We start from the raw sequence: 56,005 nt of genomic DNA, 5'->3' as shown, positions 1-56,005 counted from the left end.
CGGCCAGCCCGCGGATCCAGCGCACCTTCTCCTCGACCTGCTCGAGCGGCTCTCCCCAGGTCAGGTAGACGTCCGCGTGCTTCGCCGCGACCGGTCCCGCCGGCGCGGAGGACCCGCCGAAGTAGATCTCGGGCACCGGGTCGAGGCTGCCGCGGACCTCGGCGGCCTCGATGTCGTAGTGCTCGCCGGAGAAGTCGAAGGGCCCCTGGGTCCACGCACCCTTGACCACGGAGAGGAACTCGTCGGTACGGGCGTAGCGCTCGGCCTTTGAGAGGTGGTCACCGAACCGCTTCTGCTCCACCGGCTCACCGCCGGTGACCACGTTGAGCAGCAGCCTGCCACCGGAGATCCGCTGGAACGTCGCGGCCATCTGCGCGGACAGGGTCGGCGAGGTCACCCCGGGCCGGAACGCGACCAGGAACTTCAGGTTGCGGGTCTCGCGGATCAGGGCCGAGGTGACCAGCCAGGCGTCCTCGCACCACGTGCCGGTCGGGGTGAGCACCCCCTCGTAGCCCAGCTGGTCGGCGGTGCGCGCGACCGAGGCGAGGTATTCGATGTCGGGCTCGCGGAAGACGTTGGCGGTGCCGAGTCCGTCGACGGGGAGACCCACGCCCTGGGGAACGCTGTGGCCGCCGCCGACGAGGCTGCGGGCGTCTCCGGTCGTGGGCAGGAACCAGTGCAGCTTGATGCTCATGTGTGACCTCCGGTTGAAGTGGGCGCTCAGGCCGCGGGGACTGCTGCGCTGTTGAAGTCGTCGGAGAAGAAGTCCCCGACGTCGAACTTGCTGGGGAGCAGGCCTGCCTCGACGAAGGCGTCGGCCATCTCCTGCTCCGAGGCGATGACTGCGTCGTCGATGGGGGTGGGCTCCGCCGTACGACGGTCCACCGCCCGGCGGGTGACCGCCTGGGACAGGCCGGTCTCCTCCGCCCAGACCTTCGCCCACGCGTCGCGGTTCGTGTTGCTCCACACCTGCGCCTTCGCGATCCGCCCCAGGTAGTCCTCGAGCGCCTTGCTGGTCGCCTTGTCCTCCAGTGCGTCGGGGTTGGCAGCCTGGAACGCCAGCCCGTTGACCAGCCCGCCGCCGTCGACGAGGACCCGGGCGTCGGACTCCAGCTCGGCCTGCGAGGTGTAGGGGTCCCAGATCGCCCACGCGTCCACGTGCCGGTTGCTGAACGCGGCCAGTGCGTCGGCGGGCTGGAGCGCCTTGACCTCGATGTCGTCGTAGGCCAGTCCTGCCTTGTCGAGCTGGGCGAGGAGGTTGAAGTTGGCCGAGCTGCCCTCGGCCACGGCGACCTTCTTGCCCTTGAGATCCGCGATGCTCTTGATCGGGGAGTCCTTGCGGACCACGATCGCGTCCCCCTCGGCTCCCATCGTCGCTGCGTAGACCACCGAGATCTTGCTCTTGGCCGCCGCCGCGAACAGCGGCGGCGTGTTGCCCACGGCGCCGACGTCGATGGCGCCCGCGTTGAGCGCCTCCAGCAGCGGCGGGCCCGAGGTGAAGGACTTCCACTCGATCTCGTAGGGAAGGTCGTCGAGCGCGCCGGCTGCGGTGAGCAGCGCCTCGGAACCGCCCTTCTGGTCCCCCACTGTCAGGGTCACCTTGGCGAGATCGACGCTGCCGTCGTCCCGGACCGCCTCCTCGTTCGCGTTGCCCGAGCCGCAGCCGGCGAGCGCGAGCGTGGCGACCAGGGCCAGTGTCAGGGCCCCGGTGAAACGGCCGGTGCGGCCGCTGGTGGCGGGTGGGGTCGGGTTCCTCATGCTGCTCCGCTCGTGTCGAAGTGGTGGGCGACGTCGTGGTCCTCGCGGTGCCGCGGCTCGCGGGTGGCCGTGACGCCGAGCGCGCCGAGCACCTCCTCGCGCAGGGTCGCGATCAGGTGGTGCTCGGGCGTGCGGGCGGAGCGCGGGAGGGCGACCTGCCACTCGCGGGCGATGGTGCCGGAGTCGAGCACCAGCACCCGGTCGGCCAGCGCCAGCGCCTCGTCCACGTCGTGGGTGACCAGCAGGATCGCGGGCCGGTGGCGTTCCCACAGCGCGGTGACCAGGGTGTGCATCTCCATCCGGGTGAGGGCGTCGAGAGCGCTGAACGGCTCGTCGAGCAGCAGGAGGTCGGGCTCGCTGACCAGGGCGCGTGCCAGCGAGACCCGCTGCGCCTGCCCGCCGGAGAGCTGGCCCGGCCAGGCGTCGGCCTTCTCGGAGAGGCTGACCTCCGCGAGCGCATCGCGGACCCGGCCCGGCCGGTCCTGGCTGGTGACCGTGTTCAGCACGGCCAGCCCGACGTTCTCCTGCACCTTGCGCCAGGGCAGCAGCCGGGGCTCCTGGAAGGACACGGTCGCGCGCCCGGTGACCGACACCTCCTCACGCGGGCTCCGGTCGAGTCCCGCCAGGCTGCGCAGCAGCGTGGACTTGCCGGAGCCACTGCGGCCGAGGAGCGCGACGAACTCGCCGCGGCGCACGGTGAGGTCGACCCCGCGCAGCACAGTGGTGGTGCCGAAGGAGCGGTGGTGACCGCGGACCTCGGCGACGGTGTTGCCGGTCAGGAGCGCCATGCCAGCGCCTTCCTCTCGATGAGTCGGACAAGGGAGTCGGTGGCCAGGCCCAGCACGCTGTACACGGCCAGGCCCACCACGATCACGTCGGTCTGGAGGAACTCGCGGGCGTGGTTGATCATGTAGCCGAGGCCGGAGTCGGCACTGACCGTCTCCGCCACGATCAGGGAGAGCCAGGCGACTCCCAGGCTCTGCCGCAGCCCGACCAGGGCCTGCGGGAGCGCGCCGGGGATGACCACGTGGCGCAGCCGCTGGGCGTGGCTGAGGCCCATGGTCACGGCGGCCTCGACCATCTTGCGGTCGATGCTCCGGATGCCGGCGAACGTGTTCAGGTAGAGCGGGAACGCGACCCCCATGGCGATCAGCGCGATCTTCGGCGCCTCGCCGATCCCCATCCAGACGATGAACAGCGGGATCAGGCCGAAGTGCGGAAGGGTGCGCAGCATCTGCATCGGTGGGTCGACGGCGTCCTCCCCCATCCGGCTGAGCCCGGCGATCACCGCGAGCACCAGCCCGATGGCGGCCCCGATGGCGAACCCGGCCAGCACGCGTTGCACCGAGGTCGCCGTGGCGGCGCCGAGGGTCCCGTCGAGGGTGAGCTCGGCGGCTCGGGTGGCGATCTGTGCCGGGGAGGCGATCTTCTGCTCGGGGATGGTTCCTGCGCTGGAGAGGGCCTGCCAGGTCAGCAGGATCACGGCCGGGCTCACCCAGCGCCGCAGCCACGAGACCCGGTCGCGTCCCGGATGGGGCCGGGGCTTCGGGCGGGGACTCGGCCCCGAATCCGGCCCCGAATCCGGCCCGGACAGGATCTGCGCCCTCGAGAGTGCGGAGGCCGCGAGCTGCGGGGTGGGCACCGGGGAGGTCATGACCCGACCTTGCCAACTCAAGACATGTAAGTCAAGTTATTCACTAGACTTATTCGTAAAAGACATGTTCCTCGCTCTCCGGGGTTGCGGGCGTCATCGCTTCGCCTCCAGGCGGGCGAGCTCGGCCTGGGCAGCGTCCCGCGTCCGCTGAGCCTCCTCGAGCACGTCGCGCGCGTCCTGGCGCGCCTCCCCCGCCTCCTCCAGCTCGTCGTCGACCTGGTCGACGCCGTCCTCGAGCTCGGCGAGCTTGCGACGGAGCTCCTCGGCCTCGCCCTGCAGCTGCAGGCGACGGGCGTTCAGCGCCTCGACCGACTCGTCGATCTCGGCCAGCTCGTGCTCGGCTGCCCGCACCTGCTCCTCGGCCTCCTCGAGCGCCTCCTGCGCGGCGGCCAGCCTGACGCCGTCGTCGGGTACGACGCGCAGCGCCACCGGCGTCGCCGACCCCTCCTCCTCGTCGCCTCCCTCGAGCGGAACGGCCTCGACCTCGAGCCGGTCCGGCAGGGCGACCACCGAGTCCACGTCGAGATCGGAGACCCCCGTGGAGGTGAACGCGGTCAGCACCCGCCCGGTGCGCACCACCCGGGCCGCCTCCGGGTCGAGCATGGCCGCGTTCAGCATCCCCTCGACCTGATCGACCACCGGTGCGGTCAGTCGCACCCCGGCCTCGCGTGCGAGCGACCGCGCGGTCGAGGCGAGCGCGGTGGTCAGCTGGCGACGCTGCCGGGTCAGGGCACGCAGCTCGTCACCGTCGAGTGCCTGCGCCGCGGCCCGCAGGGAGTCGGCGAGCTCGAGCACGTGGCCGATCTGGGCGCTCTCCCGGCGTACGAGGAGGTTGATCGCCCAGGCCGCCACCGAGGGCTTGCGCAGCTTCTTGACCTGCGCGGCCAGCGCCTTGTCCCCGCACGCCTTCGCCTCGGCGTTGCGTGCCTCGGTGAACCGGTCCGGCGAGGCGGCGTAGAGCCGGTCGGCGACCTCGGCGAGGTCGGGCGGCTCGGGCGTGGTCATGGGCTGACGCTAGCGGCTCGCGCTGGGCCCTCGCGCGAGTTCCCGGACCGACAAACCTCTGAAGAGTGGTCTAGTCCGACAGAGACGATTTATCGGTCGAATAGCCACAAGTACGGCTGTCCGCAGCAAACTGTTCCCGCGGCGAGACCACCCGCCGCGCACCGCCTTTCAAGCAAACCGGGGGACGAGAATGCGACACCGCAACGAGCAGGAGCAGGACCGCCAGGCCGACGTGGCGAGCGCCGAGGGCAGCACCCTCATCCGGCGTACCCGCCCGGGCCTGCCGGCGCCGAGCGGACCGGGCAAGCACCGCGCCCCGGGAGCACCGCTGCCGCTGATCCCGTTCCAGAAGCGTCCCGCCAACGACGTGACTGCCGAGCCGACGGCCCCGGCCGCACCGGCGGCACCGGCCTCGTTCGCACCCACACCGGCCTCGTTCGCGCCGGCCCCGGTCGCCCCGGCCCCGATCATCCCGGCCCCGATCGCACCGACGCCGTCCGCACCGAGGCAGTTCGCACCGACCCCGGCGCCCCAGCAGGCGCCCGCCCAGGATTCGGGCCAGGATTCGGCCCGGGATTCGGCGCGGGCTTCGGCGCAGGCTTTCGGTAGCCACGTCGGCCAGCACGCCGCCGAGCGGCAGGAGACGCAGCCGGCGGTCCCGCAGTCGGGTCAGTGGAGGGCCAGCCACCTGCCGCGGACCCTGGCCGCGGTCGCACTGGGGTTCTCGGTGCTCGGCACTGCCGCGCTCGGCGTCCGGTACGCCCAGACCAGCACCCCCGACCACCTGGTCTCGCTGGTCGTCGGCCTGGCCGTGGTCGTGGTCCTGTGGGGCGTGCTGATCGCGAGCACCCCTCAGGCCGTCAGCCTCGACGGATCCGTGCTCACGATCCACAACCTCAGCGGGCTCGAGCGCTTCGACCTCGCCGACGCGCTCCAGGCGGTCGACGTCGTGGGCAACCCGCGCACGTCGTACTGGGCCGTCCTGCTCCACCGGGCGAACGGGACGACCCTGGTGCTACGGCACAACGACGTCGTCGCGACCGAGCTCGACCCGATCGTCCGGCACTACCGCATGGTCGCCGACCGTCGTTTCGCCGAGCGTCAGGCCCGGTTCAACCGCTAGCGGCGGCTCGGTCCCGCGGCCGCCGGGACTCCCCTGCTCCTCGGAGCGCACCACCACCACGCCGGCCAGGATGAACAGGCCGCCGACCAGCTGGACCGGCCGGGGCAGCTCCGAGAGCAGCAGCCAGGCGCACAGCACGGTGAACATGACCTCCGAGAGGCCCACGAACGAGGCGAGCTTGGCGCCGAGCAGCCGGTTCGCGACGATCCCGGTGAGGTACGGCGTCACCGTGGCCACGGCGGCCAGCTCCACCACCGAGGCCCACCAGGGCAGCGACCAGCCGGAGAACTGCGCGGGGGCGCTCCCGAAGGTCATCGGCAGCACCCCGGTCAGCCCGAGCACGGCGAAGGCGAGCGTCGCGACGACCATCCCGCCACCGGCCAGCACGATCGGCGGGAACGGCTGCGCGGCAGTGTGGCTCGACAGCAGGAAGTACGACGCCAGCCCCATCGCCGCGAACAGGCCCCAGGCCACCCCGACCGGGTGCACCCGGACGCCGCCGAACACGTCGAGCACCAGGGCGAGGCCCACCAGCGCCAGGACGATGCCCATCAGCGTGGCCTTCCCCGGCAGCCGCCGCGCCACCAGGCACTGCCAGGCCACGACCAGCACCAGGCCGAGGTACTCCAGCATCAGCGCCACCCCGACCGAGAGGTGCTGGACGGCGTAGAAGAACCCGACCTGCGGGACCGCGACCCCGGCCAGCCCGAACGCGACCAGCTGCTTCCAGCCGCGGCGCAGCAGGTGCCAGCGGCCGCCGAGCGCGTACAGCGTCGGCACCAGGAGCAGCAGCGCCGCACCGGCGATGCGCAGGAAGACCACCGAGCCGGGCGTCCAGCCGGTTTCGAGGAGCGACTTGGCGAAGGGGCCGGAGGTGGCGAAGGTGGCTGCGGAGACCAGCGCGATCACGATGCCGACCCCGGTACTGCGCGTGGACATGTGGGACCGCCTGTCAGGACCAAAACGTGGGGACACTCGTTACCGCTACTCTAGGGAGATGAGACGTCAGGAGTCAAAGTGACTTTTGCCCATGACACCGAGATCGCGCTCTCGGCCGCCGCGGCCCTGGTCAACACCGGTCCCGGGCGCGGGTCGGGCGAGGACACGCTCGGCAGCCCGGCGGACCTGATGCGGTTTCTCGAGGAGCAGGGCTGGTCCGGCGGTCGGGCCGGCGATCTCGCCGAGCTCGACGAGGTCCGCCGGCTGCGCCCACGGCTGCGCGGGCTGTGGGGGCTCGAGGAGTCGTCCCTGGTGCCCGCGGTCAACGAGATCCTCGACCAGGCGCAGGCGCTCCCCCAGCTCGTCGACCACGACGGCATCGGCTGGCACATCCACGCGGTGCCGCAGGACGCGCCGCTGGCCACGCGGATGCTGGTGGAGGCGGCGATGGCGTTCATCGACGTGATCCGCAGCGACGAACTCGACCGCCTGAAGACCTGCGCGGCCGACGACTGCGACGACCTCGTCGTGGACCTCTCGCGCAACCGGTCACGCCGGTTCTGCGAGTCGGGCTGCGGCAACCGCGAGAACGTCCGCGCCTACCGAGACCGTCAGCGAGCCGAGGGCGACTGACGCGGTGCGGCGGCCGGCGACCCGCGCCGGTGCCGGACGGCGTCGCGGGCGAACTCGACGCCGGAGGTGATCGTCAGCACCACGGCGATGGCCATCGCGACCGCGGCGGCCCACCAGAGCAGGTCTCCGGGGACCTCGAGCACGCCGGTCAGGTGTCCGAAGGGAGCCACGAACCCCGCCAGGGCGACCACCTGCATCACGGTCTTGACCTTGCCGCTCTGCTTGGCCGGCATCACCACGTCGCGGGCGATCGAGAGCCGGGCGAAGGTGACCGCCCACTCGCGGGTGAGCACGACCACCGTGATCGTCCACCACAGCCAGGCCGGCCCGAAGTCGTGGATCACGGCCAGGCCGATGAAGGCCATCCCGGTCATCGCCTTGTCGGCGATGGGGTCCGCGATCTTGCCGAAGTTGGTGATCAGGTTGTGCTTGCGGGCGATGTCCCCGTCGACCTTGTCGGTGATCATCGCGACCACGAACAGCACGAAGGCGACCCAGCGCCACAGCATGCTGTCGCCGCCGTCGTGCAGCAGCGCCCAGCCGAAGAAGGGCACCATCACGATGCGCAGGGTCGTCAGGGCGTTCGGGACGTTCCAGTTGCTCACCCGGGCCGGCTCGCTCATCACACCTCCTCAGCCATCGCGACGAGGTCGACCCCGTCGGAGGCGATGACTCGCGCCGCGATCATGTCACCGACCCGGACCCGGGGAGAGACGGACTCCAGGGTGGTGGACCCGTCGACCTCCGGCCCCTGGTGCGCGGCGCGGCCCTCGGCGACGAGCTCGCCGGTCTCCTCGTCGTGGTCCAGGGATTCCACGAGCACCACCACCTGCTCACCGATGCGCTCCTCGGCCCGCTGGGCGGTCAGCTCCTCGGCCAGCGCCGTGACGTGGGCGACCCGCTCGGCGATCTCGTCCTCGTCCAGCTTGCCCTCGAAGCCCTCCGCCTCGGTCCCGTCCTCGTCGGAGTAGCCGAAGATCCCGATCGCGTCGAGCCGGGCCTCGCTGAGGAAGTCGCACAGGACCTCGAGGTCGTGCTCGGTCTCGCCGGGGAACCCGACGATGAAGTTGGAGCGCGCTCCCGCCTCGGGCGCCTGCGCGCGGGCCTGCTCGAGGAGGCCGAGGAACTGCTCGGAGTCGCCGAAGCGGCGCATCCGCCGCAGCACCGGGTTGGAGGCGTGCTGGAAGGACAGGTCGAAGTAGGCGGCGACCCCGGGGGTGCTCGCGATCGCGGTCACCAGGCCCGGCCGGGTCTCGGCGGGCTGGAGGTAGGAGACCCGCACCCGCTCGACCCCGTCGAGCGCGGCCAGCTCGGGCAGCATCGTCTCGAGCAGCCGGAGGTCGCCGAGGTCCTTGCCGTACGACGTGGAGTTCTCGCTGACCAGGAACAGCTCGCGGGCGCCCTGCTCGGCCAGCCAGCGCCCCTCGGCGAGGACGTCGGAGGGACGCCGGGAGACGAACGAGCCGCGGAACATCGGGATGGCGCAGAACGTGCACCGCCGGTCGCAGCCCGAGGCGAGCTTCAGCGGGGCCATCGGGCCGGCGTCCAGGCGCCTGCGCTCGCCGTGACCGGGCTGGTACGCCGCGGCTCCGGCGCGCTCGGCCGGGGAGATCGGCAGCAGCTTGCGGCGGTCCTGCGGGGTGTGCGGGTGCTGGGTGTCCCCTGCGAGGATCGAGCGCAGCCGCCCGGCGATGTCGGGGTAGGCGTCGAAGCCCAGGACCGCGTCGGCCTCGGGCAGCGAGGTGGCCAGCTCGGCGCCGTACCGCTCGGCCAGGCAGCCCACCGCGACGACGGCCTTGGTGGTGGCCGCCTCCCCGTCGGCGCCCTTGAGGTCGGCGGCCGCGAGCAGCGTGTCCACCGAGTCCTTCTTGGCCGCCTCGACGAAGCCGCAGGTGTTCACCACCACCGTCTCGGCGTCCGCGGGGTCCTCGACGAGCAGGAAGCCCCCGGCCTCGAGACGTCCGGCGAGCTCCTCGGAGTCCACCTCGTTGCGGGCGCAGCCCAACGTCACCATCGCAACGGTGGTCGGGGGCAGGGATGGACTGGTCAGGGAGTCAGCAGATGCATTCATGGGCCGTTCGAGTATGACGGACAGGCCGCCACATCACGAAAAGCGCAGGCTGGGTCGCTCGGAGCGAACGTCCCGGCGCACCGGCTCAGCCGAACTCCTTGCTCGCAGCCGCTTGCGAGTCGCCGACGGCACCCTTCGGCTTGCCGAGGAAGGACACCTTCACGGCCTCCCCCACGCTTGCGGTCACGTCGAACGGAGCCAGTCCGATGACCTGCTGGCGCTGGCCGTCGGCGAGCTTGCCGGCCCACAGGATCCGTCCGTCACGGTCCCGGATCACCACCTGGGGGCTCTTGCCCTTGGCCGCGACCTCGAGGGTCGCCAGGGTCATCTTCGGAGCCTTCTCCGTCTCGGACGTGGCCAGGCCGGCCGCGTCCACGACGTTGGGCGCCGGGCTGACGAGCTCCTGCGGGGTGTCGTTGAAGACCCGGGCCATCCCCCAGATGCTGGCCAGGGCCAGCACGCTCGCGGCGAGCAGGCTCCACCGCGGTCCGGTGTAGGTGCTGCGTACGCCGCCGCCGATGCCGGTGGCCAGCTCCGCCTCGAAGACCTGCTTGGCCTCGATCTCGGGACGGGCGTAGTGCTCGTCGTAGAGGTCGAGCAGCTGCTGCGGGTCGAGACCGAAGATCCGCGCGAGCGTGCGCAGGTGGCCGCGGGCGTAGAAGTCCCCGCCGCAGGCCTCGAAGTCGTCGATCTCGATGCACTCCAGCACGTGCGGCCGGATCCTGGTGCGCTCGCTGAGGCCGTCGATGCTCAGCCGGGTGCGGTGGCGCGCGGCCGCGATGATCGGGCCGATCATCGCGTTCTCGGCCGGCCGCGGGGCGGCGGCTGCGGTGTAGTCGTCCACCTTCGCCACCACGACGGGGCTCTGCGCGGAGCGCTGGGAGGGGATGGCCGGCGGGTCCGGCAGCATCCGCACCGAGTCGAGGACCACCTCGACCCGGGCTGCGGGCCGGGGCTCGCGGGCGGGCGCGACCGGGGTGAACTCCTCCTGCTCCCGGTCGTCTTCCACGTCCTGGTGCTCGTCGGCTGCCGTGTGCGGTGCCTTGGCAGCGGGGTCGGCCACCTCGGCCGCAGCCGGCTCCGGCGTCGTGGTCTCGGGGTCGGCGGTCTGCACGTCGGTCGGGTCGGCGGCCACAGTCTCGGCATCCGCGGTCTCGGCGTCCACGGACCTGCTGGTTGCGTTCCTGTTCGCGGCGGCACTCTGGACCCGGGCGCGCAGGGTCGCGAAGCGGGCGCGTGCGGAACCGGCCCGCTCAGGGACGCTCTCTGCGTCGGCGACCTCCTCCTCGGCGGGCGCCTCCGGCTCGATCCGGGTGAGCACCATGACCGGCACCCGGCCGCTGGCCAGGGAGTCGAGGTCAGCGGCGAGGTCGCCGCTGAGCCCGTCGAAGTCCACCTTGGTGGTGCGCGCCAGCGGGAGCACGTAGGCCTGTGCCAGGTCGTTGCGCGGGGTGGCGGTCGCCTCGGTGCCGTCGACGTCGGCCGCAGGCTCCTCGGCCAGGGACTGCCGCAGCAGGGACTCCTCCGCGCTCAGAGTGCGCGGGTGCACCACGACCCGGCCGTCACGCAGCCAGGACTTGGGGGCCTGCACGTCCACGTGCTCGATGTCCTGCCAGCGCAGCCCGCTCCAGGTCTCCCCGCGGCGTACGCGGACGCCGAGCTCGTCGGCGACCATCAGCGGCGCGCGCCCGTCGCGGACGACGAAGAGCTGCAGCAGCGCCACTGCCGCCACCAGCAGGCACCACAGCCAGTCGGTCCAGGCGCTGGTCTGCAACGCACGCGAGAACCACGCGACGGTCATCACCGCGGCGGCCAGTGCCACCAGGGCGGCCAGCCTCGAATTGTGCCGAACCGAAACGCCCATCACTGCTCTCCCTGGAGGTTCGAGATCACGTCATCGAGGTCGTCCGGCTTGATCATCACGTCGCGTGCCTTGGATCCCTCGCTCGGACCGACGATCCCCCGGCTCTCCAGGATGTCCATCAGCCGGCCGGCCTTCGCGAACCCGACCCGCAGCTTGCGCTGCAGCATCGAGGTCGAGCCGAACTGGGTGGAGACCACCAGCTCGATCGCCTGCACCACCAGCTCCATGTCGTCGCCGATGTCGTCGTCGAGGTCGCGCTTGGCCGCGGCCGGTGCCGTCACGTCGTCGCGGTAGCTCGGCTGGAGCTGGTCCTTGCACTGCTTGACCACGAGCGCGATCTCGGCCTCGGTGACCCAGGACCCCTGGACGCGCACCGCCTTGGAGGTGCCCATCGGCAGGAACAGGCCGTCACCCTGCCCGACCAGCTTCTCCGCACCCGGCTGGTCGAGGATCACGCGGCTGTCGGCCAGCGAGCTGGTCGCGAACGCCAGGCGGGAGGGCACGTTGGCCTTGATCAGGCCGGTGACCACGTCCACGCTGGGGCGCTGGGTCGCGAGGATCAGGTGGATGCCGGCCGCTCGCGCGAGCTGGGTGATCCGGACGATCGAGTCCTCGACGTCACGCGGCGAGACCATCATCAGGTCGGCGAGCTCGTCGACGATCACGCACAGGTAGGGGTACGGCGCGAGCACCCGCTCGCTCCCGGCGGGGACCTCGACCTTCCCGGCGCGGACCGCCTTGTTGAAGTCGTCGACGTGACGGAAGCCGAAGTTCGCCAGGTCGTCGTAGCGCATGTCCATCTCGCGCACGACCCACTGCAGCGCCTCGGCCGCCTTCTTGGGGTTGGTGATGATCGGCGTGATCAGGTGCGGGATGCCCTCGTAGGCGTTCAGCTCGACCCGCTTGGGGTCGACCATGATCATCCGCACCTCGTCGGGCGTGGAGCGCATCAGCAGCGAGGTGATCATCGAGTTGATGAAGCTGGACTTTCCGGAGCCGGTGGCACCGGCGACCAGGAGGTGCGGCATCTTGGCCAGGTTGGCGACCACGAAGCCGCCCTCCACGTCCTTGCCGAGCCCGACCACCATCGGGTGGTGGTCGTTGCGCGCGACGTTGGAGCGGAGCACGTCGCCGAGGGAGACGACCTCCTTGTCGAGGTTCGGGATCTCGATGCCGACCGCGGACTTGCCCGGGATCGGGCTGAGGATCCGCACGTCGGCCGAGGCCACCGCGTAGGAGATGTTCTTCGCGATGCCGGTGATCTTCTCGACCTTCACCGCGGGACCGAGCTCGACGATGTAGCGGGTGACGGTCGGGCCCCGGGTGTAGCCGGTGACCTGGGCGTCGATGTCGAACTCCTCGAGCACCTGGGTCAGGCGCGAGACCACGGCGTCGGACGCCTTCGACCGGGCCTTGTGCACCGAGCCCGGCTTGAGCACCTCGCTGTCGGGCAGCGAGTAGGCGATGTCGCCGGAGAGCGAGAGCTGCTCGACCCGGGCAGGCAGGGGGCTGTGCGGCGGCGGCTCGAGGGTCTCCTTCGCGGCGGGGCCGGCGACCTCCTCCACCGGGCCGGTGAGGTCGAGGTCGATGTCCTCGTCCCTGCTCTGGTCGCTGACCGGCTCCTGCTTCTTGCGGCTGCGGCGGCCGAGCTCACGCTTCTCGATGCTCTGCGGGTCGAGCACGGGCGAGTCGTACGCCGGGTCGCCCATCTCGGGGTCGATCTCGTCGTCGACCCGCTTGCGGCGGCCCGCCTTGGACTCCGGCGCCAGGTCGGCCTCCTCCTGGGAGGGGTGGTGGCCCATGATCCGCTCGCTGAGCTCACGGAGCCGGGCGGGGACCTGGTAGACGGGGGTGGCCGTGACCACCAGCAGCCCGAACACAGCCAGCAGCACGAGCAGCGGGACCACCACGTAGGCGGTCTGCAGCAGGTCCATCAGCAGCTTCGAGACGACGAACCCGATGGCTCCGCCCGCCTGCTGCAGCGGCGCGGTGTCGCCGAGCTTGGGGGTCGGGGAACCGTTGGAGATGTGCACGATGCCCAGCAGGCCGAACAGCAGCGCGGTCCAGCCGATCGCCTGGCGGCCGGCGGGTCCGTTGGTCTCGGGGTCGCGCAGGTTGCGCCAGGCGACGAAGCACAGCAGCAGCGGCACGAACCACGCCAGCAGGCCGACCGAGCCGGCCACGACGGTCCGGGTGAACTCCCCGATCCCTCCGGGCAGCTGCCACCAGACCGAGGCGGCGACCACGAGTGCCACCCCGAGGAGGAACAGGCCGGCCCCGTCGCGGCGGTGCTCGGGCTCGAGCTCGCCGGCGGTGTGCCCGATCCGGCGTACGCCGCCTCCGACCGCGTGGGCGAGCGCCAGCCAGCCCGTCATCAGCACCCGCGCGATCGCCATGAAGATCCGGGCGATCGGTCCCGGCCCGTTGCGGACCGCACGCGGCGCGGGCCGCGCCCCCTTCTTGGAGGACGCGGTGGAGCGTGCTGCGGGCTTTCGCCCTGACTTGCTTCCCGTGGACCGGGTTCGCGAGGTCGAGCTCCCCTGCGCCGACTTGCGGGCTGGAGAGCTCTTGCTACGCGACGCCGGCGGGGAAGACGTACGGGTCGCCATGGTGCGAATCTACCCCGAACACCTCATCCGTCCCTTGCGTCACACGCCGCACAGCGACCGGTGTCACTCGAGCCGTCCCGCCCTCCACGGCGCCGACGGCGGTGTCTCAGCTCGCGGGGCTCTCGCCGAGCAGGGGCAGCCGGAGCCGGAAGGTGCTCCCGACGCCGAGCTCGGAGGAGACCTGGATCTCACCGCCGTGCATGTGCGCGACCCGGCGCGAGATCGCCAGCCCCAGGCCCGTGCCGGGGATGGACAACGCCTCGGGGTTGCTGGAGCGGTGGAAGGCCGAGAACAGGTGCACCTGGTCGGCCGCGGAGATGCCCAGCCCGGTGTCGGCGCAGCGCAGCCACGCGTGCCGGTCGTCGCGGCCCACGGCGAGGTCGACGCAGCCACCGGGGCGGCTGTACTTCACCGCGTTGCTGACCAGGTTGTCCACGACCTTGCCCAGGTCGTCGGGGTCGGCGGTGACCATCACCGGCTCGTCGGGGAGCTCGAGGCTCAGCGTGACGCGGCCGCGCTCGGCCTGGAGCGCCATCAGCTCGGCGCTCTCCTCCGCCAGGGTGCGCAGGTCCACCGGCACTCGGACGGTCTCGCGCTTGTCCTGGATCTGGGAGTAGTTCAGGAGGTTCTGCACCAGCCGGTCGAGCCGGTCGGCGTTGCGCGAGATGGCCTCCACGGACCCGATCCCGGTGTCCAGGTCGTCGAGGAGCTCGATGTGGCCCATGATCGAGGTCAGCGGGGTCTTCAGCTCGTGGGAGATCGTGGCGATCAGCTCGCCCTTGTAGCGGTCGAGCTCCTGCAGCTCCCCCACCAGGTGCCGCTCCCGGTCGTAGAGGCGCGCGTTGAGGACCACCCGGCCCAGGGCTCGGCCGACCTCCATCACCGCCTCCTGCTGCTCCTGGGTCCAGGTGCTCAGCATCAGGTCCCGGGTCAGCAGCACGTAGCCCAGCAGCTCGCGGCCCACGGCCACGGGCGCGAACATCAGGCTGTAGCCCTCGTTCTCCTCCACCAGGGCCCGGACCAGGCGACGCTGGTCGTCCTGCAGGCTCTCGTCGAGCTGGCAGGTGTCGCTGGACTCGATCACCACGGGCCGGCCCAGCTCCCAGGCGCGCTTGGCCAGGAGACTCTTGACCGCCACGAGCTCGCGGCTGGACTCGTGGTCGTCGGGCGGGTACGCCGCGGACTGCTCGACCTGGCCGAGGTCGCCGGAGGGGAAGCACCGGATCCACAGGCGCTCGGTCTGCAGGTGCTTGGCGATCGCCTGGGCGGCCTCGCGCAGGGAGAGGTCGAGCTCCGCGAGCTGGCCGGCCGAGGAGACCGCACGCAGCATGTCGCCCATCCGGACCTGGTCGCCGAGGCGCTCGCGCTGCTGGGCGTTGTACATCGCCAGCCCCGCCTGGACCACGAACATCTCGAGGAGCTCGCGCTCCTCGCGATTGGGGACCCTGTTGCCGGGAGGCAGGTCGACCGACATGTTGCCGAGCAGCTGCCCGGTCGCGGAGTAGAGCGGGGCGTAGAGGGCGTCGAGGGGGTGCCAGGCGTCGGCGCTGGCCCCGGGCTCGAAGTCGGGCACCCACGCGGACTCCTCGAGCGCGTCGGGCATCCGGTCGTGCGGGACGAAGCGGAGCACCCCCCACTCGTCGGCCTGGGCGAACTCGTTGAAGATCGAGGCCACCGGCGTACGCCGCCCGATGATCTGCTCGCGGACCTCCTCCGGACCGGCCACCGTGGTCATCACGAAGGTGTCGCCCTCGAGCCGGGCGATCGCCGCGATGCCGTAGCCGAGCACCTCTACGACCCCGCGCGCGATCTCGTCCAGCACTTCTGACAGGTCCGTCGAAGAGTTGACGCGCAGCATCAGCTCATAGAGTCGGCGGATCCCCTCTGCGCGAGGAGACTCTGTCAATTGCATCGGGCGGGCCCCCGTGGACACAGTTCAGGTGGGACCAGTTGTTTGGTCTCACGCGATTCTAGGGCGATTCGCCCGTTTCCGTCGGTGCTTTATCCCACATGGCGGGTCGGCCGCCCCCTGTCCGGACCCCGGATCGGCTTCTCCGTCCGAAAACCTGTCCCGGAAGGGGGCGTCGGGATCGCCGGCTACGCCTCCAGGACGACCGGGATGATCATCGGCCGGCGACGGAGCCTGCCGCCCACCCAGCGCCCCACGACCCGCCTGACGGTCTGCTGGAGCTGGTAGGCGTCGTTGACCCCCTCGGCCACCGCCTTGTCGAGCGCGGCGATGATCGGGTCCTTGATCTCGTCGAAGGTGGTGTCGTCCTCGGCGAAGCCGCGGGCGTGGATCTCGGGCCCGCTGATCACCTTGCCGGTCTGGGAGTCGATCACCACGATCACCGAGATGAAACCCTCCTCACCGAGGATCCGGCGGTCCTTCAGGGAGCTCTCGGTCAGGTTCCCCACGGAGCTGCCGTCGACGAAGACGTAGCCGCAGTCGACCTTGCCGGTGATCGCGGCCTTGCCCTTGACCAGGTCGACCACCACGCCGTCCTCGGCGATGACGACCCGCTTGGGGTCGATCCCCGTGGCCCGCGCGAGCTCGGCGTTGGCCAGCATGTGCCGGATCTCGCCGTGCACCGGCATCACGTTGCGGGGCTTGACGATGTTGTAGCAGTAGAGGAGCTCACCGGCGCTGGCGTGACCACTCACGTGGACCAGCGCGTTGCCCTTGTGCACCACGTTCGCGCCGCCGCGGGCCAGCCCGTTGATCACCCGGTAGACCGCGTTCTCGTTGCCGGGGATCAGCGAGGAGGCCAGCACCACGGTGTCGCCCTTCTCGAGGTTCACGAAGTGGTGGTTGCGCTGGGCGATCCGGGCCAGCGCAGAGAGCGGCTCACCCTGCGAGCCCGTGGAGAGCAGCACCACCTTCTCCGGCGGCATGTCAGCCGTCGCCTTCGCGTCGATCAGCAGCCCGGGCGGCACCTCGAGGTAGCCCAGGTCACGGGCGATGCCCATGTTGCGCACCATCGAGCGCCCGACGTAGGCGACCTTGCGGCCGTGCTCGGCAGCGGCGTCCATCACCTGCTGGACGCGGTGCACGTGCGAGGCGAAGCAGGCCACGATGATCCGCTTCTCGCTCGTGTGGAAGACCCGGTCCAACACCGGTGCGATGTCCTTCTCCGAGGTGGTGAAGCCCGGCACCTCGGCGTTGGTCGAGTCGGTCAGGAACAGGTCCACGCCCTCCTCGCCCAGGCGCGCGAACGCACGGAGGTCGGTGATCCGGCCGTCGAGCGGCAGCTGGTCCATCTTGAAGTCGCCGGTGTGCAGCACCATGCCGGCAGGCGTGCGGATCGCCACGGCGAGCGCGTCGGGGATCGAGTGGTTGACCGCGACGAACTCGAGGTCGAACGGGCCGAAGCTGATCCGGTCCCCCTCGGCGACGATCGACTGCTGGACGTCCTTGATGCGGTGCTCGCGCAGCTTCGGCCCCAGCAGGGCCAGCGTCAGCTGGGAGCCCACCAGCGGGATGTCGTTGCGCTCACGCAACAGGTAGGGGACGGCACCGATGTGGTCCTCGTGGCCGTGGGTCAGCACGAGCGCGTCCACTGCGTCGAGCCGGCTCCGGATCGCGTCGAAGTCGGGCAGGATCAGGTCGACGCCCGGGTGGTTCTCCTCGGGGAAGAGCACCCCGCAGTCGACGATCAGCAGGCGCCCGTCGTACTCGAAGACGGTCATGTTGCGGCCGACCTCGCCCAGGCCGCCGAGGGCGATGACCCTCAGCCCGCCCTTCGCCAGTGCCGGGGGTGCGGACAGTTCGGGGTGGGGATGGCTCACAGCAGGTTTGCTCCTAGGAGCGCGGCACGCAGGGCCGCGACCTCGTTGTCGTCGAGTGGGACCAGGGGGCCCCGCACGTTGCGGTTCTCGATCACGCCGAGCAGCTGGAGAGCTGCCTTGGCGGTGGTGGCGCCGTAGTTGGGCACGCCCATGACGGCGGCGAAGACCGGCAGCAGCCGGGTGAACGTGTCCAGGGAGGACTCGTGGTCGCCCGCGTCGTACTGCTCGATCACCTGGCGCAGCAGGTCCCCCGCGACGTGGCCGGCCACCGAGACCAGCCCGCAGCCGCCGTGCGCGAGGTAGCCCAGCAGCAGGCCGTCGTCGCCGGCGTAGACGTCGAGACCGAGCTGGCGCAGGACGATCGTGTCAACCGGGTTGCCGGTCGCGTGCTTGACGCTGGTGACGGTCTCCAGCTTCGCGGCGGCCTCGTAGGTCTCCATCGCGATCGCCTGGCCGGTGCGTCCGGGCACGTCGTAGAGCATCACCGGCAGGCTGGTCGCGCGGGCGACCTCGGTGAAGTGGTGCAGGATCCCGGCCGGGCCCGGCTTGTTGTAGTACGGCGCCACCAGCAGCACCGCGTCCACCCCGACCTTCTCGGCCTGGACGGCGAGCTCGACCGAGTGGGAGGTGGAGTTGGTCCCGACCCCGGCGATCACCCGGCCGCGGTCGCCCACGGCGTCCTTGACGGCTCGCAGGATGTCGCCGTCCTCGGGCACCGTGGTCGTGGGCGACTCCCCGGTCGTTCCGCTGACGACCACTCCGTCGTTGCCGTGCCGGATGAGGTGGTCCGCGATCGCACCGGTCCCGTCCAGGTCGACCGCACCGTCGTCGGTGAACGCCGTCGCCATGGCAGTGAGCAGGCGCCCGTAGGGCGCAGCAGGCAGACTCATGTCCACAGGTTATCCGGCGCGGTGAGCCCGCGTGGTGGCGGCGCTCGCAGGCCGCCGTCCGACATATATTCCTCGCCATGAGTGACGACCAGCAGCGGCCCGACCCTGCCCCGCAGTACGGCCAGCCCGACCAGAGCCAGCCCTACGGCCAGCCCGACCAGACCCAGCAGTACGGGCAGCCCGACCAGACCCAGCAGTACGGCCAGCAGTACGGGCAGGGCTCCGGCTACGACCAGGGCTACGGCCAGCAGTACGGCCAGCAGCAGTACGGCCAGGCCCCCGCGGTCAGCGGCGCGTTCATGCTCGCCCACCTCGGTCAGGAGTACGGCCCCTACGGCTTCGAGCAGCTGCGCCAGATGGCGCTGACCGGTCAGCTCAAGAGCGACGCGCAGGTCCGCGAGCAGTCCGCGGGCGGCTGGTTCCCCGCCAGGCAGCTCCCCGGGCTGTTCTCCCACCGCGAGTGGCTGGTCACCGTGCTGCTCTCGTGGTTCCTCGGCATGTTCGGCATCGACCGGTTCTTCCTCGGCTACACCGGCCTCGGGGTCCTCAAGCTGCTCACGTTCGGCGGCTGCGGCGTGTGGCAGCTGATCGACTTCGTCCTGATCCTGCTCCGCAAGATCCCCGACTCCGAGGGCCGCCCGCTCGCCTAGCCCGGTCTGACCCTCCTAGCCCTCGCCCGGAGTCCTGTCCCAGGTGCTCACGCTGATCACAGCTGGGGCAGGACCTCCGCGGCCACGAGCTCGAGGTGGTCGAGGTCGTCGAGGTCGAGGGTCTGGAGATACATCCGCTGGGCGCCCAGCTCGGCGAACACACCGATCCGGTCGACCACCTCGGCCGGCGTGCCGGCCAGCCCGGTCTCGCGCAGCTCGTCGACGTCGCGGCCGATCGCCTCGGCACGCCGGCGTACGTCGGCATCCGTCGCGCCGCAGCACAGCACCAGGGCGTTGGAGTACACCAGCTCCTCGGGAGCGCGCCCGATCTCCTCGCAGGCGGCCCGCACCCGGGCGAACTGGGCCCGGGTCACCTCCTCCGAGGCGAACGGCAGGTTGAACTCCGCCGCGAACCGGGCCGCGAGGGCCGGCGTACGCCGCTTCCCGGTCCCGCCGATGAGCACCGGCGGGCCGGGCCGCTGCACCGGCTTGGGCAGCGCGGGCGAGTCGGTCAGCGTGTAGTGCTCCCCCGAGTGGGAGAACCGGTCCCCCTCCGGGGTGGCCCAGAGACCGGTGATCAGCGCGAGCTGCTCCTCGAACCGGTCGAAGCGCTCGCGCGTGTCGGGGAACGGGATGCCGTAGGCCGCGTGCTCCTCGGCGAACCAGCCGGCGCCGAGGCCGAGCTCCACCCGGCCGCCGCTCATCTGGTCGACCTGGGCGACCTGGATCGCGAGCGGGCCCGGGAACCGGAAGGTCGCCGAGGACATCAGCGTGCCGAGCCGGATCGTGCTTGTCTCTCGAGCGAGGCCGGCCAGCGTCGTCCACGCGTCCGTCGGGCCGGGACCACCGTCCCCGCCCATCGCCAGGTAGTGGTCGGAGCGGAAGAACGCCCCGAAGCCGAGGTCCTCGGCTGCTCGTGCGACCCGGAGGAGCTGGTCGTAGGTGGCGCCCTGCTGGGGCTCGGTGAACACACGCAGTTCCATGCGCCCACCGTAGGGGGCGGGTTCTAGAGGGCTCGCTCCAGCCAGCGGATCTCGTAGGGCGGGTCGTTGTCGTGGTGGCGCTCGCGCCGGGTCTCGTGCCACTCCAGCTCGGTGAAGTCCGGGTAGCGGATGTCGCCGTCCGGCTCGAGGTCGACCTCGGTGAGGATCTGGTCGGTGGCCAGGGGCAGCGCGTCGCGGTAGACGCCCGCTCCCCCACCGATGTTCACCACGTCGTCGAGGTCCGCGCCGATCGCGATCGCCTCCTCGACCGATCGCGCGACCAGCACCCCGTCGTACGACCAGTCGGGGTTGCGGGTGACCACGATGCTCTGCCGGTCGGGCAGCGGCTTGCCGATCCCCTCGAACGTGGTCCGTCCCAGGACGAGCGGGTGTCCGACGGTGACGCGCTTGAAGTGCGCGAAGTCAGCCGGGATCCTCCACGGGATGCCGCCGTCGCGGCCGATGACGCCGTTCCTCGCCCGGGCGGCGACCAGCACCACGCGGACCTCGCCGGGCCGCACGGGCTGCCCTGGCTCTGCGGGGCGCGTCATACGGAGATCGGGGCCTTGATGACCGGGTGGGGGTCGTAGCCCTCGATGCTGATGTGCTCGAGGTCGAAGCCGTCGAGAGCGGTGACCGACGGGTCGAGGTGCAGCGTGGGCAGCGGGCGGGGCTCCCGGGTGAGCTGCAGCTCGGCCTGCTCGAGGTGGTTGAGGTAGAGGTGGGCGTCGCCGAAGGTGTGCACGAAGTCGCCGACCTCGAGGCCGGTGACCTGGGCGACCATGTGCGTGAGCAGGGCGTACGACGCGATGTTGAACGGCACGCCGAGGAACACGTCGGCCGATCGCTGGTAGAGCTGGCAGCTGAGCTTCCCGCCGCCCTCCGAGGGCGCGACGTAGAACTGGAACATGGTGTGGCACGGGGCCAGCGCCATCTCCGGGATGTCAGCGACGTTCCACGCCGAGACGATGTGGCGCCGCGAGTCGGGGTTGCTGCGGATCTGCTCCACCACCTGGGCGAGCTGGTCGATGTGCCGACCGTCGGGCGCCGGCCACGAGCGCCACTGGTAGCCGTAGATCGGGCCCAGGTCGCCGTTGGCGTCGGCCCACTCGTCCCAGATGCTGATGCCGCGGTCCTGGAGCCACTTCACGTTGGTGTCGCCGCGCATGAACCACAGCAGCTCGCCGAAGACCGAGCGGGTGTGCACCTTCTTGGTGGTCAGCAGCGGGAAGCCCTCGGAGAGGTCGAAGCGCATCTGGTGGCCGAAGACGCTGCGGGTCCCGGTGCCGGTGCGGTCGGACTTCTCGACGCCCTCGTCGAGGATCCGGCGGAGGAGGTCGAGGTAGGCCTGCATGCGGACAACCTACCGCCGCGGGGTACGTGCGAGGCTGGCCGACATGGTGGTCGGACTGGTCGCGGCGTTGCTCGCCGCGCTGCTGTTCGGCGTGGGCGCGGTGATGCAGGCGGTCGCGGCTCGATCCGGCCCGCTGATCTCGGTCCGGACGGGCGTTGTCGCGCTGGTCTACGTCGCGGGCTGGCTGCTGCACGCGGTCTCCATCGCGACGGTGCCGCTGTACCTCGCCCAGGTGGGCATCTCGACCTCGCTCGCGGTCACCGCCGTGGTCTCGACCCGCGCCCTCGGGGAGCCGTTGGCCACGCGGCACCGGGTCGCGATCGGCGTGCTCGTGGGCGGGTTGGCGCTGCTCGCGGTGGCCTCCGGTCCCGTGGGCAACCACCGGTTCGGTCCGGGCGACATCGGGGTGCTCTACGCCGTGCTGGCCCTGACCCTGCTGCTCTCGGTCGTGGCGCTGCGGCTGCACGGTCCGCGCGCCGGCTATTGGCTGGGGTGCCTGGGCGGGGTCGCCTACGCCGGTTCCCCCGTCGGCACCCGCGCCCTCGTCGACCCCAGCTGGAGCTGGCTCACCCTCGCCCCGGTGCTGAGCATCGGCCTGTTCGGGCTGCTCGGGTTCTGGCTCTACTCGGTGGCGATGCGGCGCACCTCGGTGATCGCCGCCAGCGCCCCGCTCGTGCTGCTGCAGACCGTGCTGCCGGCGCTGGCCGGCGTGCTGGCGCTCGGCGACTCCTTCCGGCCGGGATGGGCGGTCGTCGCCGTGGGCGGGTTCCTGGCGAGCACCGCGGCAGCCCTGGTGCTCAGCGACGCCGAGGCCCGGCTCGACGAGGTCACCGGCCTGCGCGGCGTACGCCCGACCGACCGGCTGGCGGGCTGAGCACCGGTGGTTGGATGGTCACCATGACCAGCGCCGACGTCTCCGCCCGAATCGCCTGGGCCGAGGACGCCCCCGCCATCGCGGCCGTGCAGGTACGCGCCTGGCGTGAGTCGTACGCCGACCTGCTGCCGGCCGAGGTCCTCGCCTCGCTCGACCCCGAGGAGCTCGCCGAGGGCTGGCGCGGCGCACTGGGCCGGCCCGCCGACGCCCGCAACCGGGTGCTGGTCTCCCTGGAGCGCAACCTGGTCACCGGCTTCGTGGTCACCAGCCCGGCCGCCGACCCCGACTGCGACCCGATCAGCGTGGGCGAGCTGAGCGACCTCACGGTCGACCCGCACAAGCGGCGCGCCGGCCACGGGTCACGGCTGCTCCAGGCCGGGATCGACACCCTGGTCGCGGACCGGTTCCAGCTCGCGGTGACCTGGCTCCAGGCGGTCGACGACACCACCCGCACCTTCCTGACCAGCGCCGGCTGGGGACCCGACGGCGCCCACCGGACGCTCGACCTGATGGGCGACGGGAGCACCACCGTCAAGCAGGTGCGCCTGCACACCGCCCTGGTCGACCAGGGCTGAGCCCACCCCGGACACAGCCGATGGCACTCGACGTCGCGACGCGCACGATCGTGCGTGACGGCGTCGCGGTCGGTGTCGCGACCGGGGCCTACGGCATCTCGTTCGGCGCCATCTCCGTGGCGAGCGGCCTCGACGTGTGGCAGTCGTGCGCGCTGTCCCTGCTGGTGTTCACCGGCGCCTCCCAGTTCGCCCTCGTCGGCGTCGTGGGATCCGGCGGGAACCCGTTCCTCGGCGCGCTCTCGGGGCTGCTCCTCGGCACCCGGAACACCCTCTACGGACTGAAGGTCTCGCCGCTGCTGGGCTGGCGCGGCTGGCGGCGGGCGGCCGCGGCGCACGTGCTGATCGACGAGTCCACCGCGATGACCGTGACCCGCACCAGCCGCGAGCACGCCCGGGCCGGGTTCCTCTCGGCCGGTCTGTCGGTGTTCGTGCTGTGGAACCTGGCCACCCTGGTGGGCGCGCTGGCCGGCGACGAGCTCGGCGACCCGCGCCGGTTCGGCCTCGACGCCGCCGTGGGCGGGGCGTTCCTCGGGTTGTTGTGGCCGCGGCTGGCCACCACCCGCAACCGGGTCGCCGCCGCGCTCGGCGCCGCCCTCGCGCTGTCCCTGGTCCCGGTGGCCCCGGCCGGCGTGCCCGTGCTGGCGGCGGGGGTGGTCGCCCTCGGCCTGGGCCTGATCGGCCACGACACCGGTGGGAGCGAGGCCGAGCCCGACCCCGAGCCCGACCCCGGGGGGCGGCCGTGATCTGGGCGGCGGTCTTGGTCTGCGCCGTGGGCTGCTACCTGCTCAAGCTGGCCGGGATGTCGGTGCCCGAGCGCGTGCTGGAGCACCCGGTGCTGCGGCGTACGGCCGACCTGCTCCCGGTCGTGCTGCTGGCTGCGCTGGTCGCCGTACAGGTGTTCGCCACCCCGGCCCCCGAGGGACAGGTCCTCGCGGTCGACGCCCGCCTCGCCGGCCTCGGCGCGGCCCTCGTCGCCCTGCTCCTGCGCGCGCCGTTCATCGTGGTGGTCTTCGTCGCCGCCCTCACCGCGGCACTGCTCCGCTTGTAGCGCGCTCAGCCGATCCGGTCGAGCACGATCGGCCCGGATTCGTACGCCGACCCGGCGGGCGCGACCTCGTAGCCGCCCTCCAGCGAGGCCAGGGCCCGGTCGAAGCGCTCCGGCTCGTCGGTGTGCAGGGTGAGCAGCGGCTGGCCCTCGGTGACCTGGTCCCCCGGCCTCGCGTGCCACTCCACCCCGGCGCCCGCCTGGACGGAGGCGCCCTGCCTGGCCCGGCCCGCGCCGAGGCGCCAGGCGGCCATGCCGACCGCCATCGCGTCAAGGCGGGTGAGCACCCCGCTCGCGGGGACCGGCACCACGTGGGTCTCCCGGGCCGCGGGCAGCGGCGCGGAGGGGTCGCCGCCCTGCGCGGAGATCATCCGGCTCCAGGTGTCCATCGCCCTGCCGGAGGCGAGCACCTCGGCCGGGTCCACGTCGTCCACGCCGGCACCGGCGAGCATCTCCCGCGCCAGCGCGACGGTGAGCTCGACGACGTCGGCCGGGCCACCGCCCTGGAGCACGTCGACCGACTCGCGCACCTCGAGGGCGTTGCCCGCGGTGAGCCCGAGCGGGGTGGACATGTCGGTGAGCAGCGCGACGGTGTGCACGCCGGCGTCCTGGCCGAGCTCGACCATCGTCGAGGCCAGCTCGCGGGCGCGCTCGAGGTCCTTCATGAACGCACCGGTGCCGACCTTGACGTCCAGCACCAGCGCACCGGTGCCCTCGGCGATCTTCTTGCTCATGATCGAGGAGGCGATCAGCGGGATCGCCTCGACGGTGCCCGTCACGTCGCGCAGCGCGTAGAGCTTCTTGTCGGCCGGCGCCAGCCCGGAGCCGGCGGCGCAGATGACGGCGCCCACCTCCTCGAGCTGGCGCAGCATCGCCTCGTTGGACAGCGCCGCCTCCCAGCCCGGGATCGACTCGAGCTTGTCCAGGGTGCCGCCGGTGTGGCCCAGCCCACGGCCCGAGAGCTGGGGCACGGCCACGCCGCACGCCGCCACCAGCGGCGCGAGGGGCAGCGTGATCTTGTCGCCGACGCCTCCGGTGGAGTGCTTGTCGGCGGTGGGTCGCGAGAGCGAGGAGAAGTCCATCCGCTCGCCGCTGGCGATCATCGCGTGCGTCCACCGCGAGATCTCCCGACGGCTCATCCCGTTGAGCAGGATCGCCATCGCCAGCGCCGACATCTGCTCGTCGGCCACGTCCCCGCGGGTGTAGGCGTCGACCACCCAGTCGATCTGGCTCTCGCTGAGCTCGCGCCGGTCCCGCTTTGCCGTGATCACCTCGATCGCGTCGTGCGTTGCCACTGCTGCCTCCTAGGCGTCCACCGGCGTACGCCGAGCCCCGAACCTATCGCGGGGAGGTCGGTGGCCGACCCGCCCCGGCCACCCGGCAGGCTGCTCCCATGACGGTCGAGCCGGGGAGCGTGCGCGAAGACCTGTTCGGCCCCGGCCAGCGCGCCGTCACGATCGGGATCGTGCTGCTGATCAGCATGGTCGCGTTCGAGAACATGGGCGTCGGCACCGCGATGCCCGCACTCGTGGCGGACCTCGGCTCGGTCTCGTCGTACGCCTGGCCGTTCGTCGCGTTCATCGCGACCAACGTGGTCGGGACCGTCCTCGGTGGCCGGTGGTGCGACGCCCGCGGACCCGCCGCCATGCTGATCGGCGCGCCGGCCGTGTTCGGTCTCGGCCTGCTGGTGGCCGGCACCGCGAGCACGATGGCCCAGCTCCTCGCGGGCCGGGTGCTCCAGGGACTCGGCGCCGGAGCACTCGGAGTCGCGGTCTACGTGCTGATCGCGCTGGTCTACCGCCCGCACGCCCGTCCGGCGGTCTTCGGGCTGACCTCCTCCGCGTGGGTGGTGCCCTCCCTGGTCGGCCCTCCCGTCTCCGCGGTGGTCACCGAGCGGCTCTCCTGGCACTGGGTGTTCCTGGGCCTGCTCCCCCTCGTCGTGCTCGCGGTGGTGCTCGTGGTCCCGGCGTCCCGGGGGCTCGGGGCACCCGCCGAGCCGCCACCCGTGCGGCCCGGCCTGGTCCCCGCCGCGGTCCTCGCAGCGGTGGCCGTGGCCGCGCTGAGCTGGTCGGGCCAGCACACGACGGTCCCCGGCCTGATCGTGGCCCTGGCGGCGATCGCGGCCCTGGTCCCCTCCCTGCGTCGGCTGCTCCCGCCGGGCTCGTTCGCCGCCCGCCCGGGGATCGCCGCCGTGGTGGCCGGCCGCGCCCTGATCGCGGGGGCCTTCTTCACCGCCACCGCCTACCTGCCGCTGATCCTCACCTCCACCCACGGGTGGTCCCTCACCGCCGCCGGCACCCCGCTCATCGTCGGCTCGCTGGGCTGGTCGGCTGCCTCCGCGTGGCAGGCACGGCACCCGCAGCTGTCCCGTCCACGACTGCTGCAGGTGGGGTTCGTCGCCCTCTCGGTCGGGCTCGGCGGGCTGCTGCTCGTGGCTCCGGCGTGGGGGCTGACCTGGCTGGCGCTGCCCACCGTGGGACTGGCGGGCATCGGGATGGGCCTCGGGTTCTCGGCGCTGTCCTTCCTGGTGCTCCAGGAGTCCGGCCCCGGGGAGGTCGGGTTCAACTCCTCCTCGGCCCAGCTCTCCGACCAGCTCTCCCAGGCGGTCTTCGTCGGCCTCGGCGGAGCCCTGCTGGTCGCCTTCGTCACCCCCGCGAGCGCGCTCACGCTGCTCCTCGTCGTGCTGGTGGCGCTGGCGGCGACCGGGGCCGTGGTGGCCCCCCGGACGGTCAGCCCGGGGAACCGCTGACCGTCACCTCGTGGAAGCCGCGCAGCACGAAGGTCCCACGGCTGCGGGGCTCACCGGCCAGGCCCAGGTCGGGGAACCTGGTGAACAGCGCCTCCAGCGACTCCACGAGCTCCATCCGCGCCAGCGGTGCGCCGAGGCAGAAGTGCAGGCCGGCACCGAAGGCGAGGTGCGGGTTCGGGTCGCGCGCCGGGTCGAAGGTGTCGGCGTCCTCGAAGACGGCCGGGTCCCGGTTGGCCGCTCCCAGGAGAGCGGCGATCTGCTGGCCCTCCTCGACCACCACTCCGCCGAGCTCCACCCTCTCGGTGGCCGTGCGCACGAACAGCTGCAGGGCGGAGTCGAAGCGCAGCATCTCCTCGACCGTCAGCGCGGTGTCGGCCGCCGGGCGCAGCCCGCGGGAGAGCAGCGCGACCAGCCCGTTGCCGAAGACGTTGACCGAGGCCTCGTGCCCGGCGTTGAGCAGCAGCACGACCGCGGCGACCAGCTCGTCGTCGCTCAGCCCCGCCGCGAGCAGGTCGGTGGTGAGGTCGTCGCCCGGCTCGGCGCGCCGGCGGGCGAGGTGCTCACGCACGTGGTCGGCGAACTCGCCTGCCGCGAGCACGGCGGCGTCCACCACGGCGGCCGCCGGGTCGGGCTCGTACATCCGCACGATCGCCTGCGACCACGCCCTGAGCGCGGGCACATCGGTGACCGAGAGTCCGATCAGCTCGGCGATGACCAGCACGGGCAGCGGCTCGGCGTACTCCCCGATCACGTCGAAGCCGGCCGGGTCCACGTCGTCGAGCAGCGACGCCGCCAGCGACTGCACGCGCGGCCGCAGCCGTTCCACGTGCCCGCGGTTGAACGCGCCGGCCACGGCACGCCGCAAGCGGGTGTGCTCGGGCGGCTCGTTCTCCATCATCTGGTTGCGGTGGAGCAGGTTGAACGGCTCCAGGTAGGCGGCCGGCTCGCGGTCGCGCCAGATCCGTCCCAGCCGGCGGTTGCGCAGCACGGCTCCGGCGGTGGCGTGGGAGAACGTCAGCCAGGCGTTGCTCGGTTCGTGCCAGGCCACCTCGTGCAGCTCGCGCTCGGCGGCGAAGTACGGGTACGGGTCCGCGACGAGGTCGGCGGAGCCGAGGTCAAGCGAGGTCGTGGGGACCGAAAGCATCGGGAAGTACCTCATCCATTCGTCGTACACCGGAGACGGTGAGCAGCAGCAGGTCCGGGCCGCCGCTCTCCATCAGCAGCTGCCGGCACCGCCCGCAGGGCATGATCACGTCGTCGAGCCCGTTGACGCACACCGCGTGGGTGAGCCGCCCGCCGCCGGTGACGTGCAGCTGGGAGACCATCCCGCACTCCGCGCACAGGGCGACGCCGTAGGCCGCGTTCTCCACGTTGCAGCCGACCACCACGCGGCCGTCGTCGACGAGCGCTGCGGCGCCGACGCGGTAGCGGGAGTACGGCGCGTAGGCGTGCGTCGCCGCCTCCACCGCGCGGGCCTTGAGGGAGTCCCAGTCGAACTCCTCGCCGAGCTCCTGGCCGACCGCGCTCATCCCGCCGACCCCTTCCGGTAGACGACTCCGTCCGCCGCGGGCATGCGTAGTCGCTGGGAGAAGAACGCCAGCACGAGCAGCGTGGTCAGGTAGGGCGCCATCGTGGTGAACTCGCTGGGCACCACGTCGGTGAGGAGGTACCACGCGCCGAAGACGGCACCGAAGACCAGCGTGGTGACCGCGGAGCGGCGCGAGCCGCGCACGAGCTGGTAGATCGCGAACGCCACGAGCAGCAGCGCCAGCACCAGCAGCAGCGCGTGCACCGACACCGTCCCCTGGCGGAACGGGAGCGCCTGGGTGTAGCCGAACAGCGTCGAGCCCATGAACAGGCCGGTCGGGCGCCAGTTGCCGAAGATCATCGCCGCGAGGCCGATGTAGCCGCGCCCACCGGTCTGTCCGACCTGGAAGCCGGAGGAGGACACCAGCGCCAGGTAGGCCCCGCCGAGCCCGGCGAGCCCGCCGGAGATGAGCACCGCGATGAACTTGTAGCGGTAGACGTTGACGCCCAGCGACTCCGCGGCGGCCGGGGCCTCTCCGCAGGAGCGCAGCCGAAGACCGAAGCGGGTGTGCCAGAGCACGTAGATGCTCCCGAAGATCAGCACCAGCCCGAGCAGCGTGAGCACCGAGAGGTTCTTGGTCAGCATCTCCACGACGCTGGCCAGGTCACTGACCAGGAACCAGTGCTTCTCCTCGATGGTGTTCATCGGGTCGGAGATGAAGGAGATGTTGATCCTCGGAGGGGTCGCCAGCGACGGTGACTGGGTCGGGCCTCCTCCGGGGAGCGCGGCGAAGAAGGTCTCGGCCATGAACCCGGTCAGGCCCGCCGCGATGATGTTGATGGCGACGCCCGAGACGATGTGGTCGACGCCGAACACGACCGTGGCCAGGGCGTGCAGCGCCCCGCCGAGGACGCCGAACAGCACCGCGCCCAGCACGCCGGCCACGATGCCGTAGTGGTAGGTGAAGTAGCCGGCTCCGATGGTGCCGACGATCATCATCCCCTCGAGGCCGATGTTGACCACGCCCGCGCGCTCGGCCCACAACCCACCGAGGCCCGCCAGGGCGATCGGCATCGCCGCGGTCAGGGTCACGGTCAGCGTCCCGGACGAGGTCAGCTCGTCGGCGCCGCTGATCACACGCACCAGGGAGAGCAGGGCGAAGCCGGCGAGGACGTAGAGATAGATCCAGCGTCGGCGCTGCTTCTTCGCCTCCGGGGTCCGGACCGGGGGCAGCGGGGCAGCCGTGGCGGCGCTCATGACACGGGCTCCTTGGGCTTGGCGGTGGTGTCACCGGAGGCCAGCTGCGCGGCAACCGAGGCCTGCTCGTGCCGGACCCGGTAGCGGCGTACGACCTCGTAGGCGATCACCACCGCGATCACGATCACGCCCTGGGTGACGGCCACGATGTCCGGCGACACGCCGACCAGGATGTTGAGCAGGTTGGCCTGCTCGCTGAGGAAGGCGAAGATCAGCGCCCCGAAGGCGATCCCGACGGGGTGGTTGCGACCGAGCAGGGCCACCGCGATGCCGGAGAACCCGATGCCTGCCTGGAACGAGGACCCGTAGTTGTGCGCGTCGCTGAACAGGGTCGGCATCCCGATCAGGCCCGCCACGGCTCCGGAGATCAGCATCGAGATCACGATCATCTTCTTGACGTTCACCCCACTGGCGACGGCCGCGCTCTCCGAGGCGCCGGCGGCCCGCAGGTTGAACCCGAACCGGGTGCGGTTGAGCAGCACCCAGAAGAGCACCCCGACCACCACGGCCAGCAGGGAGAGCCCGAAGAGCTTGGTGGGGCTGTCGCCGAAGATCGTGATGCCGCCGACCCAGCTCTCCTGCTCGATCGTCTTGGTGGAGCGGGAGTTGCCCGTCGTCGACCCGACCTTGCTCAGGCCGTAGGCCACCACCGAGAGCGCGATGGCGTTGAGCATGATCGTGGCGATCACCTCGCTGACGCCGCGCGTCGCGCGCAGCAGGCCGGCGATCCCGGCCCAGAGGGCGCCCGCGAGCATCGCGACCAGGACCGCCACGACGGTGTTCAGCTTGCCGGGCAGCCAGCTCGCGCCGGCGAAGGCCGCCGCGGCGAACGCCGCGACGCGGTACTGGCCCTCCACGCCGATGTTGAACAGGTTCATCCGGAAGCCGATGGCCGCGGCGACGCCGGAGATGTAGAGGATCGCGGAGGCGTTGAGGATGTTCACGATGTTGCGGCCCGCGGGCCAGGTGAGCAGCGTGCTCCAGAAGCCGGGCACGTCGTCCCCGCTGACCAGCAGAACCAGGCTGGAGATCAGGGCCGCGACGATCAGGGCCAGCACGGGGGCGGCCAGCCCCAGTGCCGCTCGCTTGAACAGGCTCATCGGTCCGCCTCTGCTCCGGTCATCGCCGAGCCGAGCTCCTGCGGGGTGACGTCCTGGGGGTCGAAGGTGCCCACGAGCCGGCCGCGCAGCAGCACCTGGATGGTGTCGGAGAGGCCGATCAGCTCGTCGAGGTCCGCGGAGATCAGGAGGACGGCGAGGCCTTCGCGACGCGCGTCCTTGATGTGGCCCCAGATCTGGGCCTGCGCGCCGACGTCGACGCCCCGGGTGGGGTGCGAGGCGATCAGCAGCACCGGGTCGCCACTCATCTCGCGCCCGACGATGAACTTCTGCTGGTTGCCGCCGGAGAGCGCCCGGGCCGTGGTCTCGATGCTGGGGGTGCGGACGTCGTACTGCTCCACGATGCGGGCGGCGTCGGTGCGGGCACCCCGGGGGTTCAGCCACGGCCCCTTCACCGAAGGCTCACGGGTCTGGTGGCCCAGGATGCGGTTCTCCCACAGCGGCGAGTCGAGCAGCAGGCCGTGACGCTGGCGGTCCTCGGGGATGTAGCCGATGCCGGCGGCGCGACGCTCTCCGGTGGACCAGCCGCTGATGTCCTCCTCGCCGAGGCGGACCGTGCCGCTCAGCGGGTGCCGCATGCCGACCAGGGTCTCGACGAGCTCGGTCTGCCCGTTGCCCTCGACTCCGGCGATGCCCAGGACCTCCCCGGCGTGGATGTCGAAGCCGATGTCGGCGAGCTCGGTGCGGCCGTTGGCGTCGCGCAGCTCGATGTCGCGGACCGAGAGCAGGACCCGGTCGGTGACCGTGGACTCCTCGGTGCTGGGTGAGGGGAGCTCGCTGCCGACCATCAGCTCGGCCAGCTTGCGCGAGGACACGTCGGCGGGCTTGACCGACGCCACGGTGGTGCCGCGGCGGATCACCGTGATCTCGTCGGCGACCGCGAGGACCTCGTCGAGCTTGTGCGAGATGAAGATCAGCGTGTGCCCCTGCTCCTTGAGCTGGCGCAGGTTGGCGAACAGCGCGTCGACCTCCTGCGGCACGAGGACGGCGGTGGGCTCGTCGAGGATGATGATCCGCGCGCCCCGGTACAGCACCTTGAGGATCTCGACGCGCTGGCGCTCGCCGACGCCGAGCGTCTCGACCAGCTCGTCGGGATCGAGTCCGAACCCGTAGCGGTCGGAGATCTCCAGGATCGACTGGCGGGCGGCCTCACCGATGCCGTGGAGCTTCTCGGCCCCCAGCGTGACGTTCTCGAGCACGGTCAGGTTGTCGGCCAGCATGAAGTGCTGGAAGACCATCCCGATCCCCTCGGCGATGGCGTCGGCCGGGGTGGAGAAGGTGACCTGCTTGCCGTTGACGCTGATGGTGCCGTCGTCGGGCTTCTGCACGCCGTACAGGATCTTCATCAGCGTGGACTTGCCCGCGCCGTTCTCCCCGACCAGGGCATGGATCGTGCCCGTCTTGATGGTGATGTCGACGTCGTGGTTGGCGATGACGCCGGGGAAGCGCTTGCCGATCCCCCGCAGCTCGATCGCCTCTGCCGTGAGGCTCGAAGCGCTGCTCGACACGGTTCCCTCCCTAGGTGCTGCGCCTGACGCACAGGTGCCCGGGCGACAACCTAGCCTGTCGCCCGGGCCCTGCTTCAACGGTGGTTGCCGGTCAGGTCACTTGACCTTGGCGGGGTCGGTCGGGACGACGATCTCGCCGCTCTTGATCTTCTCCGCGGCGGCGTCTATCTGCTCCGAGACGTCGTCGACGAAGCCACCGGACTTGGAGTAGCCGACACCGTCGATCTTCAGGTCGTAGTTCTTGAAGCCGGGCTGCACGTCCTCGTCAGCGTTCGCCTTGACGTAGTCGAAGACCGCCGTGTCGATGCGCTTGAGCATCGAGGTGAGCATGTGCTTCTTCTGCGACTCGTCGACGGTGAGGTACTGGTCGGAGTCGACGCCGATGGCCCAGTTGCCCTCGCCCGCGGCCTCGACCGCGTCGAAGACACCGAGGCCGGACTTGCCGGCAGCGTGGTAGACGATGTCCGCGCCGGACTCGTACATGGCGGTCGCCGCGTCCTTGCCGCCGGTCGGGTTCTCGTAGCCGGTCTCGCCGTCGTTCGGGTCCTCGGTGAGGTACTGGACGTCGATCTTGATGGCCGGGTCCACGGACTTCACACCCGCGGCGTAGCCGGCCTCGAACTTCTTGATCAGGTCGCCGTGCGTGCCGCCGACGAAGCCGACGTGCTTGGCCTTCGACTTCAGCGCCGCGGCCACACCGACCAGGTAGGAACCCTGCTCCTCGGCGAAGACCAGGTCGGTCAGGTTCGCCAGGGGCTTCTTCGGCAACGTGGTGCTGTAGCCGTCGATCACCGAGAACTTGGTGTCGGGGTACTCCGCGGCCACGGTGGCGGCAGCAGGCGAGTAGATGAACCCGACCGCGACGATGGGGTTGTAGCCGCCCTCGGCCAGGGTCCGGAGACGCTCGGCGCGAATGGTGTCGTTCTCCTTGGGCGCAGCCTTGGCCTCGGTGCAGGTGGCGCCGAGGTCGTCGACGGCCTTCTCCACGCCCTTGTAGGCGGAGTCGTTGAACGACTGGTCGCCGCGACCGCCGACGTCGTAGGCCAGCCCGATCTTGGGTCCGTCGCCCTTGGCCGCCTTGCAGACGTCGGCAGCGGCCTTGGAACCGCTGTTCCCGGACTCGTTGCCACTGCTGCCACAACCGGCGAGGGTCAGTGCGCTCACCATTGCTACTGCCGCGATCTTGCTGAACCTACGCAAGATGCCTCCTTGATCTTGGTGTGCCTCGGCGGCACGGGATGGCGGCACCATATGCGAGCAGGCCGGGTCGCTCCTACTTGGCGCACACCGAACGGGGGAACCGTTATGCGTCGGTGACCATGGAGTTGAGGGCGGCGGCCGCGAGCACGCCGGCACCGACCGAAATGGCCCGTTCGTCCACGCGCAGGTCTCCCTGGTGCAGGTCGTAGGTGGGTCCACCCGGTGTCCGGGTGCCCAGCCGGGCCATCGCCCCGGGCACGCTCTCGAGGTACCACGCGAAGTCCTCGCCGCCGAGGCTCTGCGAGGTGGCGACGTGTGCACTGGAGCCGAGGACGACGTCGATCGCGCGACCGAGCAGCAGGGTCGAGCGGTGCTCGTTGACCACCGGGGGCACGCCCCGCACGTAGGTGACCACCGCGTCCACGCCGTACGGCTCCACGATCTGGTCGATCGTGTCGCGGATCAGCTTCTCCGCGTCGGCCCAGGCGACCGCGTCGAGCATCCGGACGGTGCCGCCCGCGCGGCCGGTCGCCGGGATCACGTTGACCGCCGAGCCCGACCGCACGATCCCCCACACGACGCTGACGCCGGCACGTGGGTCCAGGCGCCGGGACAGTACGGCGGGCAGCTCGGTGACCAGCTTGCCGAGGGCGAAGGTCAGGTCCTCGGTCAGGTGCGGACGCGAGGTGTGACCGCCCTTCCCGGAGAGGAGCACGTCGAGCGAGTCGGCGGCGCCGGTGAGCGGACCCTCACGCAGGCCCACGGTGCCGACGTCGAGGCCGGGATCGGCATGGAGGCCGAAGATGCGGTCCACCCCGTCGAGGGCACCCGCCTCGATCGACATCAGGGCTCCGCCCGGCATGATCTCCTCGGCCGGCTGGAAGACCAGTCGCACCCTGCCCGGCAGCTCGTCGCGCACAGCGGCCATGGCCAGCCCGGCTCCGAGGAGCGCGGCTGCGTGCACGTCGTGCCCGCAGGCGTGGGCGACCCCGGAGACGGTGCTCCGCCACGGGTCGGAGGTCAGGTCCTCGACCGGCAGGGCGTCCAGGTCGGCGCGCAGGGCGACGACGGGACCGGTCCCCGAGCCGATGTCGACGACGAGCCCGTTGCGGGGCAGCGGCCGGGGCACGAGCCCGGCCTCGTCGAGCCGCTTGGCGATCACGGCCGTCGTACGTTCCTCGGCCCACGACAGCTCCGGGTGGGCGTGCAGGTCGCGACGGAACTCGATCAGGGACTCGGACTGGGCCTCGACCCCGTCGAGCACCGTGCGCAGCAGCCTGGACACGTCAGCGTTGGGAGCGGAGGTCACGACGGTCAAGCCTATCGGCCCCCGACGGGCAACGCTCAGGAGACTCCGCTGACGCGAGACTGGACCTCGATCACCGGGATCTCGGTGACCGCGGACATCGTCTTGGCCTCCAGCTCCCCACCGGGACCGGCGTTGCTGGTCCACGTGGCGCCCCAGCCCGTGGTGGCCTGCACCGGGAACCCGCCCGGGTAGGCGAAGGAGCTGGACGGGAAGACGAGCACGCAAGCCGACGCCGGGTCGACGCCGGGGGCATAGGCCGTGCGCGCCTGGGCCGCGGTGCAGCCACCGGTCACGACGGGGCTGCTCACGGTCATCCCGCCGGGCCGCGCGGTGACCGTGACGCTGACTCCCGCCGCTTCCGCGGTGACCTCGCGCACCTCGACGGCCGCCGGGTCCCGGGTCCACAGCCAGGTGGGCAGGTTGACCAGCGTCGCGTCGTCGGCCGCGGCGAGGTGGGGGTTCCACTCCAGCGCCGGCTGCTTGAGGTCCATCACCTCGTAGGCGTAGGCGGCCAGGTCCTCGTCGGAGACCGCGGGCGGTGGCTGCTGGCCGGTGGGGAACGCCCGCCAGCTCATCAGCACGGGTCCGAACGGGCCCTCGGCGACCGGGGTTCCGCAGGCCTGGGCGACCTTGCCGGTGTCGGCGGCGTAGTTGTCGTCGCCCGGCTTGCCGCCCACGGCGCCGTCGCGCACCTGGAGGCTGTAGAACGTGAGTTCCTCGCCGTCAGCGGCGCGGCGGATGATGTCCTTGAAGTACGCCTCGGAGGGCATCGCGAGCGTGCCGGTGGCCGCGTGCCCGGTGAGCCAGGGCCGGACCTTCTCGGTGTAGTACTTCTGCACTGCCTCCGGGTCGCTGGTGTCGACCGAGCCCGGGTCGAGCAGCGTGGTGGACAGGTCCTCCCACCAGCACATCGGGGGCGGGCCGGGCACCGAGCCCACGAGCGACTGGCTCACGTCGCCGGACAGGCTGACCTGCACCTTGGCGCCATAGCCGTCCTCGGTCGCGGTGCCGCCGTTGCCGGCGTACGCGGGCGCGGAGCCCAGCGCCGCCGCGACCAGAGCCGCGACGCCGGCAGCGGCGCCGGCCAGGAACCTGGTGGGACGTCTCGTCGTCATCGCACTCCTCATGCCTGGCACCCGTTCTCCCCCACGACCTCCGCCGACACCACCCGCCAGCTGCCCCCGGCCTTGGCCAGGATGCCGGCGAAGTTGTAGAACGGCGTGAGCTGCTCGGCCGGACGCCCCTCGGCGTCACGGTCGATCGACTTGTTCTCCCCGCAGCTGTTCAGGGTCGCACTGTTGCCCTCGATCTTGATGTCGCTGACGCCGAACTTGGTGTCCCCGACGGTGCGCAGCTTCTTGGCCTTGAGGTGGGCGACGTAGCGCACCACGTCGGTGGCGGCCTTGCCCGCTGCCACCGACCCGAGCGCCGGGTCCACCTCGGCCTGGTGGTAGCTGCTCGAGCGTGCGTCCCAGTAGGCGAACCAGGCCTGCGCGACGGCCTCCTCCTCGGGGGTGGTGGCCTTGACGCTCCCCCGGATGGCCTCGTTGCCCTCGTCGTCGAAGGGGCGGGTGTCCTCACCGCCGGGCTCGTCGGCCGGGGGCTTCTGCGACGTGCTCGGGCCCTCGTCGCTCACCGGCCCCAGGGAGCTCTTGTCCTCCGAGTCCCCGCATCCAGCCAGGGTCAGGGAGAGGCCGAGCACCACGGACAGGGCCGCCAACGGCGTACGGCGCATGGGTCCTCCCCGGTCTGGTAAGCGGTGGAAGCGCATAATAGCGACAAAGCAGGACCGGCTCAGCCACGGTCCGCGTCGTAGGCGGCCACCAGCCGGTCCGCGGCCAGCGGAGCGGTCAGCTCCCCGGCCAGCAACGCGCGGCGTACGTCGTCGCGGATCGCCCGCACCCCCGGCGAGCGGCGCAGCCGCTGCGCGAGCTCGTCGCGCACCAGGGCCCAGGTGAACTCCAGCTGCTGCTCGGCCCGCTTGTCGGCGATCCCCTGCTCCCCCAGCGCCTCCCGGTGCGCCAGCACCCGCGACCACACCGTGTCCACGTCGGTGCCGTGCAGGCCGGAGCAGGTGAGCACCGGCGGCACCCAGCCGTCTCCCGAGGAGTGCACCAGCCGCAGCGCGCCGGCCAGCTCCTTGGCCGCGGAGCGCGCCTCGACGGCCCGGTCGCCGTCCTCCCCCGGGTTGGTGCCGGGGTCGGCCTTGTTCACGGCGATCACGTCGGCGATCTCGAGGATCCCCTTCTTGATGCCCTGGAGCTGGTCGCCGGTGCGCGCGATGGTCAGGAACAAGAAGGTGTCCACCATCCCCGCGACCGTCACCTCCGACTGCCCGACGCCCACGGTCTCCACGAGGACGACGTCGTACCCGGCGGCCTCGAGCACCACCATGGCCTGGGTGGTGGCGCGGGCGACGCCACCGAGGGTCCCGGCCGTGGGCGAGGGCCGGATGTAGGCGGCAGGGCTGGCCGCGAGCTCGGGCATCCGGGTCTTGTCGCCGAGCACGGAGCCGCCGGTGCGGGTCGAGGACGGGTCCACCGCCAGAACCCCGACCGTGAGGCCGAGGTCGGCGATCAGGTGCTTGCCGAGGGTCTCGATGAAGGTGGACTTGCCGACACCGGGGACCCCGGAGATCCCCACCCGGATCGCCGGCGGCCGCTCGGCACCGACCGGGTCGGTCAGCTCGGTGAGCAGCTCCCTGGCGGCCTGCTGGTGGTCCTGGCGCGCGGACTCCACCAGCGTGATCGCCCGGGAGACCGCCGCTCGCTTCCCCGCCCTGACCCCCTGCACCAGGGCGGCGACGTCCACGGCAGCAGCCTCAGCTGCTCTCGACACCCTCGGTCACCGGCTGGTGGCCCAGCTGGGCGGCGAGCCGCTCCAGCAGGTCGAGGGCGGCCTCGCTGATCACGGTGCCCGGACCGAACACCGCCGCGGCGCCCATCTCCTGGAGCGTCGGGACGTCGTCAGGCGGGATCACGCCACCCACGACGACCATCACGTCCTCGCCACCGAGGTCCGCGAGGGCCTCCTTGAGCGCAGGCACCAGCGTGAGGTGGCCCGCGGCCAGCGAGTTGACGCCGACGATGTGCACGTCGGCGTCGACCGCCTGCTGGGCGACCTCCTCGGGGGTGGAGAACAGCGGGCCCACGTCGACGTCGAAGCCCATGTCGGCGAACGCGGTGACGATGACCTTCTGGCCGCGGTCGTGGCCGTCCTGGCCCATCTTGGCGACCAGGATCCGGGGCCGCCGGCCCTCGTCCTCGGCGAACTTCTCGGTCGCGGCGAGGACCTTCTGCATCGACTCGTTGGTGCCGGACTCGCGCTTGTACACACCCGAGATGGTACGGATCACGGCGCGGTGGCGGCCGTACACCTTCTCCAGCGCCTCGGAGATCTCACCGACCGTGGCCTTGGCGTGCGCGGCCTCCACGGCGAGCGCGAGCAGGTTGCCGTCGAGCGAGCCGTGGACGTGGCCGTCCTCGGCGGAGCGGGTGAGCGCGTTCAGGGTGCGCTCGACCGCCTCGGGGTCGCGCTCCTCGCGCAGCCGCTCGAGCTTGGCGAGCTGCTGGCGGTAGACGCTGGCGTTGTCGACCTTCAACACATCGAGCTTGTCCTCGTCGGCGAGCCGGTAGGTGTTCACCCCGACCAGCTTCTGCGCGCCGGAGTCCAGTCGCGCCTGGGTACGGGCGGCGGCCTCCTCGATACGCATCTTCGGCAGGCCCTCCTCGATGGCCTTGGCCATCCCGCCGGCCTTCTCGACCTCGCTGATGTGCGCCCAGGCCCGCTCGGCGAGGTCGTGGGTGAGCCGCTCCACGTAGTAGGAGCCGGCCCAGGGGTCGATGATCCCGGTGGTCCCGGACTCCTGCTGCAGCAGCAGCTGGGTGTTGCGCGCGATCCGGGCCGAGAAGTCCGTCGGCAGGGCGATCGCCTCGTCGAGGGCGTTGGTGTGCAGCGACTGGGTGTGCCCCTGGGTCGCGGCCATCGCCTCGATGCAGGTCCGCTGCACGTTGTTGAACACGTCCTGGGCGGTGAGCGACCAGCCCGAGGTCTGGCTGTGCGTGCGCAGCGAGAGCGACTTGGCGTTCTGCGGCTCGAACTGGCTCACCAGCCGGGCCCACAGGGCCCGGGCGGCGCGCATCTTGGCGACCTCCATGAAGAAGTTCATCCCGATGGCCCAGAAGAAGCTCAGCCGTGGGGCGAACTGGTCGATCGTGAGCCCCGCCTCCAGCCCCGCGCGGATGTACTCCACGCCGTCGGCGAGGGTGTAGGCGAGCTCGAGGTCGGCCGTCGCCCCGGCCTCCTGAATGTGGTAGCCGGAGATCGAGATCGAGTTGTAGCGCGGCATCTTCTGCGAGGTGTAGCCGAAGATGTCGCTGATGATCCGCATGCTCGGCTGCGGCGGGTAGATGTAGGTGTTGCGGACCATGAACTCCTTGAGGATGTCGTTCTGGATCGTCCCCGTGAGCTGCTCCGGCTTCACCCCCTGCTCCTCGGCCGCGGCGATGTAGAGCGCCAGTACCGGCAGCACCGCACCGTTCATCGTCATGCTGACGCTCATCTCGTCGAGGGGAATGCCCTCGAAGAGCGTGCGGGCGTCGTAGATCGAGTCGATCGCCACGCCGGCCATGCCCACGTCGCCGCGCACCCGCGGGTGGTCGGAGTCGTAGCCGCGGTGGGTCGCGAGGTCGAAGGCGACCGAGAGGCCCTTCTGGCCGGCCGCGAGGTTGCGGCGGTAGAAGGCGTTGGACTCCTCGGCGGTGGAGAACCCGGCGTACTGGCGCACGGTCCACGGCTGGGTGGTGTACATCGTGGGATAGGGACCGCGCAGGAACGGCGCGAGACCGGGGTAGGTGTCCAGCGCGTCGAGGCCCTCGAGGTGCTCGGGACCGTAGACCGGCAGGATGCCGATCCCCTCGGGCGACTCCCAGGCGTCGCCCTGGGTCCGGGCTGAGTCCTGAGCCGGGGCGTCCTGGGCCGGGGCGGTGTCCTGCGCGGCCACCTCGCCGGCGAGCGGCAGGCCGGCGAAGCTCTCGGGGATGCTCATCGCGTCAGCTTCTCTCTGGTGCGGGTCAAGAAGTCGAGCGCGTCGACCCCTGTCGCACACGTGTCGTCGGTGTCCACGCCCTCGACGGGCCTCCCGGCCAGGATGACCCAGTCGGCCCCGGCCTCGCGCAGCGCGCTCGCGAGCTCGGCGCCCCACTCGGCGTACGCCTTGTCGTGGCCCACCAGGCAGACCACGGACTGGCCCCCTCGGGGCCGGCGAAGTCCTCGATCACGGCGGCCACGTCGTCGTGGCGACCGGCGTTGACCACGTCGATGCCACCGGCGGCGAACAGGTTGGTGGCGAAGCTCGCCCGGGCGGTGTGGGCGGCGATGGTGCCCATCGTCGCCAGGAACACCTTGTCGGGGGCGGGCTCGTCACGCAGCGCCTCGAAGGCCGCACCGTAGGCACGGACCGGCAGCGCCTCCTCGGCGTACGGCGCCCGCTGCGGCAGCGTCTCGTGCAGGTTGGGGAACTCGCTGAGACCGGTGATCGGTCGCTTGCGCTGCGCGATCTGCTGGTCGCGCACGGTGACCACCTCGTCGATGCGCGCCTTCAGGGAGCCGTCCTCGAGGGCAGCGAGCACGCCACCGGCCGACTCGATCCGGCCGAGCTCCTCCCAGCCCGCGACCGCGAGGTCGTCGGTGAGCTTCTCCACCGCGAACGAGCCACCGGCCGGGTCCGCGACCTTGGCCACGTGCGACTCCTCGACCAGCAGGGTCGAGGTGTTCCGGGCGATCCGGCGCGCGAAGGCGTCCGGCAGGCCGAGCCGCGCGTCGAAGGGCAGCACGGTGACCGCGTCGGCCCCGCCCACCCCGGCAGCGAAGGCGGCCACACAGGTGCGCAGCATGTTCACCCAGGGGTCGTACCTGGTCATCATCGGCCGGGACGTGACCGCGTGCAGCGTCATGTTCCTGCTGGTCGGCGAGGCGCCGCTGAGCTCGAGCATCCGGGCCCAGAGCCGGCGTACGGCACGCAGCTTGGCGATGGTCTCGAACTGCTCGTCGGTCGCGGCGAGCCGGAACTCCACCAGCTGCGCGGCGTCGTCGACCTCGATCCCGGCGGTGGACAGGACCCGCAGGTAGTGGGCGCCCACGGCCAGCACGTAGCCGAGCTCCTGCACGTCGGACCCGCCCAGGTCGTGCACGGCGGTGCCGTCGACGACGAGCGCCCTGCACCCCAGCCGTCGGGCCAGCGTCGCTGCCTCGGTGACCTGGGAGGCATCGGCGCCGGGTACGCCGCGCACGGCCGCGCCGACGGGGTCGACGCCGAGGTTCGTCCCGGGGGCCAGGGTGGTGCCCTCGGCCAGGGCGGCGAAGGCCTCTGCCGCGGCGAGGGGGTCGGAGGGTGCGTCGAGGACCACCGGGGCCGCGTCGAGCAGGACTCCCGAGAGCACGGCGGGGAGGTCGGAGACGTCGATGCCGGTGGCGCCGAGCTGGAGCCACAGCGACGTCGCGCCGTTCTCCAGGTCGGTCAGCCCGGCCGCGTGGGCCGCTCCGGCGTCCGGGTCAGCGAGCAGGGCACGGACGTCCCAGCCGTCACCGCGCTCCGGGGGGCGGACGGGCTCGGGGAGGTCGGCGACCAGCGCCGGGGTCCCCAGCGGGGTGACCGCGATCCCGTCGAGCGTGGAGCGGGTGAGCGCGGCCCACACGGCGTCGTCGGGGTCGTCGTCACTGAGCCGGCGGGCCTTGCGCAGCACTGCCGCGGCCGCCTGCTCCCACTCGCTGACGTCGTGCTCCTGGCCCTGGGCCAGGGCGAGATGGGAACCGTCGGCCTCGGCCGGCCCGGAAGAGCTGCTCATGGGCGAAGGATACGAACTGCCCTCCCGAACCCACCACCCACTGTGACAATGGCCTCTCCCGACCCGCGCCGACCCGGTCCTCGCGGGCATGACCCGGCCCAGCCTCGCGAGGTGCAGATGACCAGTCGCATGATCAGCGGGGACGGCATCGGACTGCGGCCACCGGTCGCCGCCGACCGGCAGCGCTGGCTCGAGCTGTTGGAGGACCCGGAGCAGACGAGGTTCGCGACGCCCTGCTTCATCAGGCCGCCGAGCTCGGTCGAGGACCTCGATGCGCGGATCGCCCAGGCGACCCGGCAGTTCGCTGCCGGTGAGCCGTCCACCCTCACCGTCGTGGAGGGCGACGACCCGGCGCTGGTGGGGATCGTCGACTGGCGACGGCACGCCCCGGCTCCCCTGCGGGTCTGCGAGATCGGGTACTCCATCCATCCCGATGCCCGTGGGCGCGGCCTGGGCCGCCGGGCGGTGGCGGCCTTCGCCCGGTGGCTGACCCTGGACCGGGACGGGCCCCGCCAGGCGCGGGTCCAGCTCGACCACAGTGTCGAGAACCTCGCCTCGTGCCGGGTCGCGACGGCCGCGGGCCTCGCCGAGGAGGGGGTACGCCGGGGCTACCTCCCGCTACCGGACCCGGCTGCCCCGGGCGGCGTACGGCGCCACGACGTCTGCCTGCACGGCCGCCCGGCCGCCGAGTGAGCCACGGAGTGAGACACCGCCGGCCTCGCGGCTAGACCACTTGTCCTGCTCGGGCGCCGTGCGGCGGTGGGCCGACTACGGTTCTGGCACCGGTCGGAGGAAGGGTCGAGCATGCGCAGGTGGCGAGGCGTCGCAGTGCTGCTGCAACCCGGGGCGAGTCGTGCGCGCCCCCGTCCCCACCAGCCCCCTACCCTCATCCGGTGATGGACGGGCTCCGGCGTTATCTTGTCGACCCCGTGGCCACCTGGCGCACGGGCAGCTCGCAGAGCCAGGCGATGACCTTGGTCGCTCTGCTCGCCGGCGTGGTGCTGTGCTTCGGCGTCTCGATCGTCGAGTACTCGGTGATGCCGTTGACGACGTACTTCATCTGGCTGCTGCTCGGCATGATGCTGCTGCGCTTCGTCCCGCTGATCTTCCTGACCCTGGTCACCGTCAGCGCGGCAGTGGGCGCCGTGCTGCTCCACCCGCCGATGAGCTTGCCGCGGATCACCGGACTGATCACGCTGCTCGTGTGCGTGCTCCTGATCCTGTTCGCCTCCGGCCGTCGCCGGACCGGCCTGCCGGGTCCGGTCAGCGACGCGATGCTCAACGACCTGCGCGACCGGTTGCAGTCCCAGGGCAAGATCCCGGACCTCCCCGAGGGCTGGCGCTCGCACTCGGCGATGATCGCGGCCGACGACGTGGGCTACGGCGGCGACTTCCTGGTGGCGCACTGCAGCGACGAGGCCAGGCAGCTGGAGCTGATCCTGGTCGACGTCACCGGCAAGGGCGTCAAGGCGGCCTCTCGCGCGCTGCAGTTCGGCGGCGCCCTCGGCGGGCTGATCGGAGCGCTCCCGCCCCAGGGGCTCTTCGCCGCCGCCAACGACTTCCTGCTCCGGCAGAACTCCGACGACACGTTCGCCACGGCGGTGCACGTGCTGCTCGACCTCGAGACCGGCAGCTACCAGCTCAGCAGCGCGGGCCACCCGCCGGCGCTGGTGTGGTCCGGCGAGGAGCGCGCCTGGCGGATCGACCCGGCGCGCGGTACCGCCCTGGGGATCGTGCCGCGACCCGAGATGGTGATGAGCAGCGGGAAGCTGCTCCCCGGGGACGCCTTGATGTTCTACACCGACGGGGTGGTGGAGTCGCGGTCCGAGCACCTCGACGTAGGAGTGGCGTGGCTCCAGGACGTCGCCGAGAAGGCGGTGGCCCGCGGGTTCGACGGCGCCGCCGACCGGATCATCGCCAAGGTCTCGCAGGGCAACGACGACCGCGCGCTGCTGATCATCGAGCACCTGCCGGCGACCGGCATGAGCGACGCCGACGCCCCCGCGAGGCGGGTCGCAGCCGGGTCCCAGCCGGGCCACAACAGCACGGTGTGATGAACACCACCCCCGTTTCGCCCGCCTGAGAGGTCCCTGAAGGCCTCCTGGGGGCGGGTCGGGTCACCCAGTCGCAGCATGCGCGGCTCCGGGGATATACGGTGAACTTCGTGGCAACTGCGACTCTCGTCAAGAACCCCAGGTCGACACGATCGACCATCGCGCTGAAGATCACCATGGCTGCCAGCGGGATCATCTTCCTGCTCTTCGTGCTCGCGCACATGTACGGCAACCTGATGGCGTTCGGTGGGCACGACACCTTCAACGACTACGCCCACCACCTGCGCGAGATCGGTGAGCCGATGCTCCCGCACTCGGGGTTCCTGTGGATCCTGCGCATCGTGCTGATCGTCTCGCTGCTGGTGCACGTCGCTGCCGCCGCCGCGCTGTGGCGCCGCGCCCGCGAGGCCCGGTCCGCGAAGTACGCCGTGAAGAAGAACCGGCACTCGACGCTCAGCTCGCGCACCATGCGCTGGGGCGGGCTCACCTTGCTGGTGTTCATCATCTGGCACCTGCTGAACTTCACGATCGTCAAGATCAACGTCACCGGCGGACCGACCAACGACCCCTACAACCTCCTGGTCGAGTCCTTCGAGACCTGGTGGCTGACCCTGATCTACCTCGTCGCGATGTTCCTCCTCGGCATGCACATCCACCACGGTGTCTGGAGCGCGATGCAGACCCTGGGACTCACCAACCACGCCACCTCCCGCGTCCGGGCCAAGCGGCTCGGCGTGGTGATCGCGGTGATCGTCGCCGGCGGCTTCTCGCTGGTGCCGATCTTCGTCCTGGCCGGCGTCATCACCAAGTAGAGGGACTCCCCCATGAGCGACAACCCCGAGAACGAACTCAGCGCGAACGCGACCGTCGAGGCGAGCGCAGGCTCCCGAGAAGGCAACCAGTCCAGCGACGACGCGGCCGGGTACTACGTCCCCGGTGAGCCGATCGCCGACACCAAGGCACCCAAGGGCCCGATCGAGGAGCGGTGGGACACCCGCCAGTTCGACGCCCGCATCGTCAACCCGGCCAACCGCCGCAAGGTCTCGGTCATCGTCGTGGGCACCGGCCTCGCCGGTGGCGCCGCGGCGGCGACGCTGGGCGAGGCGGGCTACCAGGTGAAGTCCTTCTGCTACCAGGACTCCCCCCGCCGGGCCCACTCGATCGCCGCCCAGGGCGGCATCAACGCCGCGAAGAACTACAAGGGCGACGGCGACTCGGTCTTCCGGCTCTTCTACGACACCATCAAGGGCGGTGACTACCGCTCGCGGGAGTCGAACGTCTACCGGCTCGCCCAGGTGAGCCGCAACATCATCGACCAGTGCGTCGCCCAGGGCGTCCCCTTCGCCCGCGAGTACGGCGGCCTGCTCGACAACCGCTCCTTCGGCGGCGTCCAGGTCTCCCGCACCTTCTACGCCCGCGGCCAGACCGGCCAGCAGCTGCTGCTCGGCGCCTACCAGGCCCTCGAGCGCCAGGTCGCCGCCGGCACCGTGACCACCTACACCCGCCACGAGATGCTCGAGCTGATCGTCGTCGACGGCCGCGCCCGCGGCATCATCGTGCGCGACCTGGTCACCGGCGACGTACAGACCCACCTCGCCGACGTGGTCGTGCTGGCCAACGGCGGCTACGGCAACGTCTTCTTCCTCTCCACCAACGCGATGGGCTCCAACGTCACCGCGAGCTGGCGGGCCCACCGCAAGGGCGCCTACATGGCCAACCCCTGCTACACCCAGATCCACCCGACCTGCATCCCGGTCTCCGGCACCCACCAGTCCAAGCTGACCCTGATGAGCGAGTCGCTGCGCAACGACGGCCGCATCTGGGTGCCCAAGGACGCCAAGGACGCCGACAAGGACCCCCGGGACATCCCCGAGGAGGACCGCGACTACTACCTGGAGCGGATCTACCCCTCCTTCGGCAACCTGGTCCCCCGCGACATCGCCTCGCGACAGGCCAAGAACATGTGCGACGAGGGCCGCGGCGTGGGCCCCGAGGTCGACGGCGTACGACGTGGTGTCTACCTCGACTTCGCCGAGGCCATCGGGCGTCTCGGCCGCAAGGCGATCGAGGACAAGTACGGCAACCTGTTCGACATGTACGCCCAGATCACCGGCGAGGACCCCTACGACTCCCCGATGCGGATCTACCCGGCGGTGCACTACGTGATGGGCGGCCTGTGGGTCGACTACGACCTGCAGTCCACGATCCCCGGCCTGTTCGTCACCGGTGAGGCCAACTTCTCCGACCACGGCGCCAACCGGCTCGGCGCCTCGGCGCTGATGCAGGGCCTGGCCGACGGGTACTTCGTGTTGCCGAACACGGTGCGCGACTACCTCGCCGACAGCCCGTTCGAGAAGATCCCCGAGGACCACCCGGCGGTCGTCGAGGCGCAGGAGGCCGTGCAGGCCCGCGTGAACCACTTCCTAAGCAACAACGGCACCCGCAGCGTCGACTCCTACCACCGCGAGCTCGGCAACATCATGTGGGAGTACTGCGGGATGGAGCGCAGCGAGGACGGCCTGAAGAAGGCCATCGACCTGATCCGCTCGCTGCGCGACGACTTCTGGCGCAACGTGAAGGTGCTCGGCACCGCGGAGGGGCTCAACCAGTCCCTCGAGCGTGCCGGCCGCGTGGCCGACTTCTTCGAGCTCGGTGAGCTGATGTGCATCGACGCCCTGAACCGGCGCGAGTCGTGCGGCGGCCACTTCCGGGCCGAGTCCCAGACCGAGGACGGCGAGGCGCTGCGCCACGACGACGAGTTCGCCTACGTGGCGGCCTGGGAGTGGGGCGGGGCGGCAGCCGACCACGAGATGGGCAAGCCGGTCCTGCACAAGGAGAACCTGACCTATGAGTTCGTCGAGATGAAGCAGCGGAGCTACAAGTGAAACTCACCCTCAAGATCTGGCGTCAGCCCAACGCTGCGGCGCAGGGCGCGATGCACACCTACGAGGTCGACGAGATCTCCGGCGACATGTCGTTCCTCGAGATGCTCGACGTGCTCAACGAGCAGCTCAACGCCGCGGGCGAGGAGCCGGTCGCGTTCGACTCCGACTGCCGCGAGGGCATCTGCGGAATGTGCGGGCTGATGATCAACGGCGAGGCCCACGGCCCCGTGGTCACCACCACCTGCCAGCTGCACATGCGCTCGTTCACCGACGGCGAGACGATCACCATCGAGCCCTGGCGTGCCGACCCCTTCCCGGTGATCCGCGACCTGTGCGTGGACCGCGGGGCCCTGGACCGGATGATCGCCGAGGGCGGCTACATCTCGGTGAACACCGGTGCCGCTCCCGACGCCCACGCCACGCCGGTGCCCAAGGAGAACGCCGACCGGGCGTTCGACATGGCCACCTGCATCGGCTGCGGCGCGTGCGTGGCTGCCTGCCCCAACGGCTCCGCCTCGCTGTTCCTCGGTGCGAAGATCACCCACCTCGGTGAGCTCCCCCAGGGCCAGGCCGAGCGGGACACCCGGGTGGTCAACATGATCGGCCAGCACGACCACGAGGGCTTCGGTGGCTGCACCAACATCGGCGAGTGCACCGCGGCCTGCCCCAAGGGAATTCCCCTCGACGTGATCTCGCAGCTGAACAAGGATCTGCGCACCGCCATTCGACACGGTCACTAATACCCAGGTTCTGCATTATTTGCCCATTTCGGTGCGAAACGGACATTTAGTTATATATGCTCCTTAGCTATGGAGCCCAAGACCCCCGTTCGGGCGCTCGTCACCACCGGCGCCGCGCTGATGATCATGTTCGGAGGGGGCGCTGCCCCCGTCCTTGGCACCGCCTCGGCCGATCTGTCCTCCGGGTCCACCAAAGCGCGGCAGGAGCCGACCCAGCAGGTCAGTGACCAGTCGGCCGTCCAGAAGCAGGGCGTCGAGAAGCAGGGCGACCTGGTCCAGGGCACCGAGGTGCTCGGCCGCAAGAAGAAGAAAAAGAAGCGGTCCGTCCGGATGGCGAGCGTCCAGGTCACGGGGCGCTACTCCCGCGCGGTCAACATCCACAGCGCGGCCGCGGTCAACGCCGCCTACAAGGCACAGTTCGCCTCCGGGCTCAGCGTCCCCACCGACTACACCGGCGACGCGAGCCGGTGCATCCCCGGGACCAGCTCCGCTGCCTCCCGGGCCGCCACCCAGCGGGCACTGAACTTCGTCCGGTCCCTGGCCGGGCTGGCGCCCGTCTCCTTCTCGGCGGACCTGAACAACCGGTCCCAGCTCACCGCGATGATGATGGCCGCCAACGGCCGGCTCAGCCACTCCCCCTCGCGGGACTGGCGGTGCTACACCGGCGCCGGAGCCGCCAACGCCGGACGCGCGAACCTGGTGCTCTCCTACCCCCACCTCACCGCAGCCGGCCTGGTCCGGCTCTACACCACCGACCCCGGCGCCACCAACGGTGCCGTGGGGCACCGCCGCTGGCTGCTGAACCCGTTCGCTACCGCGATGGGCTCGGGCTCCACCAAGGAGGCCAACGCGATCACCGTGATCGGCCCGCAGTCGCGGTACCGGCCGAACCCGACCTGGGTGGCCTGGCCGAGCCCCGGCTACTTCCCCAACACCCTGGAGCCCAACGGCCGCTGGTCGCTGTCCTCGGGCAACCGGGCGGCGAACTTCCGCAAGGCCCGGGTGCAGGTCTTCCGCAACGGCCGCCCGGTCCGCACGGTCAAGCTGCGTGTGGAGAACGGGTACGCCCAGCCGACCCTGGTCTGGCACATCCCCGCCAGCCAGGCCAAGTCGGGCAACTTCCGGGTGGTCGTCAAGGGCGTCAAGGTCGGCCGCAAGCGGTTCTCCACGTCGTACGCCGTGAACATGTTCGCCCCGCGCTAGCCCCCACCGGCACCACGACAGAGCAGCACCACGACCAGACCGGCCGGCCCCCGATCAGCCCCCGAGCGGGAACGCCCGGGTGGGGTGCCAGCCGGTCTCGTCGTCGTGGAAGTACATCCACATCTCGTCGACGTCGAAGCTGGCGTCGAATCCGTCGAGGTCGGTGAACGCCTGCTCGAGCCGCTCCGGGGCCAGGTCGTGGGCGACCGTCACGTGCGGGTGGTATGGGAAGGCCGAGTCGAAGGCCAGCGGCCCCTGACGGACCTGCAGCGCGAGCTGCTCGAACTGGCTGATCCCCTCGACCACCCCGATGAACACCACCGGTGAGATCGGCTCGAAGGTGCCGGTGCCGCGCAGGTGCACCCGGAACGGCAGGCTCGCTGCCGCCACCAGCCCGAGGTGCGTGACCACGTCGTCGAGGTCGTCCGCGGCCACCTCGTGCGGCGGCAGCAACGTGATGTGGGTCGGGATGTGCCGGGCCGCGTCGTCACCGGCGTCGATCCGGTACTGCTGCAGCTCGAGGCCCCACGGTTCGGGCACGGCGACGGAGACTCCGATGGTGGGCACCCGCAGACCCTACCGACGCGGCCAGGGAGCGAAACCGACGCGCTCGTGCACGTCGGCCAGCGTGCGCGAGGCCACCGCTCCCGCCGTCTCCGCGCCGTTGTCGAGCACCCGCTGGAGCTCGGCCCGGTCGTCGAGCAGCGACAGGGTCCGGTTCCGGAACGGGGTCACGAACTCCGCGACCACCTCGGCCAGGTCGCCCTTGAGCGCGCCGTAGCCCTGGCCGTCGTAGGAGGCGACGAGGTCGTCCACGGTGCGGCCGGTCAGCGCCGAGTAGATCGTGAGCAGGTTGGAGACACCGGCCTTCTCCTCGGGGTCGAAGCGGATCTCGGACCCGGAGTCGGTCACCGCCGAGCGGATCTTCTTCGCCGAGGACCTGGGCTCGTCGAGCAGGTCGATGATCCCGGCCGCGCTGGAGGCGGACTTCGACATCTTCGCCTCGGGGTGCTGCAGGTCGGTGATCTTCGCGGTGTCCTTGAGGATGTAGGGCTCGGGGACGCGGAAGGTCTTCTTGTAGCGGTGGTTGAACCGCTGCGCGAGGTCACGGGTCAGCTCGAGGTGCTGGCGCTGGTCCTCCCCCACCGGGACGAACGCCGGCCGGTAGAGCAGGATGTCGGCCGCCTGCAGGATCGGGTAGGTGAACAGGCCCACGGACGCGGTGCCCTCGCCGCCCTTGGCGGACTTGTCCTTGAACTGCGTCATCCGGCGGGCCTCGCCGAAGCCGGTCAGGCACTGCAGCACCCAGCTCAGCTGCGCGTGCTCGGGGACCTGCGACTGCACGAAGATGGCCGAGCGGGCCGGGTCGATGCCCATCGCGATCAGCTGGGCGGCGGCGACGAAGCAGCGCTCACGCAGCTTCTTGGGGTCGTGCTCGAGGGTGATCGCGTGCATGTCTGCGATGAAGAAGAACGCCTCGTGCCCGTCCTGGAGGTCGACCCACTGCCGCAGCGCACCGAGGTAGTTCCCGAAGTGGAACGAGTCGCTGGTGGGCTGGATTCCGGACAGGACGCGTGGGAGCGCCGGCACGTCAGGCGGGGTCTGCTGGGACATGTCTGACATTGTTCCAGCATGGCCGCGGCACACCGCATGGTCCCCACGCTCACCGATGCAGTGGTGACGCTGCGTGCACCGACCGAGGACGACGTCCTCGGGGTCTACGAGCAGTGCCAGGACCCGCAGATGCAGCAGTGGACCTCGATCCCGGTCCCCTACTCACGCGACGATGCCAAGGCGTTCCTGCGCCACGTCATCCCGGGTGGCTGGGAGACCGACCAGGAGTGGGCGTTCGTGGTCGAGGCGGCCGACGACTCGGGCAACGCGCGCTTCTGCGGCACGGTCTCGTTGCGCAACAAGGGCCTCGGACGCGCCGAGATCGCCTACGGCTCCCACCCCTGGGTGCGGGGCCGGGGGGTGATGGAGCGGGCGCTGCGGCTGCTGCTCGAGTGGGGGTTCGCGGAACGCGACCTGCGGACCGTGCTCTGGTTGGCGAACCGGGGCAACTGGGCCTCGCGGCGCCTGGCCTGGCGCGTGGGGTTCAGCTTCGACGGGACGCTGCGGTCCTGGCTGGACGACCGTGACGAGCTCGTCGACACCTGGGCCGGCACCCTGCGCCGCGACGAGCCGATGACCCCCCGCTCGGTCTGGCTGCGCCCTCCCCGGATCACGGGCGGCACCGTCGTCCTGCGCGCGCCGCAGGACAGCGACCTGGCCCGGACCGTGGAGGCCCTCAACGACCCCGGGCTGCAGCGTTACAGCCAGCGCATGCGCGACCACGCCCCGCACGACGAATCCACTGCCCGGGAGCGCGAGCTGGTCCACGGCGAGGAGGCTGCCGCAGGGTCGCTGCTCGACTGGACGGTCGCGGACCCCGAGTCCGACGCCTTCCTGGGCTCGGTGCTGGTCTACGGGATCGGTCCCGGTGGCGAGGCGGAGATCGGCTACTGGACCCACCCCGACGCCCGGGGGCGTGGCGTGGCAACCGAGGCCTGCCGACTCGCCGTACGCCACGCCTTCGTGGACCAGGAGGACGGCGGGCTCGGCCTGCGCCGGCTGGTGGCCTACGCGTCCGTGGACAACCACGCCTCGCTGCGCGTCCTGGAGCGGAGCGGGTTCACCCGGGTCGGCACGGAACGGCGCAGCACCTCGCTGCCGGACGGGAGCCACGTGGACACCGCGGTCTTCGACCAGCTCGCCGAGGACCTCCGGCCCCGCTAGGCAGGCCCCGCATGGCCGAGGACAGCTAGGCCGTACGGCGGTGCAGGCCGGCCGAGGCCAGCAGGACCGCCAGGCCGGCGACCGAGAGCGCGGCCCCGACCCAGCTGGTCGAGGTGTAGCCGAACCCGGCCGCCACCACGACCCCGCCGAGCCAGGCACCGAGAGCGTTGGCGACGTTGAGCGAGGCGTGGTTCATCGCGGCGCCGATGGTCTGGGCGTCGCCGGCGACCTGCATCAGCCGCATCTGCAGGTTGGTGACCAGCACCGACCCGAAGACCGTGAGTGCGAACGCCGTGAGCAGGCCCGGGATGAACCACTGGGCGGTGACGGTGAACGCCACCAGGGTGCCGGTCATCGCCACGGAGGCGACCAGCAGCGACCGGAAGATCGACCAGTCCGCGAGCCGGCCGCCGAGCGGCGTACCGACGACCATGCCGAGACCGAGCGCCAGCAGGTAGAGGGGCACGCGGCCCTCGCCGAGGCCGGCCACGTCGGTGACGGTGGGGGCGATGTAGGTGTAGACGGCGAACATGCCACCGAACCCGACGGCGCCGGCCAGCAGGGTGAGCAGCACCTGGGGGTTCTTGAACGCGCGCATCTCGGTGCGCCCGGACGCCTCCCGGTTCGCGGCGACGTGGGGCACCAGCCACAGCACCAGCACCGCGGTCACGACGGCCATCCCCGCCACCATCCAGTACGCCGAGCGCCAGCCCGCCGCCTGGCCCAGCCAGGTCGCCGCGGGAACGCCGGCGAGGTTGGCGAACGCGAGCCCGAGCATCACGCGGCTCACCGCGCGGCCCCGGCGCTCGGGGCTGACCAGGTCCGCGGCGACGAGCGAGGCCACCCCGAAGTAGGCGCCGTGCGGCAGTCCGGCGAAGAACCGGGCCAGCGTGAGCGAGGTGTAGCCGGTGGCGAGAGCGCTCATCGCGTTGCCGACCAGGAAGACCACCATCAGGCCGAGCAACAGCTCGCGGCGCGGCAGCCTGGCCCCGAAGACCGCGATCACGGGGGCACCCACCACCACCCCGATGGCGTACGCCGAGATCACGTGCCCGGCCGTCGGGATCGAGACCCCGACTCCTGCGGCGAGCTGGGGCAGCAGCCCCATCGAGACGAACTCGGCAGTGCCGATGGCGAACCCGCCCATCGCGAGCGCGAGCAGCGCCAGGCCCACCTGGACCGGCGACCCCTGCCGCGCCGCGGCGTGCCGTCGTGCCCGCCGGGAGATGGCGGCGTCCGAGGACAGGTCGGGGCCTTGGCCGAGGGTCTCCGTGGTCGGGGTCACCCCTGCCTCAACGCACACACGCCACCCGGATTCCCGGGTGGCGTGTGTGCGTGTGTGGAATGGGTCTCAGTTCAGCGAGGCGAGCAGGTCGTTGAACGTCTTGGAGGGACGCATCACCTGCGAGGCCTTCTCCTCGTCGGGGCGGTAGTAGCCGCCGACGTCGGCCGGCGAGCCCTGGACCGCGATCAGCTCCTCGGCGATCTTCTCCTGCGCCTCGGAGAGCTGCTCCGCGAGCGGGGCGAACGCCTCGGCGAGGGTGGGGTCGTCGGTCTGCTTCGCGATCTCCTGGGCCCAGTAGAGCGCGAGGTAGAAGTGGCTGCCCCGGTTGTCGATCGTGCCCAGCTTGCGGCCCGGCGACCTGTTCTCGTCCAGGAAGGTCCCGGTCGCCCGGTCCAGCGTCTGCCCGAGCACCTTCGCGTGCGCGTTGTCGGTGACCTCGCCGTACTTCACGAAGCTCTCCGCCAGCGCGAGGAACTCACCGAGGCTGTCCCAGCGCAGGTAGTTCTCCTTGAGCAGCTGCTGCACGTGCTTGGGCGCCGAGCCGCCGGCGCCGGTCTCGAACAGGCCGCCGCCGTTGATCAGCGGCACCACCGAGAGCATCTTCGCGCTGGTGCCGAGCTCGAGGATCGGGAACAGGTCGGTGAGGTAGTCGCGAAGCACGTTGCCGGTGACCGAGATGGTGTCCTCGCCCTTGCGGATCCGGTCGATCGAGACCTTGATGGCCTCCTCGGGCTTCTTGATCGAGATGTCAAGGCCCTCGGCGTCACCGACGAGGTCGGCCTGCGGGAGGTACTCGTTGACCTTCGCGATCAGGTTGGCGTCGTGCGCCCGGGTCTCGTCGAGCCAGAAGATCGTCGGGGCGCCGGTGGCGCGGGCGCGGGTGACGGCCAGCTTGACCCAGTCGCGGATCGGGACGTCCTTGGTCTGGCAGGCACGCCAGATGTCGCCGGGCGAGACCTGGTGCTCCATCAGCACGTTGTCGTCCTGGTCGACCACGCGCACGGTGCCGGCCTTGGCGATCTCGAAGGTCTTGTCGTGGCTGCCGTACTCCTCGGCGGCGCGGGCCATCAGGCCGACGTTGGCCACCGAGCCCATCGTGGCGGGGTCGTAGGCGCCGTTCGCGCGGCAGTCGTCGATCACGACCTGGTAGATGCCGGCGTAGCTGCTGTCGGGGATGACGGCCAGGGTGTCGGCCTCCTCGCCCTTCGGGTCCCACATGTGGCCGGAGGTGCGGATCATCGCGGGCATGCTCGCGTCCACGATCACGTCGCTGGGCACGTGCAGGTTGGTGATGCCCTTGCGGTCGTCGACCATCGCCAGCTCGGGGCCCTCGGCGAGGCCCTTCTTGATGGAGTCGAGGATCGCCTGGCCCTTCTCGCCGCCGAGCTTCTCGGCGCCGGAGATGATGCTCGCGAGGCCGTTGCTGGGGTCCAGGCCGGCCTCGAGGAGCACGTCGCCGTGCTCGGCGAACAGCTCAGGCAGGAACGCCTGTACGGCGTGGCCGAAGATGATCGGGTCGGAGACCTTCATCATCGTGGCCTTGAGGTGGATCGAGAACAGCACCTCGTCGGCCTTGGCCTTCGCGATCTGCTCCTTGAGGAACGACTGGAGCGCTGCGGTGTTCATGAACGTGGCGTCGACGACCTCACCGGCCTCGACCGGGATCGACTCCTTGAGCACCTCGGTGCCGTCATCGGTGACGAGCTCGACGCGGAGGGTCCCTTCCTTGTCGATCACCACGGACTTCTCGTTGGAGCGGAAGTCGTCGGAGGTCATGTGCGCGACGTTCGTCTTGGAGTCCGAGCTCCACTCGCCCATCGAGTGCGGGTGCTTGCGGGCGTAGTTCTTCACCGACTCCGGCGCGCGCCGGTCGGAGTTGCCCTCGCGGAGCACCGGGTTCACGGCGCTGCCCTTGACCTTGTCGTAGCGGGCGCGGGCGTCCTTGTCCTCGTCGGACTGCGGGTTGTCGGGGTAGTCGGGGAGCGCGAAGCCCTGCTCCTGGAGCTCGGCGATGGCCGCCTTGAGCTGCGGGATGGAGGCGCTGATGTTGGGCAGCTTGACGATGTTCGCCTCGGGCGTCTTCGCGAGGTCGCCGAGCTCGGCGAGGTCGTCGGAGACCTTCTGGTCCTCGGGGAGCAGGTCGGCGAAGCTGGCCAGGATCCGGGCCGCGAGCGAGATGTCGCGGGTCTGGACCGAGACATCGGCCTTCTCGGCGTACGCCTCGATGATCGGGAGGAACGAGTACGTCGCCAGGAGAGGCGCCTCGTCGGTGTGGGTGTAGATGATGCTCGACTCGGTCACGTGTGACTCCTGATGCGTCTGCTCGGGGATTTATCTTCACGTCAAGATACCGCACGGCCTCGGCGGTCACTGCGTCAGCCAGCCTCTCAGCGCTCGCGCGCAGGCACAACCGCACTTCCGATTTGACTATTCACAACGTGAATACACCGTGCGTATAGTCCGCTCATGAGCACCGCCCCCGCCCTTCTCGCCCTCCTCGAGCCCCGCCCCGCCCACGGGTACACGCTCAAGCAGCTCTACGACCAGCACCTCGCGCCGGCAAAGCCGCTGGCCTTCGGGCAGGTGTACGCGAGCCTGGCCCGGTTCGAACGGCACGGCTGGGCCGACGTCGCGGGTACGGAGTCGGGCGAGGGCCCCGAGCGCAAGCTCTACCGGATCACCGAGGAAGGGGTCGGGATCGTGGACGAGTTCGTCTACAACGCACAGCCACCACAGGACACGGCGTCCCGCACGCTGCTGAACCGCCTCTCGCTCGCGCTGCTCTCCGGGCGCGACGTGAGCCGGGTCATCGACGCGCAGCGTGCGGCCCACGTCGCCCGGATGCGCGAGCTGACCGAGGCACGGCGTACGGCGGACCCCGAGTCGCTGCTCGCGATCACCTACGAGCTCGCCCACCTCGACGCCGACGTGCGCTGGATCGACGAGGCCGCCCAGCGGATGGCGACGCAGGGAAGCGGTCGATGAGCCCCCAGATGGACGACCCACACCTGCTCTCCGCCCGCGACCTCGTCGTCCGCTACGGCGAGACCACCGCCCTGGACGGGGCGAGCCTGGCACTGGCGGCGGGCGAGCGAGTCGCACTGATGGGGCAGTCGGGCTCCGGCAAGTCGACCCTGCTGCACTGCCTGGCCGGGGTGGTGCGCCCCGACGAGGGCGCGGTCCACTTCGAGGGCAGCAGGCTCGACACCGTCTCGGAATCCGCACGCTCGGCCAAGCGGCTGCGACGGATGGGGGTGGTCTTCCAGTTCGGGGGCCTCGTCCCTGAGCTCACCCTGGTCGAGAACGTGATGCTGCCCCTCCAGCTGACCGGGACCAGGCGGGCCGACGCGCGCGCTGCCTCCGCCGAGCTGCTCGACCAGCTCGGGATCGGTGACCTCGCGGACCATCGCGCCGGAGCGGTCTCCGGTGGCCAGGCCCAGCGGGCCGCGGTGGCGCGGTCCTTGGTGCACCGGCCAGCCGTCGTGCTCGCCGACGAGCCCACGGGTGCCCTGGACTCCCTCACCTCGGAGACGGTGCTGGACGCGATGGTCTCGCTGACCAGTGCGATCGGGGCGGCTCTGCTCGTGGTCACCCACGACCACGTGGTCGCCTCGCACCTCGACCGGCTGGTGCTGGTGCGCGACGGGCGCGTCCAGGAGCCCGCCGGCGTCGCGCCATGAGGTCGGCGCTCGGCCTGGGCCTGCGGCTGGCCTGGCACGGCAACCGGGCC

The 56,005-nt window shown here is 71.2% G+C and carries 51 protein-coding genes (2 of these 51 cut by a window edge); 18 read left to right on the top strand and 33 right to left on the bottom strand.

From position 1 onward, the window contains the following. The 5 genes from AC4BGC_RS04535 to AC4BGC_RS04515 all read right to left on the bottom strand — a co-directional run. Positions 1–694: the 5' portion of an LLM class flavin-dependent oxidoreductase gene (locus AC4BGC_RS04535; RefSeq protein WP_490554554.1), read on the bottom strand. It extends 476 nt beyond the left edge of the window; 694 of the gene's 1,170 nt are visible here — the first part of the coding sequence; the start codon lies at positions 692–694; its stop codon lies off the left edge, out of view. 26 nt (positions 695–720) lie between these two features. After that, complete coding sequence (locus AC4BGC_RS04530) at positions 721–1,758, bottom strand: ABC transporter substrate-binding protein (protein ID WP_490545765.1); 1,038 nt, start codon at positions 1,756–1,758, stop codon at positions 721–723. Continuing rightward, positions 1,755–2,546: an ABC transporter ATP-binding protein gene (locus AC4BGC_RS04525; RefSeq protein WP_490554552.1), complete on the bottom strand. Its 792-nt coding sequence runs from the start codon at positions 2,544–2,546 to the stop codon at positions 1,755–1,757. The genes AC4BGC_RS04530 and AC4BGC_RS04525 overlap by 4 nt, the downstream gene beginning before the upstream one ends. Then, positions 2,534–3,412 (bottom strand): ABC transporter permease, encoded by an 879-nt coding sequence (locus AC4BGC_RS04520; protein ID WP_490554551.1) that lies wholly within the window; start codon positions 3,410–3,412, stop codon positions 2,534–2,536. Before AC4BGC_RS04520 ends, AC4BGC_RS04525 begins: the two co-directional genes overlap by 13 nt. A gap of 93 nt (positions 3,413–3,505) precedes the next feature. Continuing rightward, entirely contained in the window at positions 3,506–4,417 is a 912-nt protein-coding gene (locus AC4BGC_RS04515; protein ID WP_490554550.1) for a hypothetical protein, read from the bottom strand. A 190-nt stretch (positions 4,418–4,607) separates the two neighbouring features. On the opposite strand from AC4BGC_RS04515, the gene AC4BGC_RS04510 reads away from it, so the two are divergent. Further along, positions 4,608–5,540: a hypothetical protein gene (locus tag AC4BGC_RS04510; RefSeq protein WP_490554549.1), complete on the top strand. Its 933-nt coding sequence runs from the start codon at positions 4,608–4,610 to the stop codon at positions 5,538–5,540. Here the strand turns inward: AC4BGC_RS04510 and AC4BGC_RS04505 are convergent. Next, on the bottom strand, positions 5,433–6,479 hold the full coding sequence (locus AC4BGC_RS04505) for an EamA family transporter (RefSeq protein ID WP_490554548.1): 1,047 nt from the start codon (positions 6,477–6,479) through the stop codon (positions 5,433–5,435). The two genes, AC4BGC_RS04510 and AC4BGC_RS04505, sit on opposite strands and share 108 nt — an antisense overlap. A gap of 78 nt (positions 6,480–6,557) precedes the next feature. Between AC4BGC_RS04505 and AC4BGC_RS04500 the strand changes: the two genes are divergently transcribed. Then, positions 6,558–7,112: a CGNR zinc finger domain-containing protein gene (locus tag AC4BGC_RS04500; RefSeq protein WP_490554547.1), complete on the top strand. Its 555-nt coding sequence runs from the start codon at positions 6,558–6,560 to the stop codon at positions 7,110–7,112. Here the strand turns inward: AC4BGC_RS04500 and pgsA are convergent. The 7 genes from pgsA to dapA all read right to left on the bottom strand — a co-directional run bounded on the left by pgsA (position 7,091) and on the right by dapA (position 18,335). Further along, positions 7,091–7,735, bottom strand: a complete 645-nt coding sequence (pgsA, locus tag AC4BGC_RS04495) for a CDP-diacylglycerol--glycerol-3-phosphate 3-phosphatidyltransferase (protein ID WP_490554545.1) — start codon at positions 7,733–7,735, stop codon at positions 7,091–7,093. The genes AC4BGC_RS04500 and pgsA overlap by 22 nt on opposite strands. Next, positions 7,735–9,183, bottom strand: a complete 1,449-nt coding sequence (gene rimO, locus AC4BGC_RS04490) for a 30S ribosomal protein S12 methylthiotransferase RimO (protein WP_490545780.1) — start codon at positions 9,181–9,183, stop codon at positions 7,735–7,737. The genes pgsA and rimO overlap by 1 nt, the downstream gene beginning before the upstream one ends. An 85-nt stretch (positions 9,184–9,268) precedes the next feature. Beyond that, entirely contained in the window at positions 9,269–11,047 is a 1,779-nt protein-coding gene (locus AC4BGC_RS04485; RefSeq protein WP_490554544.1) for a helix-turn-helix domain-containing protein, read from the bottom strand. After that, a complete protein-coding gene (locus AC4BGC_RS04480; RefSeq protein WP_490554543.1) occupies positions 11,047–13,656 on the bottom strand; it encodes an FtsK/SpoIIIE family DNA translocase in 2,610 nt (869 codons plus the stop codon). Before AC4BGC_RS04480 ends, AC4BGC_RS04485 begins: the two co-directional genes overlap by 1 nt. 106 nt (positions 13,657–13,762) lie before the next feature. Then, the gene (locus AC4BGC_RS04475) at positions 13,763–15,514 is read right to left on the bottom strand and encodes an ATP-binding protein (RefSeq protein ID WP_490545786.1); all 1,752 of its coding nucleotides are present in this window, start codon (positions 15,512–15,514) and stop codon (positions 13,763–13,765) included. 239 nt (positions 15,515–15,753) lie between these two features. Continuing rightward, positions 15,754–17,445, bottom strand: a complete 1,692-nt coding sequence (locus AC4BGC_RS04470; protein WP_490554542.1) for a ribonuclease J — start codon at positions 17,443–17,445, stop codon at positions 15,754–15,756. Then, a complete protein-coding gene (gene dapA / locus AC4BGC_RS04465; RefSeq protein WP_490545789.1) occupies positions 17,442–18,335 on the bottom strand; it encodes a 4-hydroxy-tetrahydrodipicolinate synthase in 894 nt (297 codons plus the stop codon). Before dapA ends, AC4BGC_RS04470 begins: the two co-directional genes overlap by 4 nt. Before the next feature lie 77 nt (positions 18,336–18,412). On the opposite strand from dapA, the gene AC4BGC_RS04460 reads away from it, so the two are divergent. Next, the gene (locus AC4BGC_RS04460) at positions 18,413–18,985 is read left to right on the top strand and encodes an NINE protein (RefSeq protein ID WP_490554541.1); all 573 of its coding nucleotides are present in this window, start codon (positions 18,413–18,415) and stop codon (positions 18,983–18,985) included. A 56-nt stretch (positions 18,986–19,041) separates the two neighbouring features. On the opposite strand, the gene AC4BGC_RS04455 is transcribed toward AC4BGC_RS04460, so the two are convergent. From AC4BGC_RS04455 to AC4BGC_RS04445, 3 genes are read right to left on the bottom strand one after another with little or no spacing between them, the layout of a single operon-like run. Further along, a complete protein-coding gene (locus tag AC4BGC_RS04455; RefSeq protein ID WP_490545792.1) occupies positions 19,042–19,968 on the bottom strand; it encodes an LLM class F420-dependent oxidoreductase in 927 nt (308 codons plus the stop codon). Positions 19,969–19,991: 23 nt separating this feature from the next. Beyond that, positions 19,992–20,519 (bottom strand): dihydrofolate reductase, encoded by a 528-nt coding sequence (locus AC4BGC_RS04450; protein WP_490554540.1) that lies wholly within the window; start codon positions 20,517–20,519, stop codon positions 19,992–19,994. Beyond that, positions 20,516–21,322, bottom strand: a complete 807-nt coding sequence (locus tag AC4BGC_RS04445; RefSeq protein ID WP_490554539.1) for a thymidylate synthase — start codon at positions 21,320–21,322, stop codon at positions 20,516–20,518. Before AC4BGC_RS04445 ends, AC4BGC_RS04450 begins: the two co-directional genes overlap by 4 nt. On the opposite strand from AC4BGC_RS04445, the gene AC4BGC_RS04440 reads away from it, so the two are divergent. Genes AC4BGC_RS04440 through AC4BGC_RS04425 form a run of 4 tightly spaced genes read left to right on the top strand, consistent with a single transcriptional unit; the run spans position 21,321 to position 23,819 of the window. Next, the gene (locus AC4BGC_RS04440; RefSeq protein ID WP_490554538.1) at positions 21,321–22,196 is read left to right on the top strand and encodes a hypothetical protein; all 876 of its coding nucleotides are present in this window, start codon (positions 21,321–21,323) and stop codon (positions 22,194–22,196) included. The two genes, AC4BGC_RS04445 and AC4BGC_RS04440, sit on opposite strands and share 2 nt — an antisense overlap. A gap of 23 nt (positions 22,197–22,219) precedes the next feature. After that, positions 22,220–22,771 carry a GNAT family N-acetyltransferase gene (locus AC4BGC_RS04435; RefSeq protein WP_490554536.1) on the top strand — a complete coding sequence of 184 codons (552 nt, stop codon included), beginning with the start codon at positions 22,220–22,222 and terminating at the stop codon, positions 22,769–22,771. A 20-nt stretch (positions 22,772–22,791) separates the two neighbouring features. Next, the gene (locus AC4BGC_RS04430; RefSeq protein ID WP_490554535.1) at positions 22,792–23,514 is read left to right on the top strand and encodes an AzlC family ABC transporter permease; all 723 of its coding nucleotides are present in this window, start codon (positions 22,792–22,794) and stop codon (positions 23,512–23,514) included. Further along, complete coding sequence (locus AC4BGC_RS04425; RefSeq protein WP_490554533.1) at positions 23,511–23,819, top strand: AzlD domain-containing protein; 309 nt, start codon at positions 23,511–23,513, stop codon at positions 23,817–23,819. The genes AC4BGC_RS04430 and AC4BGC_RS04425 overlap by 4 nt, the downstream gene beginning before the upstream one ends. Positions 23,820–23,824: 5 nt before the next feature. On the opposite strand, the gene AC4BGC_RS04420 is transcribed toward AC4BGC_RS04425, so the two are convergent. Then, entirely contained in the window at positions 23,825–25,111 is a 1,287-nt protein-coding gene (locus AC4BGC_RS04420) for a thymidine phosphorylase (RefSeq protein ID WP_490554532.1), read from the bottom strand. 98 nt (positions 25,112–25,209) lie between these two features. Here AC4BGC_RS04420 and AC4BGC_RS04415 point away from each other — a divergent pair, with 98 nt between their 5' ends. Next, complete coding sequence (locus tag AC4BGC_RS04415; protein ID WP_490554530.1) at positions 25,210–26,565, top strand: MFS transporter; 1,356 nt, start codon at positions 25,210–25,212, stop codon at positions 26,563–26,565. Here AC4BGC_RS04415 and AC4BGC_RS04410 read toward each other — a convergent pair. The 12 genes from AC4BGC_RS04410 to AC4BGC_RS04355 all read right to left on the bottom strand — a co-directional run bounded on the left by AC4BGC_RS04410 (position 26,546) and on the right by AC4BGC_RS04355 (position 41,330). Further along, positions 26,546–27,709: a cytochrome P450 gene (locus AC4BGC_RS04410; protein WP_490554529.1), complete on the bottom strand. Its 1,164-nt coding sequence runs from the start codon at positions 27,707–27,709 to the stop codon at positions 26,546–26,548. The two genes, AC4BGC_RS04415 and AC4BGC_RS04410, sit on opposite strands and share 20 nt — an antisense overlap. Beyond that, complete coding sequence (locus tag AC4BGC_RS04405) at positions 27,681–28,094, bottom strand: cytidine deaminase (RefSeq protein WP_490554528.1); 414 nt, start codon at positions 28,092–28,094, stop codon at positions 27,681–27,683. The genes AC4BGC_RS04410 and AC4BGC_RS04405 overlap by 29 nt, the downstream gene beginning before the upstream one ends. Then, positions 28,091–29,350, bottom strand: a complete 1,260-nt coding sequence (locus AC4BGC_RS04400) for an ABC transporter permease (protein WP_490554527.1) — start codon at positions 29,348–29,350, stop codon at positions 28,091–28,093. The genes AC4BGC_RS04405 and AC4BGC_RS04400 overlap by 4 nt, the downstream gene beginning before the upstream one ends. After that, positions 29,347–30,450 carry an ABC transporter permease gene (locus AC4BGC_RS04395; protein ID WP_490554525.1) on the bottom strand — a complete coding sequence of 368 codons (1,104 nt, stop codon included), beginning with the start codon at positions 30,448–30,450 and terminating at the stop codon, positions 29,347–29,349. Before AC4BGC_RS04395 ends, AC4BGC_RS04400 begins: the two co-directional genes overlap by 4 nt. Next, complete coding sequence (locus AC4BGC_RS04390) at positions 30,447–31,976, bottom strand: ABC transporter ATP-binding protein (RefSeq protein ID WP_490554524.1); 1,530 nt, start codon at positions 31,974–31,976, stop codon at positions 30,447–30,449. The genes AC4BGC_RS04395 and AC4BGC_RS04390 overlap by 4 nt, the downstream gene beginning before the upstream one ends. Before the next feature lie 96 nt (positions 31,977–32,072). Then, a complete protein-coding gene (locus AC4BGC_RS04385) occupies positions 32,073–33,176 on the bottom strand; it encodes a BMP family lipoprotein (RefSeq protein WP_490545812.1) in 1,104 nt (367 codons plus the stop codon). Positions 33,177–33,279: 103 nt separating this feature from the next. Then, positions 33,280–34,485 carry an amidohydrolase gene (locus AC4BGC_RS04380; protein WP_490545813.1) on the bottom strand — a complete coding sequence of 402 codons (1,206 nt, stop codon included), beginning with the start codon at positions 34,483–34,485 and terminating at the stop codon, positions 33,280–33,282. A 35-nt stretch (positions 34,486–34,520) separates the two neighbouring features. Beyond that, positions 34,521–35,600 carry a hypothetical protein gene (locus AC4BGC_RS04375; protein ID WP_490554522.1) on the bottom strand — a complete coding sequence of 360 codons (1,080 nt, stop codon included), beginning with the start codon at positions 35,598–35,600 and terminating at the stop codon, positions 34,521–34,523. An 8-nt stretch (positions 35,601–35,608) separates the two neighbouring features. After that, positions 35,609–36,220: a hypothetical protein gene (locus AC4BGC_RS04370; protein WP_490554521.1), complete on the bottom strand. Its 612-nt coding sequence runs from the start codon at positions 36,218–36,220 to the stop codon at positions 35,609–35,611. A gap of 59 nt (positions 36,221–36,279) precedes the next feature. Further along, positions 36,280–37,296, bottom strand: coding sequence for a methylmalonyl Co-A mutase-associated GTPase MeaB (gene meaB / locus AC4BGC_RS04365; RefSeq protein WP_490554520.1), 1,017 nt, complete (start codon positions 37,294–37,296; stop codon positions 36,280–36,282). A 10-nt stretch (positions 37,297–37,306) separates the two neighbouring features. Further along, positions 37,307–39,532 (bottom strand): methylmalonyl-CoA mutase, encoded by a 2,226-nt coding sequence (gene scpA / locus AC4BGC_RS04360; RefSeq protein ID WP_490545820.1) that lies wholly within the window; start codon positions 39,530–39,532, stop codon positions 37,307–37,309. A 25-nt stretch (positions 39,533–39,557) separates the two neighbouring features. Beyond that, positions 39,558–41,330, bottom strand: a complete 1,773-nt coding sequence (locus AC4BGC_RS04355) for a methylmalonyl-CoA mutase subunit beta (protein ID WP_490554519.1) — start codon at positions 41,328–41,330, stop codon at positions 39,558–39,560. Between the two features lie 117 nt (positions 41,331–41,447). On the opposite strand from AC4BGC_RS04355, the gene AC4BGC_RS04350 reads away from it, so the two are divergent. The 6 genes from AC4BGC_RS04350 (at position 41,448) to AC4BGC_RS04325 (ending at position 48,212) form a co-directional block, all read left to right on the top strand. Further along, entirely contained in the window at positions 41,448–42,023 is a 576-nt protein-coding gene (locus tag AC4BGC_RS04350; RefSeq protein WP_490554517.1) for a GNAT family N-acetyltransferase, read from the top strand. A 203-nt stretch (positions 42,024–42,226) separates the two neighbouring features. Next, a complete protein-coding gene (locus AC4BGC_RS04345) occupies positions 42,227–43,384 on the top strand; it encodes a SpoIIE family protein phosphatase (protein ID WP_490555713.1) in 1,158 nt (385 codons plus the stop codon). Positions 43,385–43,494: 110 nt separating this feature from the next. After that, on the top strand, positions 43,495–44,196 hold the full coding sequence (locus AC4BGC_RS04340) for a succinate dehydrogenase cytochrome b subunit (protein WP_490545825.1): 702 nt from the start codon (positions 43,495–43,497) through the stop codon (positions 44,194–44,196). A gap of 12 nt (positions 44,197–44,208) precedes the next feature. Next, a complete protein-coding gene (locus tag AC4BGC_RS04335) occupies positions 44,209–46,269 on the top strand; it encodes a fumarate reductase/succinate dehydrogenase flavoprotein subunit (protein ID WP_490545827.1) in 2,061 nt (686 codons plus the stop codon). Next, positions 46,266–47,009: a succinate dehydrogenase/fumarate reductase iron-sulfur subunit gene (locus AC4BGC_RS04330; protein ID WP_490545829.1), complete on the top strand. Its 744-nt coding sequence runs from the start codon at positions 46,266–46,268 to the stop codon at positions 47,007–47,009. The genes AC4BGC_RS04335 and AC4BGC_RS04330 overlap by 4 nt, the downstream gene beginning before the upstream one ends. A 69-nt stretch (positions 47,010–47,078) precedes the next feature. Then, positions 47,079–48,212: a CAP domain-containing protein gene (locus AC4BGC_RS04325; protein ID WP_490554516.1), complete on the top strand. Its 1,134-nt coding sequence runs from the start codon at positions 47,079–47,081 to the stop codon at positions 48,210–48,212. A gap of 54 nt (positions 48,213–48,266) precedes the next feature. Here AC4BGC_RS04325 and AC4BGC_RS04320 read toward each other — a convergent pair whose 3' ends face one another. Next, complete coding sequence (locus AC4BGC_RS04320) at positions 48,267–48,779, bottom strand: 2'-5' RNA ligase family protein (protein ID WP_490545833.1); 513 nt, start codon at positions 48,777–48,779, stop codon at positions 48,267–48,269. A 9-nt stretch (positions 48,780–48,788) separates the two neighbouring features. After that, positions 48,789–49,826 carry a tryptophan--tRNA ligase gene (trpS, locus tag AC4BGC_RS04315; RefSeq protein WP_490554515.1) on the bottom strand — a complete coding sequence of 346 codons (1,038 nt, stop codon included), beginning with the start codon at positions 49,824–49,826 and terminating at the stop codon, positions 48,789–48,791. Positions 49,827–49,844: 18 nt separating this feature from the next. On the opposite strand from trpS, the gene AC4BGC_RS04310 reads away from it, so the two are divergent. After that, positions 49,845–50,990, top strand: a complete 1,146-nt coding sequence (locus tag AC4BGC_RS04310) for a GNAT family N-acetyltransferase (protein WP_490554514.1) — start codon at positions 49,845–49,847, stop codon at positions 50,988–50,990. Between the two features lie 25 nt (positions 50,991–51,015). Here AC4BGC_RS04310 and AC4BGC_RS04305 read toward each other — a convergent pair whose 3' ends face one another. Both AC4BGC_RS04305 and AC4BGC_RS04300 read right to left on the bottom strand, forming a co-directional pair. Beyond that, positions 51,016–52,275 carry an MFS transporter gene (locus tag AC4BGC_RS04305; RefSeq protein WP_490545839.1) on the bottom strand — a complete coding sequence of 420 codons (1,260 nt, stop codon included), beginning with the start codon at positions 52,273–52,275 and terminating at the stop codon, positions 51,016–51,018. Between the two features lie 66 nt (positions 52,276–52,341). Beyond that, positions 52,342–54,576, bottom strand: coding sequence for an NADP-dependent isocitrate dehydrogenase (locus AC4BGC_RS04300; protein ID WP_490545840.1), 2,235 nt, complete (start codon positions 54,574–54,576; stop codon positions 52,342–52,344). Positions 54,577–54,741: 165 nt separating this feature from the next. Here AC4BGC_RS04300 and AC4BGC_RS04295 point away from each other — a divergent pair, with 165 nt between their 5' ends. The 3 genes in view from AC4BGC_RS04295 to AC4BGC_RS04285 are tightly spaced (at most 8 nt apart) and all read left to right on the top strand, a layout consistent with a single transcriptional unit that may run on beyond the window. Beyond that, positions 54,742–55,260 carry a PadR family transcriptional regulator gene (locus AC4BGC_RS04295; RefSeq protein WP_490554513.1) on the top strand — a complete coding sequence of 173 codons (519 nt, stop codon included), beginning with the start codon at positions 54,742–54,744 and terminating at the stop codon, positions 55,258–55,260. 8 nt (positions 55,261–55,268) lie between these two features. Continuing rightward, a complete protein-coding gene (locus AC4BGC_RS04290) occupies positions 55,269–55,955 on the top strand; it encodes an ABC transporter ATP-binding protein (protein ID WP_490554512.1) in 687 nt (228 codons plus the stop codon). Beyond that, positions 55,952–56,005: the 5' end (the start) of an FtsX-like permease family protein gene (locus AC4BGC_RS04285; RefSeq protein ID WP_490554511.1), read on the top strand. 1,818 nt of this gene lie beyond the right edge of the window; 54 of the gene's 1,872 nt are visible here — the first part of the coding sequence; the start codon lies at positions 55,952–55,954; its stop codon lies beyond the right edge, outside the window. The genes AC4BGC_RS04290 and AC4BGC_RS04285 overlap by 4 nt, the downstream gene beginning before the upstream one ends.

Source organism: Nocardioides sp. Z38_18 (genome assembly GCF_058215695.1).
This window is presented reverse-complemented; position numbering and strand designations above follow the sequence as displayed.

Excerpts from the sequence above, each read along its gene's own strand:
- AC4BGC_RS04430 (WP_490554535.1), top strand. The coding sequence starts at position 22,792 with ATGGCACTCGACGTCGCGACGCGCACGATCGTGCGTGACGGCGTCGCG.
- rimO (WP_490545780.1), bottom strand. The coding sequence starts at position 9,183 with ATGAATGCATCTGCTGACTCCCTGACCAGTCCATCCCTGCCCCCGACC.
- AC4BGC_RS04375 (WP_490554522.1), bottom strand. The coding sequence starts at position 35,600 with ATGACGACGAGACGTCCCACCAGGTTCCTGGCCGGCGCCGCTGCCGGC.
- AC4BGC_RS04295 (WP_490554513.1), top strand. The coding sequence starts at position 54,742 with ATGAGCACCGCCCCCGCCCTTCTCGCCCTCCTCGAGCCCCGCCCCGCC.
- AC4BGC_RS04415 (WP_490554530.1), top strand. The coding sequence starts at position 25,210 with ATGACGGTCGAGCCGGGGAGCGTGCGCGAAGACCTGTTCGGCCCCGGC.
- AC4BGC_RS04410 (WP_490554529.1), bottom strand. The coding sequence starts at position 27,709 with ATGCTTTCGGTCCCCACGACCTCGCTTGACCTCGGCTCCGCCGACCTC.
- AC4BGC_RS04450 (WP_490554540.1), bottom strand. The coding sequence starts at position 20,519 with ATGACGCGCCCCGCAGAGCCAGGGCAGCCCGTGCGGCCCGGCGAGGTC.
- AC4BGC_RS04440 (WP_490554538.1), top strand. The coding sequence starts at position 21,321 with ATGCGGACAACCTACCGCCGCGGGGTACGTGCGAGGCTGGCCGACATG.
- pgsA (WP_490554545.1), bottom strand. The coding sequence starts at position 7,735 with ATGAGCGAGCCGGCCCGGGTGAGCAACTGGAACGTCCCGAACGCCCTG.
- AC4BGC_RS04515 (WP_490554550.1), bottom strand. The coding sequence starts at position 4,417 with ATGACCACGCCCGAGCCGCCCGACCTCGCCGAGGTCGCCGACCGGCTC.
- AC4BGC_RS04445 (WP_490554539.1), bottom strand. The coding sequence starts at position 21,322 with ATGCAGGCCTACCTCGACCTCCTCCGCCGGATCCTCGACGAGGGCGTC.
- dapA (WP_490545789.1), bottom strand. The coding sequence starts at position 18,335 with ATGAGTCTGCCTGCTGCGCCCTACGGGCGCCTGCTCACTGCCATGGCG.
- AC4BGC_RS04520 (WP_490554551.1), bottom strand. The coding sequence starts at position 3,412 with ATGACCTCCCCGGTGCCCACCCCGCAGCTCGCGGCCTCCGCACTCTCG.
- AC4BGC_RS04335 (WP_490545827.1), top strand. The coding sequence starts at position 44,209 with ATGAGCGACAACCCCGAGAACGAACTCAGCGCGAACGCGACCGTCGAG.
- AC4BGC_RS04395 (WP_490554525.1), bottom strand. The coding sequence starts at position 30,450 with ATGAGCCTGTTCAAGCGAGCGGCACTGGGGCTGGCCGCCCCCGTGCTG.
- AC4BGC_RS04435 (WP_490554536.1), top strand. The coding sequence starts at position 22,220 with ATGACCAGCGCCGACGTCTCCGCCCGAATCGCCTGGGCCGAGGACGCC.
- AC4BGC_RS04400 (WP_490554527.1), bottom strand. The coding sequence starts at position 29,350 with ATGAGCGCCGCCACGGCTGCCCCGCTGCCCCCGGTCCGGACCCCGGAG.
- AC4BGC_RS04405 (WP_490554528.1), bottom strand. The coding sequence starts at position 28,094 with ATGAGCGCGGTCGGCCAGGAGCTCGGCGAGGAGTTCGACTGGGACTCC.
- AC4BGC_RS04530 (WP_490545765.1), bottom strand. The coding sequence starts at position 1,758 with ATGAGGAACCCGACCCCACCCGCCACCAGCGGCCGCACCGGCCGTTTC.
- AC4BGC_RS04350 (WP_490554517.1), top strand. The coding sequence starts at position 41,448 with ATGACCAGTCGCATGATCAGCGGGGACGGCATCGGACTGCGGCCACCG.
- scpA (WP_490545820.1), bottom strand. The coding sequence starts at position 39,532 with ATGAGCATCCCCGAGAGCTTCGCCGGCCTGCCGCTCGCCGGCGAGGTG.
- AC4BGC_RS04455 (WP_490545792.1), bottom strand. The coding sequence starts at position 19,968 with ATGGAACTGCGTGTGTTCACCGAGCCCCAGCAGGGCGCCACCTACGAC.
- AC4BGC_RS04370 (WP_490554521.1), bottom strand. The coding sequence starts at position 36,220 with ATGCGCCGTACGCCGTTGGCGGCCCTGTCCGTGGTGCTCGGCCTCTCC.
- AC4BGC_RS04525 (WP_490554552.1), bottom strand. The coding sequence starts at position 2,546 with ATGGCGCTCCTGACCGGCAACACCGTCGCCGAGGTCCGCGGTCACCAC.
- AC4BGC_RS04325 (WP_490554516.1), top strand. The coding sequence starts at position 47,079 with ATGGAGCCCAAGACCCCCGTTCGGGCGCTCGTCACCACCGGCGCCGCG.
- AC4BGC_RS04355 (WP_490554519.1), bottom strand. The coding sequence starts at position 41,330 with ATGAGCAGCTCTTCCGGGCCGGCCGAGGCCGACGGTTCCCATCTCGCC.
- AC4BGC_RS04290 (WP_490554512.1), top strand. The coding sequence starts at position 55,269 with ATGGACGACCCACACCTGCTCTCCGCCCGCGACCTCGTCGTCCGCTAC.
- AC4BGC_RS04510 (WP_490554549.1), top strand. The coding sequence starts at position 4,608 with ATGCGACACCGCAACGAGCAGGAGCAGGACCGCCAGGCCGACGTGGCG.
- AC4BGC_RS04345 (WP_490555713.1), top strand. The coding sequence starts at position 42,227 with ATGGACGGGCTCCGGCGTTATCTTGTCGACCCCGTGGCCACCTGGCGC.
- AC4BGC_RS04310 (WP_490554514.1), top strand. The coding sequence starts at position 49,845 with ATGGCCGCGGCACACCGCATGGTCCCCACGCTCACCGATGCAGTGGTG.
- trpS (WP_490554515.1), bottom strand. The coding sequence starts at position 49,826 with ATGTCCCAGCAGACCCCGCCTGACGTGCCGGCGCTCCCACGCGTCCTG.
- AC4BGC_RS04485 (WP_490554544.1), bottom strand. The coding sequence starts at position 11,047 with ATGGGCGTTTCGGTTCGGCACAATTCGAGGCTGGCCGCCCTGGTGGCA.
- AC4BGC_RS04505 (WP_490554548.1), bottom strand. The coding sequence starts at position 6,479 with ATGTCCACGCGCAGTACCGGGGTCGGCATCGTGATCGCGCTGGTCTCC.
- AC4BGC_RS04460 (WP_490554541.1), top strand. The coding sequence starts at position 18,413 with ATGAGTGACGACCAGCAGCGGCCCGACCCTGCCCCGCAGTACGGCCAG.
- AC4BGC_RS04480 (WP_490554543.1), bottom strand. The coding sequence starts at position 13,656 with ATGGCGACCCGTACGTCTTCCCCGCCGGCGTCGCGTAGCAAGAGCTCT.
- AC4BGC_RS04475 (WP_490545786.1), bottom strand. The coding sequence starts at position 15,514 with ATGCTGCGCGTCAACTCTTCGACGGACCTGTCAGAAGTGCTGGACGAG.